This window comes from Bordetella sp. FB-8, assembly GCF_000382185.1.
GTDB lineage: Bacteria > Pseudomonadota > Gammaproteobacteria > Burkholderiales > Burkholderiaceae_B > Bordetella.
The window spans coordinates 2241263-2297703 of the sequence record NZ_KB907784.1 but is presented as its reverse complement, the minus strand read 5'-3'; the positions used below and the strand labels follow the sequence as shown (position 1 = coordinate 2297703).

54 protein-coding genes (2 of these 54 running past the window's edge) are annotated in these 56441 nt (G+C 65.6%); 20 read left to right on the top strand and 34 right to left on the bottom strand.

What is annotated here, in order from left to right:
- Positions 1 to 850: the 3' portion of an acyl-CoA dehydrogenase gene (locus H143_RS0111070; protein ID WP_019938313.1), read on the top strand. 344 nt of this gene lie to the left of the window's left edge; the window shows 850 of its 1194 coding nt (coding positions 345-1194); its start codon lies off the left edge, out of view; it ends in the stop codon at positions 848 to 850.
- Between the two features lie 270 nt (positions 851 to 1120).
- On the opposite strand, the gene H143_RS0111065 is transcribed toward H143_RS0111070, so the two are convergent.
- Complete coding sequence (locus H143_RS0111065) at positions 1121 to 1984, bottom strand: DMT family transporter (RefSeq protein WP_019938312.1); 864 nt, start codon at positions 1982 to 1984, stop codon at positions 1121 to 1123.
- 118 nt (positions 1985 to 2102) lie between these two features.
- On the opposite strand from H143_RS0111065, the gene H143_RS0111060 reads away from it, so the two are divergent.
- Complete coding sequence (locus H143_RS0111060) at positions 2103 to 3485, top strand: PLP-dependent aminotransferase family protein (protein ID WP_019938311.1); 1383 nt, start codon at positions 2103 to 2105, stop codon at positions 3483 to 3485.
- Between the two features lie 33 nt (positions 3486 to 3518).
- Here the strand turns inward: H143_RS0111060 and H143_RS0111055 are convergent, their stop codons facing one another.
- The 4 genes from H143_RS0111055 to purE form a co-directional block, all read right to left on the bottom strand.
- Complete coding sequence (locus H143_RS0111055) at positions 3519 to 4172, bottom strand: DUF1345 domain-containing protein (protein WP_019938310.1); 654 nt, start codon at positions 4170 to 4172, stop codon at positions 3519 to 3521.
- 123 nt (positions 4173 to 4295) lie between these two features.
- A complete protein-coding gene (locus H143_RS0111050; protein ID WP_019938309.1) occupies positions 4296 to 5360 on the bottom strand; it encodes an L-threonylcarbamoyladenylate synthase in 1065 nt (354 codons plus the stop codon).
- Positions 5361 to 5371: 11 nt separating this feature from the next.
- Positions 5372 to 6550, bottom strand: coding sequence for a 5-(carboxyamino)imidazole ribonucleotide synthase (locus H143_RS0111045; RefSeq protein WP_019938308.1), 1179 nt, complete (start codon positions 6548 to 6550; stop codon positions 5372 to 5374).
- Between the two features lies 1 nt (position 6551).
- On the bottom strand, positions 6552 to 7016 hold the full coding sequence (gene purE / locus H143_RS0111040; protein WP_019938307.1) for a 5-(carboxyamino)imidazole ribonucleotide mutase: 465 nt from the start codon (positions 7014 to 7016) through the stop codon (positions 6552 to 6554).
- On the opposite strand from purE, the gene H143_RS23130 reads away from it, so the two are divergent.
- Positions 7015 to 7137: a hypothetical protein gene (locus H143_RS23130; protein ID WP_019938306.1), complete on the top strand. Its 123-nt coding sequence runs from the start codon at positions 7015 to 7017 to the stop codon at positions 7135 to 7137. The two genes, purE and H143_RS23130, sit on opposite strands and share 2 nt — an antisense overlap.
- 68 nt (positions 7138 to 7205) lie before the next feature.
- A complete protein-coding gene (locus H143_RS0111030; RefSeq protein WP_019938305.1) occupies positions 7206 to 8108 on the top strand; it encodes a Kdo hydroxylase family protein in 903 nt (300 codons plus the stop codon).
- Between the two features lie 60 nt (positions 8109 to 8168).
- Here the strand turns inward: H143_RS0111030 and H143_RS0111025 are convergent, their stop codons facing one another.
- From H143_RS0111025 to fba, 4 genes are all read right to left on the bottom strand, one after another.
- Complete coding sequence (locus H143_RS0111025) at positions 8169 to 8711, bottom strand: disulfide bond formation protein B (protein ID WP_019938304.1); 543 nt, start codon at positions 8709 to 8711, stop codon at positions 8169 to 8171.
- Positions 8712 to 8720: 9 nt separating this feature from the next.
- Positions 8721 to 8882, bottom strand: coding sequence for a hypothetical protein (locus tag H143_RS22675; protein WP_019938303.1), 162 nt, complete (start codon positions 8880 to 8882; stop codon positions 8721 to 8723).
- Positions 8883 to 9026: 144 nt separating this feature from the next.
- A complete protein-coding gene (locus H143_RS0111015) occupies positions 9027 to 9908 on the bottom strand; it encodes a phosphoribosylaminoimidazolesuccinocarboxamide synthase (RefSeq protein WP_019938302.1) in 882 nt (293 codons plus the stop codon).
- Positions 9909 to 10003: 95 nt separating this feature from the next.
- Positions 10004 to 11068 carry a class II fructose-bisphosphate aldolase gene (gene fba, locus H143_RS0111010; protein WP_019938301.1) on the bottom strand — a complete coding sequence of 355 codons (1065 nt, stop codon included), beginning with the start codon at positions 11066 to 11068 and terminating at the stop codon, positions 10004 to 10006.
- Positions 11069 to 11325: 257 nt separating this feature from the next.
- Here fba and H143_RS0111005 point away from each other — a divergent pair, with 257 nt between their 5' ends.
- Positions 11326 to 11637, top strand: a complete 312-nt coding sequence (locus H143_RS0111005; RefSeq protein WP_019938300.1) for a hypothetical protein — start codon at positions 11326 to 11328, stop codon at positions 11635 to 11637.
- Positions 11638 to 11667: 30 nt separating this feature from the next.
- On the opposite strand, the gene mog is transcribed toward H143_RS0111005, so the two are convergent.
- The gene (gene mog, locus H143_RS0111000; RefSeq protein WP_019938299.1) at positions 11668 to 12309 is read right to left on the bottom strand and encodes a molybdopterin adenylyltransferase; all 642 of its coding nucleotides are present in this window, start codon (positions 12307 to 12309) and stop codon (positions 11668 to 11670) included.
- Positions 12310 to 12350: 41 nt separating this feature from the next.
- Between mog and H143_RS0110995 the strand changes: the two genes are divergently transcribed.
- Positions 12351 to 12836: a GNAT family N-acetyltransferase gene (locus tag H143_RS0110995; RefSeq protein ID WP_019938298.1), complete on the top strand. Its 486-nt coding sequence runs from the start codon at positions 12351 to 12353 to the stop codon at positions 12834 to 12836.
- 146 nt (positions 12837 to 12982) lie between these two features.
- A complete protein-coding gene (locus tag H143_RS20460; protein ID WP_019938297.1) occupies positions 12983 to 15313 on the top strand; it encodes a DUF3141 domain-containing protein in 2331 nt (776 codons plus the stop codon).
- A 33-nt stretch (positions 15314 to 15346) separates the two neighbouring features.
- Here H143_RS20460 and H143_RS21610 read toward each other — a convergent pair whose 3' ends face one another.
- From H143_RS21610 to H143_RS0110960, 6 genes are all read right to left on the bottom strand, one after another.
- Positions 15347 to 16351, bottom strand: coding sequence for an ABC transporter substrate-binding protein (locus H143_RS21610; protein WP_019938296.1), 1005 nt, complete (start codon positions 16349 to 16351; stop codon positions 15347 to 15349).
- Positions 16352 to 16372: 21 nt separating this feature from the next.
- Entirely contained in the window at positions 16373 to 17524 is a 1152-nt protein-coding gene (locus tag H143_RS0110980; RefSeq protein ID WP_026349942.1) for a pyridoxal phosphate-dependent aminotransferase, read from the bottom strand.
- 1 nt (position 17525) lies between these two features.
- Positions 17526 to 18323, bottom strand: a complete 798-nt coding sequence (locus H143_RS0110975; protein ID WP_019938294.1) for an amino acid ABC transporter ATP-binding protein — start codon at positions 18321 to 18323, stop codon at positions 17526 to 17528.
- Positions 18320 to 19219: an amino acid ABC transporter permease gene (locus H143_RS0110970; protein WP_019938293.1), complete on the bottom strand. Its 900-nt coding sequence runs from the start codon at positions 19217 to 19219 to the stop codon at positions 18320 to 18322. Before H143_RS0110970 ends, H143_RS0110975 begins: the two co-directional genes overlap by 4 nt.
- A gap of 123 nt (positions 19220 to 19342) precedes the next feature.
- On the bottom strand, positions 19343 to 20263 hold the full coding sequence (locus tag H143_RS0110965; protein WP_019938292.1) for an ABC transporter substrate-binding protein: 921 nt from the start codon (positions 20261 to 20263) through the stop codon (positions 19343 to 19345).
- 58 nt (positions 20264 to 20321) lie between these two features.
- On the bottom strand, positions 20322 to 20999 hold the full coding sequence (locus H143_RS0110960) for an RraA family protein (protein WP_019938291.1): 678 nt from the start codon (positions 20997 to 20999) through the stop codon (positions 20322 to 20324).
- Positions 21000 to 21199: 200 nt separating this feature from the next.
- Here H143_RS0110960 and H143_RS0110955 point away from each other — a divergent pair, with 200 nt between their 5' ends.
- Positions 21200 to 22105, top strand: coding sequence for a LysR family transcriptional regulator (locus H143_RS0110955; protein WP_019938290.1), 906 nt, complete (start codon positions 21200 to 21202; stop codon positions 22103 to 22105).
- A gap of 61 nt (positions 22106 to 22166) precedes the next feature.
- On the opposite strand, the gene H143_RS0110950 is transcribed toward H143_RS0110955, so the two are convergent.
- The 3 genes from H143_RS0110950 to tkt form a co-directional block, all read right to left on the bottom strand.
- Positions 22167 to 23372: a phosphoglycerate kinase gene (locus tag H143_RS0110950; protein WP_019938289.1), complete on the bottom strand. Its 1206-nt coding sequence runs from the start codon at positions 23370 to 23372 to the stop codon at positions 22167 to 22169.
- Positions 23373 to 23571: 199 nt separating this feature from the next.
- Positions 23572 to 24582, bottom strand: a complete 1011-nt coding sequence (gene gap, locus H143_RS0110945) for a type I glyceraldehyde-3-phosphate dehydrogenase (RefSeq protein ID WP_019938288.1) — start codon at positions 24580 to 24582, stop codon at positions 23572 to 23574.
- A gap of 25 nt (positions 24583 to 24607) precedes the next feature.
- Positions 24608 to 26653 carry a transketolase gene (gene tkt / locus H143_RS0110940; protein WP_019938287.1) on the bottom strand — a complete coding sequence of 682 codons (2046 nt, stop codon included), beginning with the start codon at positions 26651 to 26653 and terminating at the stop codon, positions 24608 to 24610.
- A 195-nt stretch (positions 26654 to 26848) separates the two neighbouring features.
- Here tkt and H143_RS0110935 point away from each other — a divergent pair, with 195 nt between their 5' ends.
- Positions 26849 to 27580, top strand: coding sequence for a 16S rRNA (uracil(1498)-N(3))-methyltransferase (locus H143_RS0110935; RefSeq protein ID WP_019938286.1), 732 nt, complete (start codon positions 26849 to 26851; stop codon positions 27578 to 27580).
- 34 nt (positions 27581 to 27614) lie between these two features.
- Here H143_RS0110935 and H143_RS0110930 read toward each other — a convergent pair whose 3' ends face one another.
- Positions 27615 to 28079, bottom strand: a complete 465-nt coding sequence (locus H143_RS0110930) for a barstar family protein (RefSeq protein WP_026349940.1) — start codon at positions 28077 to 28079, stop codon at positions 27615 to 27617.
- A gap of 159 nt (positions 28080 to 28238) precedes the next feature.
- Between H143_RS0110930 and H143_RS0110925 the strand changes: the two genes are divergently transcribed.
- Complete coding sequence (locus tag H143_RS0110925; protein ID WP_019938284.1) at positions 28239 to 29396, top strand: pyridoxal phosphate-dependent aminotransferase; 1158 nt, start codon at positions 28239 to 28241, stop codon at positions 29394 to 29396.
- 74 nt (positions 29397 to 29470) lie between these two features.
- Here the strand turns inward: H143_RS0110925 and H143_RS0110920 are convergent, their stop codons facing one another.
- Positions 29471 to 30304 carry a lytic transglycosylase domain-containing protein gene (locus tag H143_RS0110920; RefSeq protein ID WP_026349939.1) on the bottom strand — a complete coding sequence of 278 codons (834 nt, stop codon included), beginning with the start codon at positions 30302 to 30304 and terminating at the stop codon, positions 29471 to 29473.
- Positions 30305 to 30531: 227 nt separating this feature from the next.
- Between H143_RS0110920 and ubiD the strand changes: the two genes are divergently transcribed.
- The gene (gene ubiD, locus H143_RS0110915; RefSeq protein ID WP_019938282.1) at positions 30532 to 32076 is read left to right on the top strand and encodes a 4-hydroxy-3-polyprenylbenzoate decarboxylase; all 1545 of its coding nucleotides are present in this window, start codon (positions 30532 to 30534) and stop codon (positions 32074 to 32076) included.
- Here ubiD and H143_RS0110910 read toward each other — a convergent pair.
- The 4 genes from H143_RS0110910 to H143_RS0110895 form a co-directional block, all read right to left on the bottom strand.
- A complete protein-coding gene (locus tag H143_RS0110910) occupies positions 32012 to 32431 on the bottom strand; it encodes a hypothetical protein (RefSeq protein ID WP_026349938.1) in 420 nt (139 codons plus the stop codon). The genes ubiD and H143_RS0110910 overlap by 65 nt on opposite strands.
- 1 nt (position 32432) lies before the next feature.
- Positions 32433 to 32846 (bottom strand): phage holin family protein, encoded by a 414-nt coding sequence (locus tag H143_RS0110905; protein ID WP_019938281.1) that lies wholly within the window; start codon positions 32844 to 32846, stop codon positions 32433 to 32435.
- Positions 32847 to 32871: 25 nt separating this feature from the next.
- The gene (locus tag H143_RS0110900; RefSeq protein ID WP_019938280.1) at positions 32872 to 33186 is read right to left on the bottom strand and encodes a YqjD family protein; all 315 of its coding nucleotides are present in this window, start codon (positions 33184 to 33186) and stop codon (positions 32872 to 32874) included.
- 104 nt (positions 33187 to 33290) lie between these two features.
- The gene (locus H143_RS0110895) at positions 33291 to 33989 is read right to left on the bottom strand and encodes a hypothetical protein (RefSeq protein WP_019938279.1); all 699 of its coding nucleotides are present in this window, start codon (positions 33987 to 33989) and stop codon (positions 33291 to 33293) included.
- A gap of 288 nt (positions 33990 to 34277) precedes the next feature.
- Here H143_RS0110895 and cysG point away from each other — a divergent pair, with 288 nt between their 5' ends.
- The gene (gene cysG, locus H143_RS0110890; RefSeq protein WP_019938278.1) at positions 34278 to 35678 is read left to right on the top strand and encodes a siroheme synthase CysG; all 1401 of its coding nucleotides are present in this window, start codon (positions 34278 to 34280) and stop codon (positions 35676 to 35678) included.
- A 164-nt stretch (positions 35679 to 35842) separates the two neighbouring features.
- On the opposite strand, the gene upp is transcribed toward cysG, so the two are convergent.
- Together upp and dacB are read right to left on the bottom strand one after the other, a co-directional pair.
- Positions 35843 to 36481 carry a uracil phosphoribosyltransferase gene (gene upp / locus H143_RS0110885; RefSeq protein ID WP_019938277.1) on the bottom strand — a complete coding sequence of 213 codons (639 nt, stop codon included), beginning with the start codon at positions 36479 to 36481 and terminating at the stop codon, positions 35843 to 35845.
- 36 nt (positions 36482 to 36517) lie between these two features.
- Positions 36518 to 37951, bottom strand: coding sequence for a D-alanyl-D-alanine carboxypeptidase/D-alanyl-D-alanine-endopeptidase (dacB, locus tag H143_RS0110880; RefSeq protein ID WP_026349937.1), 1434 nt, complete (start codon positions 37949 to 37951; stop codon positions 36518 to 36520).
- A 315-nt stretch (positions 37952 to 38266) separates the two neighbouring features.
- Between dacB and queA the strand changes: the two genes are divergently transcribed.
- The 5 genes from queA to secF all read left to right on the top strand — a co-directional run bounded on the left by queA (position 38267) and on the right by secF (position 43988).
- Complete coding sequence (gene queA, locus H143_RS0110875; RefSeq protein WP_019938275.1) at positions 38267 to 39331, top strand: tRNA preQ1(34) S-adenosylmethionine ribosyltransferase-isomerase QueA; 1065 nt, start codon at positions 38267 to 38269, stop codon at positions 39329 to 39331.
- Positions 39328 to 40467: a tRNA guanosine(34) transglycosylase Tgt gene (gene tgt / locus H143_RS0110870; protein WP_019938274.1), complete on the top strand. Its 1140-nt coding sequence runs from the start codon at positions 39328 to 39330 to the stop codon at positions 40465 to 40467. Before queA ends, tgt begins: the two co-directional genes overlap by 4 nt.
- Before the next feature lie 134 nt (positions 40468 to 40601).
- Entirely contained in the window at positions 40602 to 40943 is a 342-nt protein-coding gene (yajC, locus tag H143_RS0110865; protein WP_019938273.1) for a preprotein translocase subunit YajC, read from the top strand.
- Between the two features lie 114 nt (positions 40944 to 41057).
- Positions 41058 to 42998: a protein translocase subunit SecD gene (secD, locus tag H143_RS0110860; protein ID WP_019938272.1), complete on the top strand. Its 1941-nt coding sequence runs from the start codon at positions 41058 to 41060 to the stop codon at positions 42996 to 42998.
- Positions 42999 to 43049: 51 nt separating this feature from the next.
- Positions 43050 to 43988, top strand: coding sequence for a protein translocase subunit SecF (gene secF / locus H143_RS0110855; protein WP_019938271.1), 939 nt, complete (start codon positions 43050 to 43052; stop codon positions 43986 to 43988).
- A 73-nt stretch (positions 43989 to 44061) separates the two neighbouring features.
- On the opposite strand, the gene H143_RS0110850 is transcribed toward secF, so the two are convergent.
- Genes H143_RS0110850 through H143_RS0110820 form a run of 7 tightly spaced genes read right to left on the bottom strand, consistent with a single transcriptional unit; the run spans position 44062 to position 52841 of the window.
- Positions 44062 to 44988: a nitronate monooxygenase family protein gene (locus tag H143_RS0110850; RefSeq protein ID WP_026349936.1), complete on the bottom strand. Its 927-nt coding sequence runs from the start codon at positions 44986 to 44988 to the stop codon at positions 44062 to 44064.
- 36 nt (positions 44989 to 45024) lie between these two features.
- Positions 45025 to 46287 carry a CaiB/BaiF CoA-transferase family protein gene (locus H143_RS0110845; protein ID WP_051094398.1) on the bottom strand — a complete coding sequence of 421 codons (1263 nt, stop codon included), beginning with the start codon at positions 46285 to 46287 and terminating at the stop codon, positions 45025 to 45027.
- Positions 46288 to 46312: 25 nt separating this feature from the next.
- Entirely contained in the window at positions 46313 to 47116 is an 804-nt protein-coding gene (locus H143_RS0110840) for an oxepin-CoA hydrolase, alternative type (RefSeq protein WP_019938268.1), read from the bottom strand.
- A gap of 14 nt (positions 47117 to 47130) precedes the next feature.
- Positions 47131 to 48267, bottom strand: a complete 1137-nt coding sequence (locus H143_RS0110835; protein ID WP_019938267.1) for an acyl-CoA dehydrogenase family protein — start codon at positions 48265 to 48267, stop codon at positions 47131 to 47133.
- Between the two features lie 19 nt (positions 48268 to 48286).
- On the bottom strand, positions 48287 to 49525 hold the full coding sequence (locus H143_RS0110830; RefSeq protein ID WP_019938266.1) for an acyl-CoA dehydrogenase family protein: 1239 nt from the start codon (positions 49523 to 49525) through the stop codon (positions 48287 to 48289).
- 17 nt (positions 49526 to 49542) lie between these two features.
- Positions 49543 to 50724, bottom strand: a complete 1182-nt coding sequence (locus H143_RS0110825) for an acetyl-CoA C-acyltransferase (protein WP_026349935.1) — start codon at positions 50722 to 50724, stop codon at positions 49543 to 49545.
- The gene (locus H143_RS0110820; protein ID WP_019938264.1) at positions 50724 to 52841 is read right to left on the bottom strand and encodes a 3-hydroxyacyl-CoA dehydrogenase NAD-binding domain-containing protein; all 2118 of its coding nucleotides are present in this window, start codon (positions 52839 to 52841) and stop codon (positions 50724 to 50726) included. The genes H143_RS0110825 and H143_RS0110820 overlap by 1 nt, the downstream gene beginning before the upstream one ends.
- 151 nt (positions 52842 to 52992) lie before the next feature.
- Here H143_RS0110820 and H143_RS0110815 point away from each other — a divergent pair, with 151 nt between their 5' ends.
- From H143_RS0110815 to H143_RS0110805, 3 genes are all read left to right on the top strand, one after another.
- Positions 52993 to 53886, top strand: coding sequence for a LysR family transcriptional regulator (locus tag H143_RS0110815; RefSeq protein WP_019938263.1), 894 nt, complete (start codon positions 52993 to 52995; stop codon positions 53884 to 53886).
- A gap of 129 nt (positions 53887 to 54015) precedes the next feature.
- Positions 54016 to 55488: a tRNA (N6-isopentenyl adenosine(37)-C2)-methylthiotransferase MiaB gene (miaB, locus tag H143_RS0110810; protein ID WP_019938262.1), complete on the top strand. Its 1473-nt coding sequence runs from the start codon at positions 54016 to 54018 to the stop codon at positions 55486 to 55488.
- Positions 55485 to 56441, top strand: the 5' portion of a protein-coding gene (locus tag H143_RS0110805; protein ID WP_026349934.1) for a PhoH family protein. It continues 108 nt past the right edge of the window; the window shows 957 of its 1065 coding nt (coding positions 1-957); it begins with the start codon at positions 55485 to 55487; its stop codon lies beyond the right edge, outside the window. Before miaB ends, H143_RS0110805 begins: the two co-directional genes overlap by 4 nt.

The window sequence follows — 56441 nt, the reverse complement described above, 5'->3', positions numbered from 1 at the left end:
CGGCAGCGAAGAGCAAAAGCGCAAGTACCTGCCCAAGCTCGCCCGCGGCGAATGGATAGGCTGCTTCGGCCTGACCGAGCCCAACCACGGCTCCGATCCCAACGGCATGGAAACCCGCGCGGTCAAGGTCGACGGCGGCTACAAGCTCACCGGCAACAAAATGTGGATCACCAACTCGCCCATCGCCACCGTGTTCGTGGTGTGGGCCAAGTGTGTGGGCGGCGAACACGACGGCAAGATCCGCGGCTTCATCCTGGAAAAGGGCATGAAGGGCCTGTCGGCCCCGGCCATACACGGCAAGGTCGGCCTGCGCGCCTCGATCACCGGCGAGATCGTCATGGACGAGGTCGAGGTGGACCAAGCCCAGATGATGCCCAAGGTCAGCGGTCTGCGCGGCCCTTTCACCTGCCTGAACTCGGCCCGCTATGGCATTGCCTGGGGTGCGCTGGGCGCAGCTGAATTCTGCTGGCATACCGCCCGCCAATACACCATGGATCGCAAGCAATTCGGCCGTCCTCTGGCGCAGAACCAGCTGATCCAGAAGAAGCTGGCCGACATGCAGACCGAGATCACCCTGGCGCTGCAAGGCTGCCTGCGCCTGGGCCGCATGAAGGACGAGGGCACCGCCGCGGTGGAAATCACTTCCATCATGAAGCGCAACTCCTGCGGCAAGTCCCTGGACATCGCCCGACTGGCGCGCGACATGCTGGGCGGCAACGGCATCTCGGACGAATTCGGCGTGGCGCGCCACCTGGTCAACCTGGAAGTGGTCAATACCTACGAAGGCACCCACGACGTGCATGCGTTGATCCTGGGCCGTGCGCAGACGGGCTTGCAAGCGTTTTTCTGATCCGGCCTGCCCGGTAGGCAAAACCTCATCTTTGCGCCCGCGCATTTGTCAGAACGGCCTCGCCCGCTCGCGGGCGAGGCCGTTTTCATAAAAAAGAAAACAGCGATGCTTGCCTTAAGTGCCTGGAACGGTGGGCCTTCGGCCTGGGCGCCCGCATCGCCAGCGTGACCTGGCTCACGACGCGGTTCATGTTCGCGCTATGCGCGCTGCTGCATCGGCCGACCTGAGGAGAGCCTCTTGCCCCCGATTTTGATCGATCCGCTTGAACGATCACCTGGCGTACTTCTTCGCCGCTGCGACGCAGACCACCGCGCCAAGGGTCACCAGCAACATCGTCCAATTCACCTGTTCGTGCAGGATCAGGGCGGCAAGGCCCAAGCCCATGAAGGGCTGAAGCAGCTGCAGCTGTCCGACCGCCGCGATGCCGCCCTGCGCCAGGCCGCGATACCAGAACACAAAGCCGATCAGCATGCTAAAGAGCGAAACATAGGCCAGGCCGATCCACGCCGATTCGGGCACGTGCTGGAAGGAGGCGGGCCAGGTCAGCAGCGCGATCAGCAGCATGAGAGGCAGCGACAGCACCAACGCCCAGCTGATGACCTGCCATCCACCCAAAACACGGGAAAGTCGCGCGCCCTCCGCGTACCCCATGCCGCACACGATGACAGCGGCCAGCATCAGCCAATCCCCCTGCAGAGAATTTCCCCCGCCCCCTATGGCGGCGTAGCCCGCGACAATGGCGGCACCCAGGATCGAGAATAGCCAGAACAGCGGCCTGGGGCGCTCCCCGCCGCGCAATACGGCAAAAACAGCAGTGCACAGCGGCAGTATGCCCACGAACACAATCGAGTGCGCCGAGGTGATGTGCTGCAGCGCCAGTGCCGTGAGCAGCGGAAAACCGATCACGCAGCCCAGCGCCGAGAGTGCGAGGGACGGCAAATCGGCCGGCTTGGGACGGGGCTGCTTGAGCGCCAGCAGCAGCAGCAACCCCAGCAAGGCCGCAATGCTCGCACGCGCGCAGGTCAGGAAGGTCGGATTGAACCCGGCGACCGCCAATCGGGTGGCCGGCAGCGAACCGGCGAATATCGTCACGCCGATAAAGCCGCTGATCCAGCCGCTGCTTGTTTTTTCCATGGAAAACCTCTCAAAGAAAGGCCCCCAGTTGACCCCGGCGATGCTGTCCAGGCCAGAGACAAACCAATACAATTAAAAAGAACTGTTTTGTTAAAAACTCCAATACAGTTGGCAAAAAATGAAGCAACACAGCACGCGAATCCGTGCGGTGATGGCGCAAATCCAGTCCAGAATCGCCGCGCGCGTCTACATGCCGGGGGCCCGCCTGCCCTCAGTGCGGGCGCAGGCGCAGGCCATGCGGCTTTCGGTCTCGACCGTAGTGGAAGCCTATGCGCGGCTGGCCGCCGAAGGGGTCATCGCTTCGCGCCCGGGGGCCGGGTTCTATGTCGTGGGTCCTGCCGCGCCGCTGGCGCTGGCGCAGATCGGCCCCCGGCTCGACAGAGAAGTCGACCCGCTATGGATCTCACGCCAGTCGCTGGAGGCCGATGCCGCCGTGCTCAAGCCTGGGTGCGGCTGGATGCCCGCATCGTGGCTGTATGAGGCGGGCGTGCGCCGCGCCCTGCGCCAGCTGGCGCGATCCGGCACGACGGAACTGGTCGAATACGCCACGCCGCTGGGCCATCCCGCGCTGCGCCAATTCCTTGCCCGCAGAATGCTGTCCACCGGCATCGAGGCGGCTGCCGAGCAAATCATGCTCACCGACTCGGGCACGCAGGCAATAGACCTGATCTGCCGCTTTCTGCTGGAACCGGGCGACACCGTGCTGGTGGACGACCCTTGCTACTTCAATTTCCACGCCTTGCTCCGCGCGCACCGCGTGCGGGCAGTAGGCGTGCCCTATACGCCCAGCGGTCCGGACGTGGAACGGTTCGGCGCCGCGTTGCAGGCGCACTCGCCGCGGCTCTACATCACCAACTCCGGCATCCACAACCCGACCAGCGCCACCCTGTCGCCCGTAGTCGCGCATCGACTGCTCAAGCTGGCGGAGAGTTCGAATCTGGTGATCGTCGAGGACGACATCTTCGCTGACTTCGAGACCAGTCCCGCCCCCAGGCTTGCCGCCTTCGACGGCCTGTCGCGCGTGATCCAGATCGGCAGTTTCTCCAAGACGATTTCGGCCGCGATGCGCTGCGGCTATGTCGCGGCGCGGCCCGACTGGATCGAGAGCCTGGTCGACCTGAAGATCGCCACCACCTTCGGCGGCGCACGCCTGGCCGCCGACATCGTGCTGGCCGCGCTGACCGACAGCGGCTATCGCAAGCACATGGAAACCGTGCGGCTGCGGCTGACGCAGCAAAGAGAAAAGACCATCGCGCGACTGGAAGCGATGGGCATCCAGCCCTGGCTCGTGCCCCAGGCGGGCATGTTCCTGTGGTGCCGCCTGCCCGAAGGCAAGGACGCGGCCAATCTGTCCCGCCTGTGCCTGAAGGAGGGCGTGGTGCTGGCGCCGGGCAATGCGTTCAGCCAGTCGCGCAGCGCCGGCGATTTTCTGCGCTTTAATGTGAGCCAATCGACCGACGAACGGATCTTCGCCGTGTTGGCGCATGCGCTGGCCGCATAACGCGCCCAGGCGCAGCCTTCGGGCTGACCGATCTCAGCCCAGCAGCCCCGCCGCGACGTTGATCGACAGTCCCAGCACGGCCAGGTTGAAGTAAAACGAAAGAATGGATTGCGCGAGCACCACGCGCCGCGCAGAGCGGCTGGCAAGCGCCACGTCGGCGGTCTGCGAAGCCACGGCGAGCGTGAAGGAAAAATAAAGAAAGTCCCAGTAGTTGGGTTCGAGCTCGCGATCGGGAAAACGCAGCGCGCGGTTGTCGGCGGGCGAACCATAGTAGAGCCGCGCGTAATGCAACGTGAAGATCGTCGGGATCATGAACCACGCGCCGAACATGGTCGCGACCGTCACCGTGTAATGGCCAAGCTCGGCGCGCAGACCCATGCCCTTCACGGTTGCAAGCTCGAAGGCGATGGCGGCGATGCTGGCCACCGTCGCCAAACTGACGACCACCAGCACGCCGGTCGCACTCTCATCCTCACGGACCGCGATCGCGCGCACCTTGTGATGATTCGCAGTGGCCATGCGTATCCATATCATTGCGAGATACAGCCAGATCGCGCAATCCCATCCGATCAACACGCGCGCGGCAGGCCGTGTCGGCAACGGCAGCAGCGCGGCGCACAGCACGCCCGCCGCGAGCGCCGAGGCCATGATCGGCCGGTTGCGCAGCACCTGCGGATAAAGCGTCATGATACGGCTCCAAAAATGGACAGAGGCAAGATTATCATTGCGCCATGCGGGATCACGACGGCATGAGCACGCCTTGGGCGGTCTGCGCGCGCAAAGGGCGCCGGCCGCAGGCGCCGCGGAAACTCAGAATCCGCTCGTATCCAGCGCGAATGCCGCGGCGGCCCGGCCGATACGGTCGTTGACCGCATCCCAATCCGGTGTGCGCGGCGGCGCCTGCACCAGCAGCCGGGCATAGCCGCCGTGATCGAGTTCGCGCAAGGTGGCGTAGAGCGCCTGGGCGTAATGCGCGGGGTCTGCCGGCACGATTCGCAGCTGCAGACGCGCGGACAAGTCGGCCGGCAGCGCCGGCAGATCGTCATAGCTGACCAGCACGCAGCGGCCGTCGGGCAAACCTTCTCCGCGCAAAGCGCGCGCCTGGCGCGCGCCATCGATCAGCTCCAGCGGCGTATGCGGCGCGTAATGTGCCTTGAGCGTGCCCGATGCGCGCGGCGCGGCGGCATCGGGGCTATGCACGGGCTGACCCAAGACCGCCGCGATCTGCACGGCGCTGATGTGCCCCGGCCGCAGCAGCACGGCGCCCACGCCCTGGTCCAGGCGCGACAGATCGAGAATGGTCGATTCGATGCCGACCTCGGCTGCGCCGCCGTCGAGCACGGGCATGCCCTGCGCGACCTCATCGGGAAACTCCCCGCGCACGTGCTCGGCCAGCGTCGGCGAGACCTGGCCGAACTTGTTGGCCGAAGGCGCAGCCACCCCCCCTTGCCCGCCGGGCTTGAGCGCCGCGAAGGCCCGCAGCAGGTCTTGCGCCACGGGATGCGACGGGCAGCGCAGTCCCACGCTGTCCTGTCCTGCGCTGACGGTATCGGGGATATGCGGCGCGCGCTTGAGAATCAGCGTCAGGGGCCCGGGCCAGAAGGCCTGCATGAGTTTGCGCGCCTGGTCGGGCACCTGCGCGGCCCAATAGTCCACATCACCTTCGGGCGCGATGTGCACGATGACGGGATGGTTGGCCGGACGTCCCTTGGCGGCATAGATGCGCGCGACCGCCTGCGGGTTCTCGGCGTCCGCGCCCAGGCCGTAGACGGTTTCGGTAGGAAAGGCCGCCAGCCCGCCTTCGGCCAGGCAGCGCGCCGCGCGGTCGATTTCCTGCTGGGACGGGACAGGCTGCGCAGCCGCCTTGCTGTTCATTGCACGCTCGGTCAAAACGCGGACATGCCCAGCGCCGCGGCCACGCGGGCCGCGTCGGCCTGGGCCTGGGCCAGCGTCTGGCCGACGATGGTGACGTGGCCCATCTTGCGACCAGGGCGTGCTTCGCGCTTGCCGTACAGGTGCAGCTTGGCGCTGCCCGATGCCGCCAGTGCGGCGGCCCAGTCGGGTTCGCGCGCCGAGCCGCGGCCGCGGGTGAACCAGATGTCGCCCAGGATGTTGAGCATGACCGAAGGCGCCACCACGCGCGTGCTGCCCAAAGGCAGGCAGGCCATGACGCGCGCCTGCTGTTCGAACTGACTGGTGACGCAGGCGTCAATGCTGTAGTGGCCGCTGTTGTGCGGGCGCGGCGCGATCTCGTTGACCAGCAGCCGGCCGTCCTGCAGTACGAAGAATTCCACGCACAACACCCCGTGGTAGCCCAGGCCCCGGGCGATGGCGCGCGCCGCTTGCGTGGCCGCTTCGCGATGTGGCGAAGGATCGGCGTCGCCGACCACGGTGGAGACGGCCAGGATACCGTCGCGATGGTCGTTGCGCGACACGGGATAGGCCACGTCCTGGCCGTCGAAGCCGCGAGCCAGCACGACCGAAATCTCGTAGTCCAGCGGCAACAGCGCTTCCAGCACGCACGGCACGCCCTGGAATTGGGCAAAGGCGGCCAGGGCCTCGTCGCGGGTCTTCACGCGCGCCTGGCCCTTGCCGTCGTAGCCCAGGCGGGCCACTTTGAGTATGCCGGGGAAAAGCGCGTCGGGCGCGTGGCGCAGATCGCCCTCTTCGCGCACCGCGAGGTGCGGCGCCACCGCGATGCCTTGCGCGGCGATGAAGGCCTTCTCGGCGATTCGATCCTGCACGATGGCCACGGCGTCGGCGGCCGGGCTGACGCGGCAGCGCGCCGACAGCATGCGCAGGCTCTGGGCCGGCACGTTCTCGAATTCGGTGGTCACGGCCCGGCAAAGCTCGGCCAGCGCGGCCAAGCCCGCGGCATCGTCGTAGGCGGCCTGGATGTGGCGGTCGGCCACCATGGCTGCGGGACCCTCGGCGGCCGGGTCCAGCACGGCAACTTTGTAGCCCAGACTTTGCGCGGCATGGCAGAACATGCGGCCCAGTTGCCCCCCGCCGAGCAGGCCGAGCCAGCCGCCCGGCGCGATGGGATCAATCGATGGCTCGGGCATCTCAGGCTCCGGGCAATTTCATGGCGCGCGCCGCGTCGGTCTGGCGCGCGCGAAAGGCCACCAGCTTGCGGCGCAGCGCCGCGTCGGTGGTGGCCAGGTTGGCGATAACGTGCAGGGCCGCGTTGGCCGCGCCGGCTTCGCCGATAGCGAAGGTCGCCACGGGAATGCCCTTGGGCATCTGCACGATCGACAGCAGCGAATCCTCGCCGCGCAGGTATTTGGACGGCACCGGCACGCCGAACACCGGCACGGCGGTCAGCGCCGCCATCATGCCCGGCAGGTGGGCCGCGCCGCCGGCGCCGGCGATGATGGCGCGCAGGCCCCGGCCGGTCGCGGCCGCGCCGTAGTCCGCCATATCCTGGGGCATGCGGTGCGCCGAGATGACCCGGGCCTCGCAGGGTACGCCGAACTCGCGCAACATGGCGACCGCGTTCTGCATGACTTCCCAATCGCTGGAAGATCCCATGACAACGCCGACCACCGGGGCTGGTGCGGCTTTGGCGCCCGACCTGGGTTTTGCTGCGGCCGCAGTCGCGGGTTTTGCGGGCTTTGCGCGGGAAGTCGAGTCTGTCTTGGCCATGGGGTAAAGTTCGAGTGATGCCTGGGCGGCCCGGCGCAAAGGGCTGCCGACCGGAAAACCTGGATTTTACCCGCCATGAGCGCCACTGCCCCATCCACCGACTCCATCCTCGAACTGCCCCTTCAAGACTGGCGCGCGCCCGAGGCCGCGACCCTGTCGACGCAGGCGCTGCGCGCGCTCGAGCAGGGCCGGGTGCTGCATTTCCCGCACCTGGGTTTTGCGCTGTCGCCCGAGGAGGGCAGCCTGCTCGACCCCAAGTACACCGACCCCAAGCGCAAGAACATCAGCCTCACCCCCAAGGGGCTGGCCGGCACCGTCGCCGCGGGCGCGGCGCGCGAGCGCGTACAGGGCATCCTGCAGCGCTATCTCGATTCGACCAGCGCCTTGCTCGATGCCTTGTTTCCCGGCTACCGCGCTAGCCGCCACGGACCGGCCACCAGCCTGCGCCTGCATGCCATCGGCACCTGGCATCCCTCGTGGCGCAAGGACGACCGGCTGCTGCACGTCGATGCCTTTCCCTCGCGCCCCCTGCACGGCGAGCGCATCCTGCGCGTGTTCACCAACATCAACCCCAACGGCAAGCCGCGCACCTGGCGCGTGGGCGGGCCCTTCGAGGCGGCCGCGCGGCGCTATCTGCCCACGATGGACAAGCCCTGGCGCCCCTGGCTGGCCGGACTCATGCACCAGGCCGGCATCACCAAGCAGCGACGCACCGAATACGACCACCTGATGCTGCAGATGCACGACGCGATGAAGCGCGACACGCGCTATCAGCAGGAAGGCGATTGGACCCAGGTGGACTTCATGCCCGGCAGCACCTGGGTGTGTTTTTCGGACCAGGTATCGCATGCGGCCCTGAGCGGACAGTTCATGCTCGAGCAGACCTGGCAGTTGCCGCTGACGGCCTTGAGCTATGCCGAGCTGGCGCCGGTGCGGGTGCTTGAGAAGCTCAAGGGGCGGGGATTGTTGGCGGCTTGAGGGCTGAACGTTGTCCGCGGGCTGGCTGGAGTTGCTAAGCCGCCAAGGTCGCAAAACCTATCACAAGGTGGTTGCGAGGCTCTTCAAACAGGCCGACACGCCGCAGTCCATGCTGGTGCCTAAAGCGCTGGCCAACGCCGTCACCAGGAACAGGCCCATCACGATGGTGCCCAGCAGGGACGTGGTGCGCTTGAGCGCATTGTCGCCCCAGCGGCGGTCCAGGGTCTGCATCAGCAACGCAAATGCCACCAGCACGCCAAAGACCAGGAAGGCCCAGCTATGCAGTCGCAGGCCCATGAGAAACCTGCCACCCGACTCGGTGGGCAGCAGCAGGGTCAGCCAACCCGAGATAGCAAGACCGGCCAAGGCCGACGTGATGGTCATGGCGTAGTGCAGTGGCGACGGACCGAGGCGCACGTTGAGCAGCAGGCCCACGCCCGCCAGGACCAGCGCCATGCGCTGCAAAGTACACAGCGGGCAGGCATAGCCCGCCGAGAGGCCTTGCCAAACCAGCGAGAAGACCAGGCCGATGCAGACCAGGAGCAGCACCAGGGCGTTGATCTGGCGGGAGCCATGGCCGGGACTTTCCAGAAATAGAGCCATGCCCGCCCCTTACAGCGCCAGCGGCAGGTGAGGACCGTCGATATTTGCGCAGGCCCAGGCCACGCACAAGCCCAGCGTGAGCAGCCAGAAGACAACGCAGGCAGGCCGCCTGCCCCGAATGCCGTAGCAGATGGCCAGCATTGCGGTCAGCAAGGGAAACAGCATCATCATGTTCCGCCCTCTCCTTTTTCTTCGTATTTTTCGATCTTCGGAAGTATAGGTAACAGAACGAAAAACCCGCAACCGCGTGAACGGAATAGGCGGAAGATCCGTCCGACCCGACAGGCGCCGGCCTGATCGCATCGAATGCGAGCCTCAGGCCGTCAGGCGGTCCAGCGCTTCGCGATATTTGGCGGCCGTTTTTTTCAGCACGTCCTCGGGCAGGCGCGGCGCGGGCGGCGTCTTGTCCCAGGGCTGGGTTTCGAGCCAGTCGCGCACGAACTGTTTGTCGAACGAGGGCGGACTGATGCCTTCGCGATAGCCGTCGGCCGGCCAGAAGCGCGAAGAATCGGGCGTCAGCACTTCGTCCATCAGATGCAGCACGCCCTTGTCGTCCAGGCCGAACTCGAACTTGGTGTCGGCAATGATGATGCCCTTGGTGGCCGCGAACGCGGACGCCTCGGCATAGAGCTTGAGCGTGATGTCGCGGATCTTCTCGGCCGTGGCCTGACCGACCTCGTTGACCACGTGGGCAAAGTCGACGTTCTCGTCGTGCGTGCCGAACTCGGCCTTGGCAGCCGGTGTGAAGATGGGCTGGGGCAGTTTGCCGGCCTGCTTCAGGCCCGCGGGCAGCGTGATGCCGCAGACGGCGCCGGTGGCCTGGTAGTCTTTCCAGCCCGAACCGATCAGGTAGCCGCGCGCCACCGCTTCGACCAGCACGGGCTTCAGACGCTTGACCACCATGGCGCGGCCGCGCACCTGCTCGATCTCGTCGGCCGCCACCACGTCTTCGGGCTTGATGCCGGTGACGTGCGTGGGGATGAGATGCCCCAGCTTCTTGAGCCAGAACTCGGTGAGCTCGGTCAGCACCTGGCCCTTGCCCGGAATCGGGTCATCCAGGATCACGTCGAAAGCCGAGATGCGGTCGGACGCGACAATAAGCAGCTTGTCCTCGCCCACGGCGTACATGTCGCGCACTTTGCCGCGACCCAGCAGGGGCAGGGATTTGATGGTGGATTGATGCAAGGCGGTGGTCACGGGAAGGTCTATCCTGGAAAGAACGGGCCCCGGCTCGAAGAACAACCGGGGCCGGGAAAACGAAGCAAGGGATTTTAGCCCCCTGCCGCCGACGCTTACTGAATGACCTGGGCCAGCTTGCCGGCGGCGTAGTTCGCGGCCATGTCGACCAGCGTGATCGCCTTGATCTTGCTGGCGTTGCCGGCGGTGCCGAACTGCTGGTAGCGCGCCACGCAGATCGCCTTGGCCGCGGCCTTGGCGGGCTTGAGGTATTCGCGCGGGTCGAACTTGGACGGGTTCTCGGCGAAGAAGCGGCGGATCGCGCCGGTCATGGCCAGGCGGATGTCGGTGTCGATATTGATCTTGCGCACGCCGTGCTTGATGCCTTCCTGGATCTCCTCGACCGGCACGCCGTAGGTTTCCTTCATGTCGCCGCCGAACTGGCGGATCTCGGCCAGCAGGTCCTGAGGCACCGACGAGGAACCGTGCATCACCAGGTGCGTGTTGGGGATGCGCGCGTGGATTTCCTTGATGCGCTGGATCGACAGAATGTCGCCGGTGGGCTTCTTGGAGAACTTGTAGGCGCCGTGCGAGGTGCCGATGGCGATGGCCAGCGCATCGCACTGGGTCTGCTTGACGAAATCGGCGGCCTGCTCGACGTCGGTCAGCAACTGTTCGCGCGTCATGGTGCCTTCGGCGCCGTGCCCGTCTTCCTTGTCGCCCTTCATGGTTTCGAGCGAACCCAGCACGCCCAGTTCGCCTTCGACGGTGATGCCGGCCTTATGGGCCACGTCGACCACCTTGCGGGTGACTTCGACGTTGTATTCGTAACTGGCGACCGTCTTGCCGTCGGCCATCAGCGAGCCGTCCATCATCACGCTGGAAAAGCCCAGGTCGATGGCGCCCTGGCACACGTCGGGCGACTGGCCATGATCCTGGTGCATGACGACGGGAATATGGGGATACGTATCGACCGCGGCCTGGATGAGCAGCTTGAGAAAGCCCTCGCCCGCGTATTTGCGCGCACCGGCCGAGGCCTGCATGATCACCGGGCTGTCGGTTTCGGCGGCGGCCTCCATGATGGCCTGGACCTGTTCCAGGTTATTGACGTTGAAGGCGGGAATGCCGTAGCCGTGCTCGGCCGCGTGATCGAGCAGCTGGCGCATGGAAACGAGGGCCATGGAAGGATCTCCTGGATTGGGTTTTTTTAATGGATGGGAAGCGCATCCGCGATTTACCCCGGATTTTACCGGGCGCCAGCGGAAATGTTTTTCCCATCGGGCAGCGCCGGGGCAACAACCGCAATGCGCAGGCTGTTTATTTTGTGAGCATACGTTGCCCGCTCGAAGACGCCGGCGCCGCGCCGCAGCGATTTGAGGGGCGTTTTCGGTCGATTCCCGGCCTATGACGCACGCCCGGGGCCGGATAGAATTCCCCCATGGCGACTTCTCCCCCCATTCTTCCGAGCGAAGCACTGCGCCTGGCGGCCGACCGCCTGGCCTCGGCGCGCCGCTCGTTCGAGCGGGGCGAGCGGGGCCTGCGCCAGCTGCGCCGTTCGCGCATTCCGTTCATCAACAGCCTGCGCAATACCGGGCTGACCTACGTCCAGGCGCGCGCCAAGTACGACAGGTGCCTGGACGAGCAGCAGCGCCTGCACCAGCAGACCACCCACGCCTTGAGCTATGCCGAACGGCTATACGGCACACTCTGCGCCCAGATCAACCTGGACGAGCAGAAGAAAGCAGCCTAGGGGTCCAGCCGCAGCGCCGACAGGCCCCAGCTACGCGTCGCGCACGGCCGATTTGGGCCGGAAGGCCTTGACCACCTCGGGCCGGGTCTGCACATACGGCCCGCCGATCAGATCAATGCAGTACGGCACGGCAGCGAAAATGCCGGGAACCTGCACGCCGCCGTCCTCGCCGCGCAAGCCCTCGAGCGTCTCGCGTATGGCCTTGGGCTGGCCCGGCAGGTTGATGATGAGCGCCGCGTGGCCGGCGGTTTCGCGGATCACCGCCACTTGCCGCGACAGGATGGCCGTCGGCACGAACTTCAGACTGATCTGGCGCATCTGCTCGCCAAAGCCCGGCATTTCCCGGGTGCCTGCGGCCAGCGTGGCCTCGGGCGTGACGTCGCGCCGCGCCGGGCCGGTGCCGCCCGTGGTCAGCACCAGGTCGCAGCCGCAGCGGTCCACCAGCTCGACCAGCGTGGCCGCGATGCCGGCCGCCTCATCGGGAATCAGGCGCTCCACAGCCTGCCAGGGCGAGTCCAGCGCCGTACCCAGCCATTGGGTCAGGGCGGGCAGGCCCTGGTCGGCGTAGACGCCGCTCGATGCGCGGTCGGAAATGGAAACCAGGCCGACGACCAGTTCGTCGGGATGATGGCGCTCGATGCGCGCCGGGGCGGATGCGGTGGTGGCGGTCATGGCGTAATCATAAAATCCCGGGAAACATTTCAGGAAATCTCATGCTGGACATCATTGACATCGATTTCAAGAACCCCGAGCACGGCCGCATTGTGGTCGCGCTGCTCGACGAATACGCCAGCGGCGATATGGGCGGCGGCGAACCCCTGCCCGCCTACACGCGCGACAACCTTGCCGCTTCGCTGGCCGCGCGCCCCTGGGCTCACGCCCTGGTGGCCCGGATCGACGGCCAACCGGCTGGCCTGGCCATCTACCTGGAAGGCTTTTCCACTTTCGCCTGCAAGCCGCTGGTGAATCTGCACGACTTCATGGTGTCGGCGCGCTTTCGCGGCCAGGGTATCGCCCAGTGCCTGCTGGCTGCGCTGGAAGACCGGGCCCGGGCCATGGGGTGCTGCAAGCTGACCTTGGAAGTATTGGAGGGAAACCTTCCCGCCAAGTCGCTTTACCAGAAAATGGGCTATGAAGGCTACATATTAAAGGAAGAAACAGGTCGAGCCATGTTCTGGCAGAAAAAGCTCGCGCTCTGAGCGGCACCTTGTGTCGCGCTGGGGGAGCGGTCGGGATTGCCTGAAAATTCGCTCATGTTGCATCGCAACATGAATTGCTGTGTAATCCAAGCAGACACCTGGCGTGCCGGTCCGTCCAGACCGGCCGCCCCCTCCAGGAGACTGCCATGGCAGCACCCGCATCCCCCTCCCCCGCCGCGCCCAAGCCTGCCTTTGCCGACCCCGTCCTCAATCCCTTGATGGCCGCCTGGCAATACGGCATTGATGCCTGGCAGCGCGGGGTGCTGTACACCGACGTGATGCGCCAGCGCGGCAACCAATATCGCAAGCACATCGCCAAGAAGGCGCCCAACGTGCTGTCCATGGATTCGCAAGTCGTTCTGGACGGCCGCACCTTCGAGCGCCCGGTCAACTACAGCCTGCTGCGCATCGCCCCGCCCAAGGACGTGCCGACCGATCCGATCAAGCGCCCTTTCCTGGTTGTAGACCCGCGCGCCGGCCACGGCCCGGGCATCGGCGGCTTCAAACCCGAGAGCGAAATCGGCGTGGCCATACGCGCCGGCCACCCCTGCTACTTCGCCAGCTTCCTGCCCCACCCCACCGAAACGCAGACGGTGGAAGACGTGATGCGCGCCGAGGCGCGCTTTCTGGAACACATCATCGACCTGCACCCCCAGGCCGAAGGCAAACCTGTCGTGGTGGGCAACTGCCAGGCGGGCTGGCAGATCATGATGACGGCGGCCATGCGGCCCGAGCTGTTCGGCCCCATCATCATCGCCGGCGCGCCGCTTTCGTACTGGGCCGGCTGGCGCGGCAAGAACCCCATGCGTTACGCAGGCGGCCTCTTGGGCGGCAGCTGGCTGACCGCGATGGCCAGCGACCTGGGACATGGCACTTTCGACGGCGCCTGGCTGGTGCAGAACTTCGAGCACATGAACCCGGCCAATACGCTCTGGACCAAGCAGTTCAACCTGTACGCCAACATCGACACCGAGGCCAAGCGCTATCTCGGCTTCGAGAGGTGGTGGGGCGGCCACGTATACCTGAACGGCCCGGAGATCCAATACATCGTCGACAACCTTTTCGTGGGCAACCGCCTGGCCACGGCCAGGCTGGTGACGTCCGACGGCATCCGCATCGATCTGCGCAACATCCAGTCGCCCATCATCGTGTTCTGCTCCAAGGGCGACAACATCACGCCCCCGCCGCAGGCGCTGGGCTGGATCACCGACCTGTACCAGAACGACGGCGAAATCCAGGCCCACGGCCAGACCATCGTCTATGCCGTTCACGAAAGCATCGGCCACCTGGGCATCTTCGTCTCGGGCAACGTGGCCCGCAAGGAGCATCAGGAGTTCGCCAGCAACATCGACATGATCGATGTGCTGCCGCCCGGCATCTACCAGGCCGAGTTCGAAGAGCGCACCGCCGATACGCCCAACGCTGAAACCGCCGGCGACTACGTGATGACGGTCGAGAACCGGACTCTGGACGACATACGCCAGATCGTCCAGGAGATCCCCGAAGACGACAAGCGCTTTGCCGTGGCCTCGCGCATCTCGCAGTTGAACCTGGGCCTATACCGCAACTTCGTGCAGCCCTGGGTACGCGCCGCTGTCACGCCGCAAGCGGCCCAGTGGATGCAGCACATGCATCCGCTGCGCCTGCCCTACGAGCTGATCTCCGACCAGAATCCCATGGTTGCGCCGGTGGCCGAGCTGGCCGATGCGGTGCGCGGGCAGCGCCAGCCCGCGCCGGCGGACAACCCCTTTCTGTTGGCACAGAACATGGCGTCGGACTGGATCGAGGCCAGCCTGGACATCTACCAGGAAATACGCGATTCGACCCAGGAACGCCTGTTCATGAACATCTACGGTTCGCCGCTGGTGCAGGCCTGGTCAGGCCTGGCCGCAACGGACCGCCCCGCGCGCGAACACCCCGGCGTCTCTCCCGAGCACCGCGATTTCCTGGCCCGACGCAAGACTGAACTGCACAGGCTGGTGACGGTGGGCGGCCTGCACCGCGCGGCGATCCGCATGTTGCTGTATGTGATCGGCTCGGAAGGCGCTCTGGACGAACGCAGCTTCGCCGTCATTCGCCGCCTGCGCACCAAGGACGGCCAGTCCGTGGCCACGCTGGAGCGGTTCAAGGAGCTGATGCGCGAACAGACCATGGTGATGCACCTGGACCCGGCCGGATCGCTGCGCGCCATGCCCAAGATGCTGTCCAAGGCCACGGCCGAAGACATCCGCGGAATGCTGGCTTCGATGAAGGAAGTGCTTGAGGCCGCACAGCCGCTGAACGAACGGGCCAGGACCAGCCTGCGCGAGATGGAGCACGTATTCGAGACGGCGGCCCGGCACGCCGAAGAAAACGCCGCCGAGCGCATTCCCAGCGGCAACGGCCTGAAGATCACGCCGCTGTCGATCGCCAAGGCCGATGCCCAGGCGGCGGACGCCGCTCCCGCCAAGGCGGTTCGCCGCAAGAAGTCCGCCTGAGCGGCGCGTCGGGCCGGTTTATGCGCAGACCGCTTACTTTATGGACTTGTTCAGCGGTTCCCCTGGCACGTTGACGTAAACCTTGTCGATCTTCACTTTCCCAAGGTTCCAATGGGCCATGATCTGGTTGTAGTTCGGGCTGCTGACGACCGCTTGGAACGCAAAGGTCAGCGCGTTCAAAAGCGCCTTCTGGCCTTTAAGAATGGCCGCGCCCTTGTAGCTGCGATAAAAAAGATTGTCCGTAAGCGTGTATTTGTCCGGATGCAGCTTCACGAGATAGGTCGCAATGGCATACGTGACCGGGACCGCGTCGACGCGCCCAATCTCCAGCGCCAGGATCCCGGGCGCGCTGCCTGGGAAAGTCTTGATGTCGATGGGCTTGAGTCCTTTGCCCGTGCAGATATCCGAGAGTTCCGTCATCAGCTTGGCCGACAGGCTGCCTTTGGGCGCGGACACCGAGAATCCGCATAGATCCAGCGGCTTGGAGAAGTCGCGGGTCTCGCCCTTGCGCGTGATCACGGTTTGCCCGTTTCCAAGATAATCGACGAAATCCACTACCTTCTCGCGTGCGCTCGTGTCGGTGAAATCTCCCATGGCCACGTCGAACCGGCCTGACTGCAGGCCGGGAATCATCGCGTCGAACGAGGTCTTTTCGAGCCGGATCTTGATTCCCAACGCCCGCGCCAGGCCCCCCACCATATCGACATCGACGCCCTGCAGTTTGCCATTGGGCGTAAAGATGAAGGGCGGCTCGTCGGTTATGACGCCTATGCTCAGGAACCCCTTGTCTTTGATCGCTTGCGCAAGCGCGTCATGCGCCTTGCGATCGACGGCGATCGATGCCGTCAGAGGCGTCGATCGGACCGTCCAGACGTTGAGCCCGGACTCCGTTATGCCGGGCGTGGCGCCGGCCGCCTGCGTCGCGGGGCTTGCCGCCGGCGCCGCCCAGGACGCGCCGCTCCAGTAAAGCGACAGCGCCGCGAACAGAACGGCACCTTTGAAGGATCTGGAGCATTTAGCGTGTTTTATTTTGAACATGATTTTGTCTCCTCTTTTTCATCACGTCAGTACGCGACCCAGTCGCTCGACCCCTTGCACGATGGATGCCTCGTCGGTCGCATATGACAACCTGAGCGCATGCTTGCCGCTGGCGCCGAACTCCTCGCCGCGCCTGACCATGACGCCGGCCTGCGCGGCCGTGGCGGCAAGGTCGGACGAGTTGCCCAGGCTGGCCGGATAATGCAGCCAGAAATAGAAAGCGCCTTCGGGACGCCGGAACCGTATGGAGGGAATCTTGCTCAGGCACGATTCCATGAGATCGCGCCGCCTATGAAAGCTGCGCCGCATCTTTTCCGCTTCTTCTCCCGCCTGGCGCAGCGCGGTGGCGCCGGCGATCTGATTGGCCGAATTGATGGCGCCGTTGAAGGTGCGGTGAACCGTGGAGGCCGCTGCAATCAAGCGCGGCTCGCCGACCAGGTAGCCCAGCCGCCAGCCGGTCATGGCGTATTTCTTGGAAAAAGTGCGGCTGACAATCAAATGGTCGCTCAGGCCGTCGATATCGAGCGCCGACACGAAGGGAGAATCGCCGTAGGTAAGCCCCTCGTAGGCCTCGTCGCACAGCAGGAGCAGGCCGTTGCGCGTGACGATGTCGGCAAACGAGGCCCATTCGCCGCGGCTGATCACGGCGCCGGTCGGATTGGACGGGTGGCACAGAATGATCAACTTGGCGCCTTTGGCGTCACGGTCGATGCCGTCGAAATCGAAGGCTCCGTCCTCGCCCCTGGAAAAGCGCCTCACGCTGGCGCCGGCCATATTGATCCCATCCAAATAGAGGGAATAGGTCGGGTCTTCCAGCAGCACCACGTCGCCGGGATTGATGAGCCCCAGTATCGTGGCAGTCAGGCCGGCCGAACCGCCGTGGGTGACCAATATGTTTTCGGACGAGAACGCCCTGCCCGAAACGGCGACCGCGCTCGCCAGGATCGCATCGACGAGCTCGCAACGCCCTTCTTGCGGGGAGTAATGGGTATAACCGGCGCCGAGCGCCTGTACCTGAGCGTCGATGACCGCCTGGGGCGTGCCGAAATCCGGTTCTCCGATGGCAAGCGAGATTTTGTCGGTGACGCCCGGGATCAGGTTCTTGCCCCGCAGGGACTGGCTACGGATGCGCTGCACCGCATCCGATGAAATCGAGTGTAGAGCTTGGTTCAATTCACTTCTCCATTGCTTTTCTGGGCACGACCCCGAGAAACTCGCGGGTTCTCTGTTCCCTGGGGGCATCGATGACCTGATGCGCGGGGCCTTGCTCCACGATGTTGCCGTCGGCCATGAAGACCACGCGGCTGCATACCTCGCGCGCGAAGCCGACCTCGTGCGTCACCACGAGCATGGATATGCCCAGGGATGCCACCTCTTTCATCACGTTGAGCACTTCATTGACCAGTTCCGGATCCAGCGCGGAAGTCGGCTCGTCGAACAGGATGACTTCCGGATTCATCGCCAGCGTCCGGGCGATCGCGACCCGCTGCTTCTGGCCGCCGGACAATTCGGCGGGATAGGCGTCCATGCGCTCGGCCAGGCCGACGCGCCGCAGCAGCTCGCGCCCGCGGGCCAAGGCCTGGTCCCGGGGCGTCTTGAGCACGTGTATCGGCCCCTCCACGACGTTCTGCAGCGCGGTCTTGTGGGGGTAGAGATTGAAGTGCTGGAACACCATGCCCACTTTTTGGCGCTGCCTGGCAAGACGCCTGCCGAACACTTCCTTGAGCGTGTCGCCGACCCGTTCGTAGCCGATGTAATCGCCGCACACCTTGATCGAGCCGCTGGTCATCTCTTCCAGATGGTTGACGCAGCGCAGTAGCGTGGATTTCCCGGAGCCGGAAGGGCCGAGGATGGCGACCACCTCCCCTTTCATGACGTCCAGGTTGATGCCGTTGAGCACGAGCTTGTCGCCGAATCGTTTCTTGACGTCGACGATCTCCACCACCGGGGTTTTAGATTCGGTCATCATCATGCGATATCCCTGTCCACGTTCATCGTCGCCTCGCTCTTGCCGCCCCCGCGCCTGGCATACCCTTTTCCTATGGCGCGCTCAAGGTAGTACTGCCCCAGGGTCGCGACGGTAACGAGTGCCAGGTACCAGATCGTGGCCACGACCAGCAGCGGCATGACCGCGTAATTGACCGCGTAAATATCCTGGACGTTGCTCAGCAGGTCGCCGCCGGAGATGAAGGCCACCAGCGCGGTCGCCTTGAGCAGGTTGATCGCCTGATTGCCCGTCGGCGGAACGATGACCCGCATCGCCTGGGGCAGAATGATTCTTCGCATGGCCTGGGCCTCGGTCATGCCCGTGGTGATGGCCGCCTCCCGCTGCCCCGGGTCGACCGACATGATGCCCGCGCGCACGATTTCGGCCATATAGGCGCCTTCATGCAGCGAGAAACCCACGATGGCGGCGGTGAACCCGGATATCACCGCATTGGTCTTGAGCATGACGCCCAGGCCCGTGAAAGGCACGCCCAGGAACAGCACCGGAAACAGCGCGGCCAGGTTGTACCAAAAGATCAGCTGCACCAGGAGCGGCGTGCCGCGGAAGAACCATAGATAGCCATTGGCGATGGCCGAGAAGATGCGGCTCCTGGACAAGCGCATGATCGCAATCACGGTACCTATGGCTACTGCCAGTATCTGGCAGACGACGGTCATCAGCAGCGTGACGCGCACGCCGGACAACACATGCTTGTCCAAGAGGTAATGGCCGACCATGGGCCATTGCATGTTTTTGTTGTCGGCGATGTGAAAAATGAACGAAAGCAGAAATATCGCGACCAGGCCCCCGGTCGCGATCTGAACCGGATGCTTGCTGCGCACAATGCGCAGCGGCCGCTTGCGGTCGTCTTTGTTTGCCATGGATGGATCCCTCGCGCTCGCCTGATGCGTCGAGCGACGCTTGTTACCGCGACGCCGGCAAGGAAGGCCCCCGATAGGATGCCCCCCGCCCCTGCGCCGCCGTGTTGACTCGAACGCGATGCCTTATTGCTGCCCCGCCATGGCATTCATCTTCGGGGCGTCGATGCGCATTTGCGGCACGCCGTAGTGCTCGAGGATCTGCTTGTCTATGCCCTGTTTCGCAATACCCTGGAACGCGAGCAGCAAAGCCTTGGAGAGCGGTTCATTGTTCTTGTTCACGGCCGCGCCGTGATAGCCGGGCTCGAACAGATCGCCGGTCAATTCAGCCTTGCCGCCCGAAGCGCTGACGATATTGGCCGCGATGGCGTAGTCGATGCCCATCGTATCGATCCGCCCGGTGCGCAGGGCCAGTTCCGACGCGCTGGCCGAAGGATAGCTCTGCACGCTCACGGCAGGCTTGCCGGCCTGGGTACAGGCCTCGGATTGCTTCTGCGCGATGGCAAGCGAAAGACTGCCGGTAGGTCCGCCCGCAGTGGTGCCGCACAGGTCCGCCACCGAGTGGATGTTCTTGGGGTTGCCCTTGGCGACGATCAGCTGCTGGCCGGTCTTCGTGTAATCAATGAAGGTGACCTGTTTTTCCCGCTCGGCGGTATCCGAGAAGTCGGACATGGCCACGTCCAGGCGTCCGGAGGTCAGGCCGATCACCATGGAGCCGAAATCGGTGTTGATGAGCTTGATGTGCAGGTTCAGCGCCTGGCCCAGGGCCTGCATGAAGCTGGATTCGATGCCGGTAATGCCGTCGTCCTGCCGGAAAAGGTAGGGCGGCAGCGTGGTCTCGCCGCCGATGGTCAGATAGCCCCTTTCCTTGATTTCCTTGGGCAGCGCGGCAATCGCCGCTGCGTCGGGCGCGGCCTGGGCGATTCCCTTGTTGATCACGAAACCGTCGGCATCGTTCTGGGCGCTGGCCGAACCGGCGCAGCCCAGCGCGGTGATGCAGGCGAACGAAATTGCGCAAACTGCCTTGAATCCACTTTTTTTGGACATGATTTTTATACCCCTTGGTTGAAAGAATGAATGGCCTGGCGCAGCGGGCGCATCGGCGTCAGCTCCGGATTTCGCAGCCCAGGCGGACCAGCGCCGCATCGACCCAGGAGCGATCGTCGCGGCCCTGGGCAATCGCCGTCATCATGCCTTGCTCGGCGTCATGCTTGGCCTTGGCCAATTGATACAGGATCTGCGCCTGGTCGACCGGCACGCAGACGACACCGTCTTCGTCGCCGCAAATCAGGTCTCCCGGGTGGACGATCATGCCGTCCAGCGAAATCGGAACATTGATTTCGCCCGGGCCGTCTTTGTAAGGGCCTCGATGCGTGACGCCGGCCGCGTAGACAGGCAGATGCCCGAGCTGGATCGCGCCGGCGTCGCGGATTGCGCCGTTGATCACGAATCCGGCGATCTGGCGCTTGATCGCCATGGCCGCCATCAGCTCGCCGATGATGGCATTGGTCAGGTCGCCGCCCGCATCGACCACAATGACGTCGCCGGGCGCGGCCATACTCAAGGCCTTGTGCACCAGTAGGTTGTCGCCCGGGCGGGTTTTCACCGTCAGCGCGGCGCCGGTCAGCTTGTCGCCCGCGTGCATGGGACGCAGACGCGGGCCGCCTGCGCTCATGCGCGACATGCAATCGCTGATATTGGCCACGGGAATGTCCTTGAAACGCGCCACCGTGCTTGCGTCGACACATCGCTCGCGCGCAACTATCCGAAATCCGATCGCCATCTCTTTTTTGCTCCATCGAAAAATATCGATGCCTTGCCTATCACCGTGACAAGACATTTTGTTTTCATTTTCCGCAAGCGTACTGATCTTGATTCATTTCCAAAAGCGAATTTTCTATTTCTTTTATCATCACTTTTTTTCATGTATAGAATATTCTCCCATTCGACAGAAACGGATGCGCCACGCAGGGAGCCGGAAAATTGATTACGTTCAAGCAGGTTGAAGCGCTGTACTGGATCGCGGAACTGGGCAGCTTCGAGGCGGCCGCCCTGCGGCTGAACACCACGCAATCGGCCATCTCCAAGCGCATCCAGGAGCTGGAAAGCCGCTTCGACCTCGAGATATTCGATCGCAGCCGCCGCACCGCCTGCCTCACTCCCAAAGGCGAAGAGATTCTGCATACGGCGCGGCAGATGCTGGACATGCGCGACGGCCTGCTGGCGCAGCTGGGCGCACAGGAAGCGGTGTTCCATCGGCTGCGGCTGGGCGTGACCGAGCTGACGGCGCTGACCTGGCTGCCGATGCTGGCGGACCGGCTGCGCAAACGGTACCCGAAACTGGAGATCGAGCCGGAGGTGGGGCTGAGCCGCACCCTGTACGAGCGGCTCGCGGATCGCACGATCGATCTGATCATCGTGCCCGATGTCTTCGCCGACCCGCGCTACTCGGTAGCGCCCCTGGGCAAGGTCGAGAACGCCTGGATGTACGCCGACGGCGTCATGCCGGCCAAGCGCGTCTTTGCGCTGCACGAGATCGCGCAACAGACCGTCATCGTCCAAGGCAAGGATTCAGGCATGGGCATCTCGTACAGCCAGTGGTTTCGCACACACGGCATCGACACGCCCAAGACGGTCGTCTGCAGCAACCTGGTGGCGCAGATCGGCCTGACCGTATCGGGACTCGGCGTCAGCTACCTGCCCAAGGCCTGCCTGTCGCACCTGACCGATCAGGGCGTCTTGCGCACGGCCAAGACAACGCCGGCATTGCCCAAAATCCATTACGTCGCCATGTACCCCTCTGCCCGCCCCTCCGATTTTCTCGGCGAGGTGGCACGCATGTGCCAAGCCTGCTGCGATTTTTCCCAGCTGGTGCTGCAGGCGCACTGAATGAAAAAAGGCGACCGATACGATCGCCTTTTCCAATTTCTGCAAGCCGGACGTCGATCGTTCAGGCCGCGCGTTCTTCCAGAATGGCCACGGCAGGCAGCACCTTGCCTTCCAGGAACTCCAGGAACGCCCCGCCGCCGGTGGAGATGTAGCCGACCTGTTCGCCGATGCCGTACTTGGCAATGGCGGCCAGCGTGTCGCCGCCGCCCGCGATCGAGAAACCCGCGGCGTGGGCGATGGCCTTGGAAACCGTTTCGGTGCCGTGCGCAAACTGCTCGAACTCGAACACGCCCACCGGGCCGTTCCAAACGATGGTCCCGGCGCGGGCAATGATATCGGCCAGCACCTGCGCGGTCTTGGGGCCGATGTCGAAGATCATGTCGTCGGCCTGGACCTCATCGGCGGCCTTGGTGACCGCCGCCGCGTCGGGGCTGAACTGCTTGCCGCACACCACGTCCACCGGGATCGGCACGGCGGCGCCGCGCTGCTTCATCATGTCGATGACGGCACGCGCCTGCTCGATCTGGTCGGCCTCGGCCAGCGACTTGCCGATGGGCAAGCCCGCCGCCAGCATGAAGGTGTTGGCGATACCCCCGCCCACCACCAGCTGGTCGACCTTGCCGGCCAGCGATTGCAGGATGGACAGCTTGGTCGAGACCTTGGAGCCGCCGACGATGGCAACCAGCGGACGCCTGGGATCGTGCAGCGCGCGGCCCAGCGCTTCGAGCTCGGCTTCAAGCAGCGGACCGGCGCAAGCGATAGGCGCAAAGCGCGCAATGCCGTGCGTGGTGGCCTCGGCACGATGCGCCGTGCCGAAGGCATCGTTCACATACACATCGCACAAGGCGGCCATCTTGCGTGACAACGTCTCGTCGTTCTTCTTCTCTCCCTTGTTGACGCGGCAGTTCTCCAGCAGCACCACCTCGCCCGGCGCGACCCCGATATGATCGACTCCGCCGTCGACCCAGTCCTGCACCAGCCGCACCGGCTTGCCCAGCAGCTCGGACAGGCGCTTGCCCACCGGCGCCAGCGTGTCATCGGGTCCCAGCGTACCTTCGGTGGGGCGCCCCAGATGCGAGGTGACCATCACCGCCGCGCCGGCCTTCAAGGCCAGCTCAATGCCGGGCACCGAGGCGCGGATGCGCGTGTCTTCCGTGATATGGCCCGCGTCGTCGAACGGCACGTTCAGATCGGCGCGGATGAAGACGCGCTTGCCGGACAGCGCGCCGGACTTGGCCAACGCGGTAAGGGTTTGGACTTTTGACATCCCATCACTCCCATACGGAGCCGAGGCCCCCGGAGCAATCCGAAGCGCGGGGCGGCCATCCGCAGCTGCGGAAGCGGCGAGCATCGGAATTGCGCAGGGCAGCCTCGGCGGATTAAGAACCTAAATGGATCAAGAAAAATGGCCGGCGCATGAAACATGCATGCCGGCCATTCGACAAGTCACCCAATCAGCACGAAGCCTACTTGGCCGCCATCAACGCGCAAGCCGTATCCAGCATGCGGTTCGAGAAGCCCCACTCGTTGTCGTACCAGGACGACACCTTCACCAGGCGGCCCGATACCTTGGTCAGCGTCGCATCGAAGGAGCTGGAGGCCGGGTTGTGGTTGAAGTCGCTCGAGACCAGCGGCGCGGTGTTGTAGGCCAGGATGCCCTTGAGCTCGCCGTCCGCGGCAGCCTTCAGGATCGCGTTGACCTCCTCGACCGTCGTGTCGCGCTTGGCGATGAAGGACAGGTCGACGATGGACACGTTAATGGTGGGTACGCGGATGGCAAAACCGTCGAGCTTGCCGTTCAACTCGGGCAACACCAGGCCTACCGCGGCGGCGGCGCCGGTCTTGGTGGGGATCATATTGTGCGTGGCCGAGCGCGCGCGGCGCAGGTCTTCGTGATAGACGTCGGTCAGCACCTGATCGTTGGTGTAGGCATGCACCGTGGTCATCAGGCCGTTCTCGATACCCAGCTTGTCGTGCAGCGGCTTGACCAGCGGGGCCAGACAGTTGGTGGTGCAGGAGGCGTTGGACACGACCGTCATGGCCGAGGTGAGCACCTGCTGATTCACGCCGTACACCACGGTGGCGTCCACGTCCTTGCCGCCGGGGGCCGAGATCAGCACCTTCTTGGCGCCGCCCTTCAGGTGCGCGCCGGCCTTTTCCTTGGACGTGAAAAATCCCGTGCATTCCATCACCACGTCCACGCCCAGCTCGCCCCAGGGCAGCTCGGCCGGGTTGCGGTTGGCCAGCACGCGGATCTTGTCGCCGTTGACGACCATGAAGTCGCCGTCGACCGAGACTTCGCCGGGGAAGCGGCCGTGAGCCGTGTCGTACTGCGTCAGGTGGGCGTTGGTCTTGGGATCGCCCAGGTCGTTGATGGCGACGATCTCCAGATCGTGCTTCTTGCCCGACTCGTAGTGGGCACGCAGCACATTGCGGCCGATGCGGCCGTAGCCGTTGATGGCGACGCGGATGGTCATGACAGGCTCTCCTTGGGAGTTTGAATTACTTGCGAGATTGCAAAAGCCGCTTGACGGTCTCGGCCACCTTTTCGGCGGTCAGCCCGAAGAACTTGAACAGGGCGCCGGCGGGCGCGGATTCGCCGTAGCGGTCGATGCCGATGACGGCGCCGTCCAAGCCCACGTACTTGTACCAGCCCGAGGTGCAGCCGGCTTCGATGGCCACGCGCGGCAGGCCGTCGGGCAGCACCGAGCGCTTCCACTGGGCGCTCTGCTTGTCAAAGACGTCGGTGCTGGGCATGGACACCACGCGCACGGCCAGACCCTCCATGCGCAGGATTTCCTGCGCGTCCAGCGCGATACCGACCTCGGAACCGGTGGCGATGATGACGGCCAGCGGGGCATTGCCCTCGCGCAGCACGTAGCCGCCGCGCGCAATGGCGGCGCGCGTCTTGTCGTCGCGCGGCACGAAAGGCAGGTTCTGGCGCGACAGCAGCAGCGCCGTGGGTCCCCCGTCGCGCACGGTCATGCCGGTGCTGACAGGGCGCCGCACCGCGGCCTCCCAGGCCATGACGGTTTCGACCGTATCGCAAGGACGCCAGACTGAGAGGTTGGGAATCAGGCGCAGGCTGGCCGCATGTTCGATGGATTGGTGCGTGGGGCCATCTTCGCCCAGCCCGATGGAGTCGTGGGTAAAGACATGCACCACGCGCTGCTTCATCAGGGCAGCCATGCGGATGGCATTGCGCGAGTAATCGGAGAAGGTCAGGAAGGTGCCGCCGAAAGGCAGGTAGCCGCCGTGCAGCGCCACGCCATTCATGATGGCGGCCATGCCGAACTCGCGCACGCCGTAGTTGATGTGGCGGCCCAAAGCCACGCCGCCAGTCTCGGCGGCGCGCACCGGCTGCACGCCCTTCCAGTCGGTGAGGTTCGAGCCGGTCAGATCGGCCGAGCCGCCCAGCATCTCGGGCAGCAAGTTGACCAGCTCGGCGATGGCGTATTGCGAGGCCTTGCGCGAGGCCACGGTCTCGGCCTTGCTGTGGGTATGGTTGACGAAGGCCTGTACGCGCTCGATGAAGCCCGGGGGCAATTCGCCCTTCATGCGGCGCAGAAACTCTGCAGCCTCGGTGGGGTGGGCGATGGCGTATTGGTCGAACGCCATCTGCCATTCGGTTTGCCTGCGCAGGCCGGCGTCGCGGGCGTTCCAGGCATCGTAGACCGGTTGCGGAACCTGGAAGGGGCCGCCCTGCCAGCCCAACGCGGCACGGGTCGCGGCGACCTCGGCCTCGCCCAGCGCGGCGCCATGCACGTCATGCGTGCCCGCCTTGTTGGGCGAGCCCTTGCCAATGACGGTGCGGCACATGATGAGGGTGGGCTTGAGGCTCTGCGACTTGGCCGCCGCGACCGCGGCGTCGACCGCAGCAACGCTGTGGCCGTCGACGTTGCGGATGACGTTCCAGCCGTAGGCTTCGAAGCGTAGGGCCGTATCGTCGGCGAACCAGTGCTGCACATGGCCGTCGATGGAAATGCCGTTGTCGTCGTAGAAGGCGATGAGCTTGGACAGCTTGAGCGTGCCGGCCAGCGAACAGACCTCGTGCGAGATGCCTTCCATCAAACAGCCGTCGCCCACGAACACATAGGTGTGGTGATCGACGATCTTGTGACCGGGGCGGTTGAATTCCGCAGCCAGCAGCGACTCGGCCAGCGCCATGCCCACGGCATTGCCCAGGCCCTGACCCAGCGGACCGGTAGTGGTTTCGACACCGGGGGTAACGCCGACCTCGGGATGGCCGGGCGTCTTGGAATGCAGCTTGCGAAAGCGCTGCAGCTCTTCGAGAGGCAGGTCGTAGCCGGTCAGGTGCAGCAGCGCATAGAGCAGCATCGAGCCGTGTCCGTTGGACAGCACGAAGCGGTCGCGGTTGGCCCAGGACGGGTCGGCCGGATTGTGGCGCAAGTGCTTGGTCCACAGCGCCTGGGCGATTTCGGCCATGCCCATGGGTGCGCCCGGGTGTCCGCTATTGGCTTGTTGCACGGCGTCGATGGCAAGAATGCGTATGGCGTCGGCCATGGCGGAGGAAGTGGGCAGGCTCATGAGGCGGGAATCATAGAAGTGAAAGCCGGAACCGCAAGGGGTTGGAACCGCCCCTTGGAACCCCCTCGGAACACGCCCTGGGAAGTTCGGATTCAAGCTCGGGAAAGCTCACGATTTTACCACCCGCGCCGGCCCCGCCCCGGCAGCCTGTTATCGTTGCCGGACTCGCCCCGATCGACCCGTTTCCGGCCATCCATGCCCCGCTTCTACTGCCCCGTCCCGCTCGCTCCAGGCGTGCGCCTGCCCCTGCCCGATGCGCTCGCGCACCACGCTGCGCGCGTATTGCGCCTGCGCGACGGCGCCGCCATCACGCTATTTGACGGCTCGGGCGGCCAATACCCGGCGGTGCTGCGCATCCAGGACAAGGAGGTCTGGGCCGACCTGGGCGATTTCGATGCCCGCGAAGCCGAATTGCCGGGCCGCATCACACTGGTACAGGGCCTGCCCGGCGGCGACAAGATGGACTGGGTGGTGGAAAAGGCCGTGGAACTAGGCGCCGCGGCGCTGATACCCGTCCAGGCCCGACGCAGCGTGGTGCAGCTTTCCGCGGAGCGGGCCGACAAGCGCCGCGCGCATTGGCAGCGCATCGCCCAGGCCGCGGCCGAACAATGCGGCCGCAACCGGCTCATGGACATCGCCGCCCCCCAGTCCCTGGAAAACTGCCTGGCGCAGCCCGCCGCCGGACTGCGCCTGTTGTGCCATCCCGAAGCCGATGCCACCCTGGCCCAGGCGCTGGCCCCGCTGGCCGGCCGAGCGCAGGCCAACCTCAGTCTGCTGGTCGGCCCCGAGGGCGGGTGGTCGGAGGATGAATTGCAGGCTGCACGACGCACCGGCGCGCAGGCCGTGCGCCTGGGCCAGCGGGTGCTGCGCTCCGAGACGGCGGGCCTGGCCTTGATCGCGGCTGCAAGCGCCCTGCTGGGCTGGTAGCCGCGTCGGCGGCACGTTTGAACGCACGCGTTTCCTAGCTTTCGCCGTAGGGCGCGGCAGCCACACCCGGCTCGGCCTCGGGGTGCTCGCCGGCGTGCTCGATCACATAGGAAAACACGCGACCGTTCTCGCTGGCGAACTGGACCACATCGGCGCATACGCCGTCGATCAGGGTGGCATCGTCAGCCAGGGCCGGGTCGCCCGAATGCAGCCGGTAAAGCCACAGCACGACGCCCGATTTATTATCGAACACGGTATCGCACAGGCAGTCGTAGAGCGCGTCCATGTCGCCGCCGAAGAATTCGGGGAAGTCCACGGCCTTGGCGATGGCGCGCAGCACGGCCGAGCGGCTGCGGGCGCGATCGCAGTCGGCGACCAGCAAGGACAGGCCCAACTCCTGCGTGGCGACGACCATGTCCTGTTTGTCCAGACCATCGCAGTCGATCGCACCACCCTTGCGCAATTGCCGCAAGAGGGTAGATTGGCTGTTCCGCATCATGCCTATGCCTCCCTGCAGATCGGTGTCGATACGCGCCGCCACGTCAGCGGCACTCGGACAATACACCGAGTCCGCGAAAAAAGGTATGTGCCCGCGCGCGGTACCGGCCGCAAGCCACGACTACAATGCGGCATTCGCTACGCTTTACGTGTGTTTTCCATGTCCCAGCTTGCCGACCGCGCCCTCTCTTTTCCCACGTTTCACGCTGTTTCGCTGTTCAAGGAGGCCCTGGCGCTGGCCGCATCCGGGAGGTCCATCATCAATATGGGCATCGGCGAACCCGACTTCACCGCACCGCCCAGCGTGGTCGATGCGCTGGCGCGCGCATCCCGGGCCGGCCTGAGCGCCTACAGCGCGCCGGCCGGCATCCCGGCGCTGCGCGAAGCCATCGCCCGCTATTACGCGCAGCACTTCGGCGCCCACGTCGACCCGGCCCGCGTCATCGTCACCTCCGGCGGTTCGGGCGCCCTGATGCTGGCGTGCGCCGTGCTTGTCGACAGCGGCGCGCAGGTTCTGCTGCCCGACCCCTGCTATCCGGCCAACGGCAATTTCATCGTGGCCGCCGGCGGCCGCCCGAAGCAGGTTCCCACAACGGCGGCCAATCGCTTCCAGATGACGGCGCAGGACGTTCGCGAACACTGGGGTCCCGACACTCGCGGCGTGCTGGTCGCCTCGCCCAGCAACCCCACCGGCACCAGCATCGCCCCCGACGTGCTGGCCGAACTACTGGCCGAAGTGCGCGCGCGCCGCGGTTACGTCCTCATGGACGAGATCTACCTGGGCCTGTCCTACGAAGGGCGGGTCAAATCGGCCCTGACGCTGGACGACGACCTGGTGGTCATCAACAGCTTCTCCAAGTACTTCCACATGACGGGATGGCGCCTGGGCTGGATGATCGTGCCCGAACGCATGGTAGAGCTGATCGAGCGGGTCGGCGCCGCCCTGGCCATCTGTGCCCCCACGCTGGCCCAGCATGCCGCCCTGGCCTGCTTCGAACCCGAGGCCATGGCGATCTACGAGGAACGCCGCGAGGCCTTCCGCCAGCGCCGCGACTTCCTCGTCCCCGCGCTGGAAAAGCTGGGCATCGCGGTTCCGGTCAGGCCGGACGGCGCCTTCTACGTCTACGCGGACATCGCCGGGCTGGGCCAGGACAGCGTGGATTTTGCCTACCGGCTGCTGCGCGAGGCCGGCGTCTCGGCCCTGCCCGGTGCCGATTATGGCCCGGCGCCGCATGGGCGCCATACCATGCGTTTTTCCTACTGCGTGGGCATGGAGGCGCTGCAGGAGGCCGTGCACCGCATCGGCCGGCTGCTGTAGGCGAATCCCGGAGCGCTGCCGCCGACAAAAATAAGGGCGGCTCGCGGGCCGCCCCTTCAACGTCACAGGGCGGATCAGTTGTTGCGGCTCAGCGCCATGCCCGAGGCCAGGGCCAGGCGGCGGCGCTCGGCCTGAACGCGCTCGGCATAGCCGTCGTCCACCGACGTGCCCTCGTAGCAAGCCAGGCCAGCGGCCACGGAGCCACGCTGACTGATGCAATCGCGCAGGATGGTCGAACCGACGATGATGTTGGATACCGGATCCAGCGGATTAGCGTTGCCCCTGCCCTGTTCGGCCAGGTTGACGAATTTGTCCTTGTGGATGCGCGGCATCACCTGCATGAGCCCCTGGGCGCCCTTGGCGCTCTCGGCCATCGGGTTGTAGCTGGACTCGACGGCGATCACCGCCAGGACCAGCAGCGGATCGAGCTTTTTCTCGTGGGCCACGCGGAAAGCGGTGTCGACCAGCGTTTCGGTAGCGTTATAGGCCACCTTGTACTTGCGCGAGATATAGCTGCGCAGCGATTGAGCCTGTGGCCCGGAAGGGATGATCGCCGCCACATTGACCGGACGGCCGACCGCATGCCGCACCGAACCCGGCAGGGTGGTGACAGTGCTGTCGGAAACGTCCGGCACGGCCATGGCCACGGTCGCGGCGCTGTCGCCAGAGGGAACGGCATCATTATCCGCCGCGAACTGCATGGCGGATTCGGGAGCGAGGGCAGTCAACAAGGCTCTGTGCACCTGTAGCGCCTGGTCGCGCAGACCGGGCAAGGCAAATCCCATGCTGACCGTGACGATGACCGCAATGCCGAGATAGACGGAACTAATGCGCAGCCATTCAGCCAGCTGGTGGTGCACTCCTTGGGCCAGGCGCCTGAATAAGCCGGCCATTGACGCATCAGTCATGAGACCTCCTGCGTAGAAGTGAAGAGAGGGCGCATGTTAACCACAAAGCATCGGGATAAATGTAACAATGTCTACCAGAATTTGTACGGGGACACATACCTCTCCTCCTCTCCCTCCCCAGGGACAGGAACGATTCGAAACTCACATCCAGAAACAACACTGCTACACTGGAACGCGCTGAAATCGCCCTTTTCCCTTGAAATAAGCGACTGATTCATAAGGTATTTGTGAAATACAAAGATTTGCGGGACTTCGTCTCCCAGCTCGAGAGCCGAGAGGAACTCAAGCGCATCGCCGCTCCCGTCTCCACCCGTCTCGAAATGACCGAGATCGGCGACCGCGTACTGCGTGCCGGCGGTCCGGCCCTATTGTTCGAGAACGCGCAGCACCATGGCAGCCAGGCTGGCATGCCGGTGCTGACTAATCTGTTCGGCACGCCCCGCCGGGTGGCCTGGGGCATGGGTGCCGAGGACGTCGGCGCCTTGCGCGAGGTGGGCGAGCTGCTGGCCTCGCTGCGCGAGCCCGAGGCGCCCAAGGGCCTGCGCGATGCCTTTGCCAAGGTGTCCATGCTCAAGTCGGCCCTGTGGGACATGAGCCCCAAAACCGTCCGCAGCCCGGCCTGCCAGGAAATCGTCTGGGAAGACCGGGACGTGGATCTGACGCGCCTGCCCATCCAGACCTGCTGGCCGGGCGACGTGGCGCCGCTGCTCACCTGGGGCCTGGTGGTCACCCGCGGCCCCAACGCCAAACGGCAGAACCTGGGCATCTATCGGCAGCAGCCCATCGCGCCCAACAAGCTCATCATGCGCTGGCTGTCGCACCGTGGCGGCGCGCTGGACTTTCGCGACCATGCGCAAGCCTATCCGGGCCAGCCCTTTCCCATCGCCGTCGCCCTGGGGGCGGACCCGGCTACCCTACTGGGCGCGGTCACCCCGGTGCCCGACAGCCTGTCCGAGTACCAGTTCGCCGGCCTGCTGCGCGGTTCGCGCACCGAGACGGCCAAGGCCCTCGGCAGCGAACTGTCGGTGCCGGCCTGGGCCGAGATCGTGCTGGAAGGCCGCATCCTGCCGGCCGACGATCCGGGCGCGACGGCCCCCAGGGTGCCCGATGGCGCAACGCCCCCGCCCAATACCGGCTACGAAATGGCGCTGGAAGGCCCCTACGGCGATCACACCGGCTATTACAACGAGCGGGACTGGTTTCCGGTGTTCACCGTGGACCGCGTCACCATGCGGCGCAATCCCCTCTATCACTCCACCTATACCGGCAAGCCGCCCGACGAACCAGCCGTGTTAGGCGTGGCCCTGAACGAAGTATTCGTGCCGTTGCTGCGCCGGCAGCTACCTGAAATCATTGATTTTTACCTTCCGCCCGAAGGCTGCAGCTACCGTTTGGCGGTGGTGTCGATCCGCAAACAGTACGCCGGCCACGCCAAGCGGGTGATGTTCGGGCTGTGGAGCATTCTGCGCCAGTTCATGTACACCAAGTTCATCGTCGTGGTGGACGGGGACGTGAACGTGCGCGACTGGAAGGAGGTGGTCTGGGCCATGACGACCCGGATGGACCCGGTGCGCGACACATTGCTGGTGGAGAACACGCCCATCGACTACCTGGACTTCGCTTCGCCGGTGTCCGGGCTGGGGGGAAAAATGGGACTGGATGCCACGAACAAGTGGCCGGGCGAGACGAGCCGCGAATGGGGTACGCCTATTCGGATGGACGAGAACGTGAAGAAGCGCGTCGACGCGATGTGGGACGAACTGGGTCTTTGATTACGGGCTCGCGCCCGGCACGCCAGGCCTTGTATAGCTCCCAGCCGGCCAGGCCTATCGTGACGGCGCGCAAGACGCCGCGGCTGCCTATTCTGCCTAGCAAGAGGGATGACAGCGCCGAACCCAACACCGGGTGACGCTTGGCCAGCGCTATCAGTTGGCTCGGCAGCGATTCCCACCCGCCATTTTTTTCGAACCCCAAGCTGGACAGTGCCATGCGCAGCAGCATGCCCGGACGCCAGGCCTGGGTGGCCTGAGCCAATTGCCCTGCCAGGGTTTCGCGTTCGAGGGCGGCGCGGGTGCGCAGCAGCTCGATGCGTGCCTGGCGGTCGGCGCGATTGGAAAACCGACCCATTTCAGGCCTCCTGCTCGGCCGATAGGTCGGCGCGGCCGGCGTCGGCGCGGCCGGCGCGTTCCAACGCGGCAACGTCGCGCTCGAGCACCTCGAGCGTCGCGGCAAAAGGCATGGGCCGATCAACCAGTTCGCGCCGCACCTTATAGAGCAAGACCAGGCCGACCGCTGCATACAGGCCTCCCAGGCAGACCAGCGCGAGATAACGGTGTTCGGTAGGCCAGAAAGCCAGCGCGACGGCGGCGGTGAAAACCAGCAGAGCCAGGGTCAGCAATAACAAGGCAGCAGCAGCCAGGCCCAAAAGGACAACCAATCGCGACTTTTCCTCGGCGGCCTCGATCGACACGAGCTCCAGCCGCGTGCGAACCAGCCCCAGCAGACTGGAGGGCAGGCCTCCCAGAGATCGGCGCAGGTTCATGGCGCGGCGGTCGAAGAAAGACCGATCAGCGGCGGCTGATCAGCATGCCGATCAGCAGGCCCGCGCCGGCAGCGATACCGATGGCCTGCCACGGCTTGTCGTGTACATAGTCGTCGGTGACGCGGGCCGCAAGCCGGCCTTTCTGGAAGACGGCATCCTGCGCGTCGTAGAGCGTATCGCGGGTGCGCTTAAGCGCAGCCATGGCCCGCTCGCGCAGCTCGGCAGCCTTCTCGCCGGTCATGCTGGCGGCTTGGCGCAGCAGTTCCTCGGCATCGTCGAGGCTGGTCTTGGCGGTATCGATCAGCCTTTCCTTGATTTCGTCGGTCTGGGTCGCGGTCATATCTCAGCTCCTTGAAACAATGTAAGCCAGGCCATGATAGCAGTGACCAGGCAACTCTTCGAAGGTGTACACCCATCGAGGTTGCTACGGCTTGCTACGGGCCGTCAGCGCAGCTGCGTGAGCGTCACGCTGGAGCGGCCATCGTCTTGCGCGATGTCCTGGCGCACCACCAGGCCGAGCTTGGGGCAATACCAGTCGGTCACCGTGCTGCGTACGCCGGCGATAGGCAATACGAGTCCGCTGAGCGACAGCTTGACTGGATCGGTGGAGCGCGAATACGTGATGGGCAGGCAGGACTGGCTGCCGCGGGGCGTATCCATGGCGCGCGCGGCTCCGACAGTCTTGGGGCCAATATGCACGGTGACGGCGGGCTGCCGGCCCACCGGCGAATCGGATCCGATGTTCAGACGATAGGAGGCGCCCGGCAAGCGCTGGCCCTTGCGCAACTGGTCGTAGGCAAACAGGCCCAGCATGCGCAGATCGAACTGACCGTCGCGCGGCGCCGCCTCGCCCGCCTTGCCATAGGGCACGAAGGACGCCTGGCCGCCGTGGACCGTCATCAAGTAATCGAGCCGGGTCGAACCGGTGGGGATGCCCAAGTAGACGAAGCTGGCCGAACCCTGTACGCGCGCCCGGCACTGACCGGGGCCGGGCCGGGTCACGTCGGAAAACGCCAGGTCGGCCGACAGCGTCGTCGGCCCCTGGCCGGTGAACTGCGCCGCCCCGCCGTCATGCATGAAGGCCGCGTCACAGACGCCCGCGTGCGCCACTGCCGCGCCCACAGACAGCGACACGGCGAGCATCGACCTGTATAACCATTTGCCATGTGCCGTCACGGCCTGCTCCCGATAAATTGCTTGTGCACCGCTCCGGCGGCCATGCTGCCCCCGGACGGTTCCATACTACACCCAGCCCGTCGGCGCGCCGTCCGCCTTGCTGTACGCCGATAGCCGTACACACTATGACGTGCAGCCAGGCAGTTCAAATCACCTCCGGGTATATACATTCAACAAAACCTCCATTGTGGGAATATCAATATCACCTTTATGCTGTGCCACAGCAATTGAGCACCCGATTCTCCACGGCATTCCATGAAACTTTTCCCTCTTTTTGCCGATCTGCAAGACCGGCACGTGCTGGTCGTGGGCGGCGGTAATGTCGCCGCCCGCAAGGCCCAGTCCCTGCTGGAAGCCGGCGCCCAGGTAGCGGTCGGCGCTCCTGCGCTCGATACCGCGCTCGCCGAGCTGGCCGCCGCGGGCCGCCTGACCCATCTGCGCGGCAGTTTCGAGCCGGCCTGGCTGGACGGCGCCTGGCTGGTCATCGCGGCCACCGACGATCGCGCCGTAAACGCGGCCGTGCACGCCGCTGCGCAAGCTCGCCAGGTTTTCTGCAATGTCGTCGACGACCCGCAACTCTCGTCGTTCCAGGTGCCTTCCATCGTCGATCGCTCCCCGCTGATGGTGGCGATCTCCTCCTCCGGCGTTGCGCCGGTGCTGGCGCGCCGCCTGCGCGAACGGATCGAGGCGCTGCTGGATCACGCGCTGGGGCCTCTGGCCGAACTGGCCGCCCGCTACCGCACCCGCATCCGCAGCGCACTGCCCGAGCTGGGTGCGCGCCGCCGCTTCTACGACTGGCTGCTCGACGGCCCCGTCGCCAGCCTGCTGCGCAGCCGGCAGGCCGATGCCGCCGAAGCCATCCTGAACCAGGCGCTCGCGCAACCCCAGGTCTCGTCCGCGGGCCGCGTCGTGCTGGTGGGCGCGGGTCCCGGCGATCCGGGTCTGCTGACGCTCAAGGCCTTGCGCGCCTTGAACGAGGCCGACGTGATCCTCTACGACCGCCTGGTCAGCCAGGCCGTGCTGTCGCTGGCGCGCCGCGATGCCGAGCGCATCGAGGTGGGCAAGCGGCTGGGCGAGAACCACGAGGCCACGCAGGCCCGCATCCATGCCCTCATGGCCGAACATGCCCGCGCCGGCCAGCACGTGGTGCGCCTGAAGGGCGGCGATGCTTTCATCTTCGGACGCGGCGGCGAAGAGCTGGAGTATCTGCGCGAGCAGGACGTGCCGTACGAGGTGGTGCCGGGGATCACCGCGGCGCTGGCGTGCGCGGCTTACGCCGGCATTCCGCTCACGCACCGCGACCACGCCCAGTCGGTGCGCTTGGTCACGGCGCATTGTCGCGAGGACGAGGACGCATTGGACTGGGACGGCCTGGCGCGCGGCCAGCAGACGCTGGCTTTCTACATGGGCGTCAAGCAGCTGGATCTGCTGTCGCAGCGGCTGATCGCGCACGGCCGCGCGGCCGGCACGCCGGTGGCGCTGGTGGAAAACGGCAGCCGCCCCGAGCAGCGCGTCATTTCGGGCACGCTGGGGGAATTGCCTGCGCTGGCGCAGCGCCATTCAGTGCAAGCGCCCGCGCTGCTTATCGTGGGCGAAGTGGCAGGCTTGGCTCGCACGCTACATTGGTATGGGCGTCATTTGACAGCTGAGGGCTGAAGCGATGAGGTCCTTGCCCCGTCCTGCGTCCATCGGGCATGCCCCTTTCCGCTTCGAAGTGACGGATTCGGCCGCCGCCTTAGGCGGCCGAAGTTCCTGCGCGACTGCCCCGTCACTTAGTCGCTCCCAGGGCATCCCAGATGGCCGCAGGACCGCATCGTTTCCTATTCCACCTTCTGCTTGGTCCCGAAGATACGGTCGCCCGCGTCGCCCAGGCCGGGGATGATGTAGCCGTGCTCGTTCAGCCGCTGGTCCACCGAGGCTGTGAAGATCTGCACGTCGGGATGCGCATCAAGCACTCTCTTGATGCCTTCGGGCACGGCCACCAGCACCAGCGCGCGGATGTCGCGGCAGCCGGCACGCTTGAGCATGTCCACCGTCGCGAGCATCGAGCCGCCGGTAGCGAGCATGGGATCGACAATGAGCGCGACGCGCTGCTCGATCTGGCCCACCAGTTTTTCCAGATAGGTATGCGCCTGCAGCGTCTGCTCGTTGCGTGCCAGGCCCACCACGCTGACCTTGGCGCCGGGGATCAGCGTCAGCACGCCGTCGAGCATGCCCAGGCCGGCGCGCAGGATGGGCACCACGGTGATCTTCTTGCCAGCGAGCTTTTCCACCTGCACCGCGCCGCACCAGCCCTCGATCTGGGCCGGACACAGCGGCAGGTCCTTGCAGGCTTCGTATGTCAGCAGGGCGCCGATCTCGCTGGCCAATTCACGAAAGCTCTTGGTGCTCAGGTCGGCGCGGCGCATGATGCCCAGCTTGTGGCGCACCAGCGGATGACGGATTTCATGGACGGGCATGATGCTCTCTTCGAATAACCAAAAACGGGCGCGCGCTCAGCGCTGGGCCAGCCAGGCAACGAGCGCGTTGTCGAAATATCGTAGCGCGCCGGCCTTTTCGTCGGCCTTCTCGTTGTTGACCAGGCACACCACGATGTAGCGCTTGCCGCTCGCGCCCGTCACGTAGCCGGCCATGGCGCGCACGTCGCGCAAGGTCCCGGTCTTCAGATGGGCGCGTCCGGTCGCCTCATCGTGGCGCAGGCGTTTTTTGACGGTGCCGTCCTCGCCCAGGATGGCCAGAGAAGAGACGAACTCGGGCATGTAGGGCGATTTCCAGGCCGCGGTCAGCAGCGCCGCCAGGTCATCGGCCGAAACCCGCGCCCGGCGCGACAGGCCGGCGCCGTTGCCCAGCACCAGGTCCGGCATGGACAGGCCCTGGTCGGCCAACAGGCGCGAAGCCACCGCATCGCTGCTGGCCACCGTGGCCGGCCGCAGTCCGCGCTCGGCGCCCAAGGTCAGCAGCAGGGTACGCGCCATGACATTGTTGCTGTGCTTATTGATGATGCGGATCACATCGCTCAGCTCCGGCGAAGCGTGGCTGGCCAGCACGGTGCCGTCGACGGGCGCCAGGCCGTCGCGCACCTGCCCGGTCATCGTGCCGCCCAGCTCTTTCCAGAGCTCGCGCAACACGCCGGACGTCTGGGCCGGCTGCGGCAGGGCCAGGCGATACAGGCTGAAGTCACCGCAGGCGCCGGGGACCGTACCCGACAGTTTGAAAGTCGTGTCTTGCGGCGTGACCACCGGCGTGGTGTAGACCTCGTACTCCCCCCGGCAGGCGGCATCGCTCCAGTCCAGCTTGCCATCGAGCTTCACATTGGGCAGGGGCGGGTCCATCACTACCCGCCAAGCATGCGTGGCGGCGTCCGCCGTGAACATCAGGCGCTGCGCGCCAAAGCCCACCATAAAGGCATCCGGGCTGGCGTTGTAGGCCCGATCCGGAGCGTTGTCAAAAGCGCCCGGATCGGTCGCCACATTGCCGAAGATGCTGCGATCGACCACGACGTCGCCGATCTGCCGCACCCCCTGCAGCCGCAAATCGCGCAGCAGGGTCCACAGGTCCTGCAGCATCAGGTCCGGGTCGCCCGCGGCCCGCACATACAGCGGTCCGGACAGCACACCGTTGACAATCGCCGCGCCCGGGTTGCTCACAAGGTCGGTCGTCCACTTATAGCTGGGTCCCAGTTCCGACAAAGCCGTCCAGGTCGTCACCAGCTTCATCACCGAGGCCGGGTTACGCGGTACCCGCGCGTTGACCGCCGCCAGCCGCGGCCCGCCGACTTCCTGCACGACCAGCGACATCGAACTTTGCGGCATGCCCGTCTGATGCCAGGCCGAGGCCAGTTCGGCCGGCAGGGCCTGCCCGGACGCACGCGCCGCGCACAAGGCCACGACGACCCCGGCCCACCCTGATTTACGCCAGATTCTTTGCATAGAACACGTGTTAATAACCGACCGAATGAAGAGACTCTAAGTATTGGCGTGCCGGGGGTAAAGCGCTCCGGCGCCTAAGTGACGGGGCAGTCCCGCAGGGACTTCGGCCGCCTAAGGCGGCGGCCGAACCCGTCACTTCGAAGCCGGAGCGCTTTACCCCCGGCACGCCAATACGACTAAAGAACCAGTCAACCTCGATGCACCCATGAGCCCAGCGATACAGCCCTCGACGCACGACAGATCAGACAGCAGTCCGAGAGCATACCCAAACGCAGCTTAAAATAACGGGTTGATCAGCATCCAGACCATCCCAGCGTGACCTCTGCCCAAACGCCAGCCCTGACCCTGGCCGACTTCGACTACCACCTCCCCGACGAGCTCATCGCCCAGCACCCTGCCGCCGAGCGGCGCGGCAGCCGACTGCTGCACCTGGACGGCAAGGGCCAGTTGCACGACCTGCAGTTTCCCGACCTCGCGGCCCTGGTCCGCGAGCACGACCTGCTCGTCTTCAACGACACCCGCGTCATCAAGGCGCGACTGCCGGGCCGCAAAGCGACCGGCGGCAAGGTCGAAGTGCTGGTCGAACGCATCCTGGAACCCGACCGGGCCTTGGCCCACGTGCGCGCCAGCAAATCCCCCGGACCCGGCACAATACTGCGCCTGGCCGAGGCCTTCGATGCACAGGTGCTGGGCCGCCAGGGCGAACTTTTCGATCTGCGCTTTCCCGCCCCGGTGCTCGGCCTGCTCGAGGCCCACGGGGCCACGCCGCTGCCGCCCTACATCACGCACAGCGCGCAGGCCGAGGACGACAGCCGCTATCAGACCGTCTATGCCCGCGAACCCGGCGCCGTGGCCGCCCCCACCGCCGGATTGCACTTTGACCAGGCCATGCTGGACCAGCTCGCGTCCCAGGGCGTGGGCCGCGCCTTCGTCACCCTGCATGTGGGCGCGGGCACCTTCCAGCCCGTGCGCGTGGACAAGCTGGCCGAGCACATCATGCACGCCGAGTGGTACACCGTGCCGCAGGCCACCGTGGACGCCATCGCGCAGACGCGCGCCAACGGCGGCCGCGTGATCGCCATCGGCACGACCAGCGTGCGCGCTCTGGAATCGGCCGCCGCCTGCACCGACGGCCAGCCCCTGGCCGCGGCGCAAGGCGATACGCGCCTGTTCATCACGCCAGGCTACCGCTACCGGGTCGTCGACGCCCTGTTCACCAATTTCCATCTGCCGCAATCGACCCTGCTCATGCTGGTGTCGGCGCTGGCGGGCGTCGAACCCATACGCCGCGCCTACGCCCACGCAGTGGCCGGCAGATACCGCTTCTTCAGCTACGGGGATGCCATGTTCATCGAACCCCCGGTTAATAACCGATCATGACCGGCCTGACCTTCGAACTCCTGGCCACCGACGGCGCCGCGCGCCGTGGCCGCATGACCTTGAACCACGGCGTGGTTCAGACCCCCATCTTCATGCCGGTGGGTACCTACGGCAGCGTCAAGGGCATGCTGCCGCACGAACTGAAGGACATCGGCGCGCAGATCGTGCTGGGCAACACCTTCCACCTGTGGCTGCGCCCCGGCACCCAGGTGCTGGACAAACACGGCGGCCTGCATGACTTTATGCAGTGGGACAAGCCCATCCTCACCGACTCAGGGGGCTTTCAAGTGTTCAGCCTGCAGGGCATGCGCAAGATCACGGAAGAAGGCGTCAAGTTCGCCTCGCCCATCGACGGCGCGCGGCTCTTTCTCACGCCCGAGGAATCCATGCGCATCCAGAGGTCGCTCAATTCCGACATCGCCATGGTCTTCGACGAATGCACGCCCTACGAGATCAAGGGGCGGCCGGCCACGGTGGACGAGGCCGCCACGTCGATGCGCATGTCGCTGCGCTGGGCGCGCCGCTCGCGCGACGAATTCGACCGCCTGGGCAATCCCAACGCGCTGTTCGGCATCGTGCAAGGCGGCATGTTCGAGACCCTGCGCGACGAATCGCTGGCGGGCCTGACGGACATCGGCTTTCACGGCTACGCCATCGGCGGCCTGTCGGTGGGCGAGCCCAAAGAAGACATGATGCGCATCCTGGCGCACGTCACCCCGCGCCTGCCGGCCGACCGCCCCCGTTACCTGATGGGCGTGGGCACGCCCGAAGACCTGGTCCAGGGCGTGGCGCGCGGAGTCGACATGTTCGACTGCGTCATGCCCACCCGCAATGCCCGCAACGGCTGGCTCTTCACCCGCCACGGCGACATCAAGATCCGCAACGCCCGCTATCGCGACGACACGCGTGCCCTGGACCCCTCCTGCCGCTGCCATACCTGCGCCCACTTCTCGCGCGCCTACCTGCATCACCTACAGCGCGCCAACGAGATTTCCGGCGCCCGGCTCAACACCCTGCACAACCTGCACTTCTATCTGGACCTGATGGAACAGATGCGCGAAGCCATCGCCGCAGGGCGCTTCCAGGCCTGGCGCGAGCGGTTCGCCGCCGACCGGGCGCGGGGCGTGGGAGATTAGGGTCCGTCCCCAAGGCAGGGCCGCCCCTGAAACTTCCAGCCGCTATACTAGTGGGCTTGCCCTGTCCAAACCCGACGCGGGGGGACAGACCACAAAGCAAAACGCATAGAGACAATCAACCGGAGTCACCGATCATGTCCGTCCTCAATACCGCCACGCTCGTCCTGGGTCAGGCCGCCGGCGCAGGCAATTCGCTCTTGAGCATGCTGCCCATCCTGCTGATGTTCGTGATCCTCTATTTCCTGATGATCCGTCCGCAGATGAAGCGCCAGAAGGAAACCCGCAGCATGATTTCGGCCCTGGCCAAGGGCGATGAGATCGTCACCTCGGGCGGTATGCTGGGCAAGGTCACCAAGGTCACCGACAGCCACATCATCGCCGAAGTGGCCGAACTGGCCGACAAGCCGATCGAGGTCGTGCTGCAAAAGAGCGCCGTCACCGGCGTGCTGCCCAAGGGCACCATCAAGGCCCTGTAAGGCCCGAATCCGAACCACCGACCCGGTCACGGTCCGAAAACCCAAGCGCCGCCGCGTCTTTCGCGGCGGCTTTGCCATCCGGCCCGAAGCGCCGCTCAATTCTCCCTGCCGGCAATGAACCGCTACCCTCTCTGGAAATACATCACGGTGCTCGTCGCGCTCGTGATCGGCCTGATCTACACGCTGCCCAATTTCTACGGCGAGGCGCCTGCCGTGCAGGTGTCCAGCGCCAAGGCCGTCATCAAGGTCACTCCGGACATGGTGGAACAGATCCGGCAGATCCTGGACGCCGCCAAGCTGCCGCCGGTCAGTATCTACTACGGACAGAACGGCACGCTCGGCACCATCCGCATCCGCTATACCAACACCGACCAGCAGCTGGCCGCGCGCGATGCCCTGGACCACGCGCTCAACACCGACCCCAGCGACCCGCACTACACCGTCGCGCTGAACCTGATGCCCGCCTCGCCGCCCTGGATGCGCTCGCTGGGTTTCTTCGAGCCCCGCCCCATGTTCCTGGGCCTGGATCTGCGCGGCGGCGTGCATTTCCTGCTGCAAGTCGACATGAAGGGAGCGCTGACCGCCCGCTACGACGCGCTGGCCGGCGACATCCGCAGCGCCCTGCGCGACGACAAAATCCCCGTCGCCAACGTCGAACGCACTGGCGAGTCGGTCACCATGACCTTCGCCACGGCAGACGATCGCAGCAAGGCGCGCGACGATCTGCGCAGCCGCATGCCCGAACTGCAGCTGGCCGCCAGCGAAGACGGTGGCAAGTTCCTGCTGACCGGCCAGCTGTCCTCGGCAGCCATCGCCCAGGCGCAGAACGCGGCCATCACCCAGAACATCGCCACCCTGCACAACCGCACCAACGAACTAGGCGTCAGCGAGCCGGTGATCCAGCAGCAGGGCTCGGACCGCATCGTGGTCGAGCTGCCCGGCGTGCAGGACATCGCCAAGGCCAAGGAAATGCTGGGCCGCACCGCCACGCTGCAGATCCGCATGGTCGACGATTCGCCCTCGGCCATGGCCGCGCTCGCCAACGGCACCGTGCCTTTCGGCCTGGAGCGCTACACCGATCGCGACGGCCGTCCCATCCTGGTGCGCCGCCAAGTCATTCTCACCGGCCAGAACCTGCAGAACGCACAAGCCGGGCGCGACCCGCAGACCCAGCAGCCGGCCGTGAACCTCACGCTCGACGACAAGGGTTCGCGCATCTTCCGCGATGTCACGCGCGACAACATCGGCAAGCGCATGGCCATTCTGCTGTTTGAAAACGGCAAGGGCGAAGTCGTCACCGCGCCGGTCATCCGCAGCGAGATCGACGGCGGTCAGGTGCAGATCTCGGGCAGCATGACGGCAGAAGAAGCCGCCGACACGGCCCTGCTGCTGCGCGCCGGCTCGCTGGCCGCGCCCATGAGCATCATCGAGGAACGCACCATCGGCCCCAGCCTGGGCGCCGACAACATCGCCAAGGGCTTCCATTCCACGCTCTACGGCTTCATCGCCATCGCGATATTCATCATCGTCTACTACAACGTGTTCGGCCTGTTCTCGACGCTGGGACTGTCGTTCAACCTGCTGCTGCTGCTGGCGGTGCTGTCGATGCTGCAGGCGACCCTGACCCTGCCCGGCATCGCGGCCATCGCCCTGACCCTGGGCATGGCCATCGACTCGAACGTGCTGATCAACGAACGCATCCGCGAGGAACTGCGCAACGGCGCCACGCCGCAGCAGGCCATCTCCCAGGGCTTCGAGCGCGCCTGGGGCACCATCCTGGACTCCAACATCACCACGCTGATCGTGGGCCTGTCGCTGCTGGCCTTCGGTTCGGGGCCGGTGCGCGGCTTTGCCGTGGTCCACTGCCTGGGCATCGTCACCTCGATGTTCTCGGCCGTGGTCGGCGTGCGCGCCCTGGCCAACTTCTGGTACGGCCGCCAACGCAAGCTGACCAAGATCTCGATCGGCACGGTCTGGAAGCCTGTCGAAGGCACGGCCGGCGACGGCAAGGCGGCAGCCAAGCAATCGGCCAGAAAGTCCTCCGCGAAACAGTGATCCACCTAGATTGATGCCCACGGGGGTTGCCCACCCCCGATTGAGAAAACCATGGAATTTTTCCGGATTCACCGCAGCATCCCCTTCATGCGCCACGCGCTGGTGCTGAACATCATCAGCCTGGTCACCTTTCTGGCGGCGGTGTTCTTCATCGTGACGCGAGGCTTTCACCTGTCCATCGAGTTCACCGGCGGCACGGTAATGGAAGTCCACTACGCGCAGACCGTCCAGCTCGAAGAGGTGCGCGGCGCCATGACCAAGCTGGGCTACAACCCCAACGACTTCCAGGTGCAGAGCTTCGGCACTTCGCGCGACGTGATGATCCGCCTGCCGCTGGTCCACAGCCAGACGTCCTCGGCGCAAAGCGACGCCGTGCTGGGTGCGCTCAAGGCCGCCGACCCCACGGTGCAGCTGCGCAGCGTCGAGTTCGTCGGCCCGCAGGTGGGCAAGGAGCTATTCCACAACGGCCTGATGGCGCTGCTGGTAACGGTGGCGGGCATTGTCATCTACCTGGCCTTCCGCTTCGAATGGAAGTTCGCCGTGGCCGGGGTGCTGGCCAACCTGCACGACGTGGTCATCATCCTGGGCTTCTTTGCGTTCTTCCGGTGGGAGTTCTCGCTCTCGGTCCTGGCCGGCGTGCTGGCGGTGCTGGGCTATTCGGTGAACGAGTCCGTGGTGATCATGGACCGGATCCGCGAGAACTTCCGCAAGATGCGCAAGGCCAGCGTGCGTGAAGTCATCAACAGCGCCATCACCCAGACGATTTCCCGCACCGTCATCACCCACGCCTGCACCCAGATCATGGTGCTGTCCATGCTGTTTCTGGGCGGCCCCACGCTGCACTATTTCGCCCTGGCGCTGACCATCGGCATCTGGTTCGGCATCTATTCGTCTGTCTTCGTGGCCGCCGCGCTGGCCATGTGGATGGGGGTCAAGCGGGAAGACCTGATCCGGCAGGTGAAGAAGGACGAAGTCGACAACCTCTCCTGAGGAGCGATCGCGGTAGAAAACAAATCGGGGGCTGTGCGCAGCCCCCGATTTTTTATTGCCCGAACCGGTTTTTTCAAGAACCCGAAAGCCGTGCCCGGGCAGCCTGGTATTGGCCGGCCAATCTGTCTATAAGCGTGGCGGCGGGCACCACCTCGTCGACGACCCCGACCCCCTGTCCCGAACCCCAGATATCCTTCCACGGCCTGGGCGCGCCAGCGGCGTAATCGCGTGCGTCCGAAGGCAGCCGGTCCGGATCCAGTCCCGCATTGCGTATCGAGGCGGCCAGATAGTTGCCGTGCACACCGGTGAACAGATTGCTATAGACAATATCGTCCGAGCTCGCGTCCACGATCGCCTGCTTGTAGGCATCCGAGGCGTTGGCCTCCCGGGTGGCAATGAAGGGCGAGCCGATGTAGGCGAGATCGGCCCCCATGGCCTGGGCCGCCAGGATGGCGCCGCCGGTGGCAATCGAACCGGACAGGACCAGCGGGCCGTCAAACCATCGGCGAATTTCCTGCACCAGCGCGAAAGGACTGCGCGTGCCGGCGTGGCCGCCCGCACCCGCCGCCACGGCGATCAGCCCGTCGGCGCCCTTCTCGACGGCCTTGCGCGCGAAGGTGTTGTGAATCACGTCATGCAGTGTCACGCCGCCCCAGGCGTGCACGGCCTGGTTGATCTGCGCCTGCGCGCCCAGGCTGGTGATGACGATGGGCACCTTGTGTTTCTCGCACACAGCCAGGTCCTCGTCCAAGCGGGCATTGCTCTTGTGCGCGATCAGGTTGATGGCGTAGGGCGCGGCGCCGGCGCCGGCCAGGCTGGCGGTGATCTCGGCCAGCCAGTCGTCCAGCTGAGCGCTGGGCCGGGCATTGAGCGCCGGCATGGCGCCGACGATGCCGGCCCGGCATTGCGCGATCAGCAGCGCGGGATTGCTGATGATGAAAAGGGGCGAACCGATCACCGGCAGCCTGAGCTTCTGGAATACGGCAGGCATCCTGGTCATGCGCATTCTTCCTGGTTTTGCGTTCGAGCCACAGTCTCAATCCGGGACAGCCGGCGTCTCGGGCAAGGTCAGCACGCCCCGGTCGCGCAGGGCGGCCAGCTCGGCATCGGACAGGTTCAACAGATCGCCAAGCACGTCGCGCGTATCCGCGCCCAGGGTCGGAGGCGCATTGCGTATGGGCAGGCGCTGGCCGTCCAGCCGGTACGGCGGCGCGAACGTGTAGGTCGTGCCGGCCACGGGATGCGGCATCTCGCGCAACAGCCCGCCACGGCGCGTGCCCTCGCTGGTCAGCGCCTCGTGCAGTCCCAGCACCTTGCCGCACGGGATGCCGTTGGCCTGCATGCGCTGCAGCAGCAGTTCGCGCGGATAGGTCTTGAGCAGCTCGGTCAACAAGGCCAGCAAAAGCACCCGATGCTTGCCGCGCTCGACATTGGTGGCGTAACGCGGATCCTCGACGATGTCGGGGCGCAACAGCACGAGCCGGCAGAACTTGTCGAACTGCGCGTTGTTGCCCACAGTGATGATGAGCGGCCCGTCGGCCGACTCGAACATGCCATAGGGCACGATCGATGGGTGGGCGTTACCGTAGCGCCTGGGGTCGCGGCCCAGCAGCATGGCGTCCAGGGCGTAATAGCTGGAGATCATGATGCCGCAGTCGTACAGCGCCATCTCGATCAGGCGCCCGCGGCCCGTGCGGTCGCGGCGAAACAGCGCGGCCAGCACGGCCTGCGCGGCGTACATGCCCGTCATCATGTCGACGATGGCGACGCCGAACTTGAGCGGGGGCTGCTCGGCCTCGCCGTTGATCGCCATGAGCCCCGTCTCGCCCTGAATGACCAGGTCGTAGCCGGGCCGGGCGGCCTGCGGACCGGAGCTGTCGTAGCCGGCGATGGCGCAATAGACCAGGTCGGGCTTGATCGCCTTGAGCTGCTCGTAGCCCAGGCCCAGCTTCTGAGCGCCGCCGTGCTTGAAATTGTGGATTACCACGTCGAACTGCGGCACCAGTTCGCGCACCAGGCGCGCGCCGTCTTCCGATTGAAGGTCCAGTGTGACCGAACGCTTGTTGCGGTTCATGGCCGAGTAATAGGTGGTCTCGGTCTTGCCGATGCGCATGCCCCAGTCGCGAGTATCGTCGCCGCGCCCCGGATGCTCCACCTTGACGACCTCGGCGCCGAAGTCGGCCAGCACCTGCCCGCACAGCGGCCCGGCGAACACGCGCGAAAGATCCAGCACGCGCACGCCCTCCAGCGGGAAATCCATGTCACCCCGCCGCGCCGCCTGGTCTCCTGCATCATTCATTTTTTCTGTCTCCTCTTCGCGTGGCTCAGTTGCCGCGCCTGCGCAGCTTCGTGTAGTCCGGCGGCCGCTTCTCCAGGAAGGCACCGATGCCTTCGCGCGACTCGTCGGTGTCCTGCGAGCGCACCATGCATTCGGCTTCGGCCTCTAACTGCTGCGTCAGTGTATTGGCGTAGGCCGCGCGGCACAGCGTCTTGATGCGCGCCATAGCCCGTTCGGGACCCGCTGCCACCTGAGCTGCCAGCGCCAGCGCCTGCGACAGGGCCTGGCCCGGCTCGGTCAGGCGGTTCACCGCGCCCAGGGCGTGCATGCGCTCGCCGCTGACGCGCTCGCCCGTCAGGCACAACTCGGTGAGCACCTGACGCGACAGATGCTCGGCCAGAAAAGCCGTGGCGCCGCCGTCCGGCGTCAAGCCGACCTTCACGTAAGCCACGGAAAACACCGCATCGCGCGCCGCCACCAGCATGTCGCAGGCCAGGGCCAACGACAGGCCGGCCCCGGCGGCCGCGCCCTCCACCGCCGCGATCACCGGCTTGGGAAAATCGCGTAGGGCACGGATGAGATCGTGCAGTCCCTCGAGCCTGGCGCGGCGCTCCTGCAAGGGCAGCTCGCGCCGTTTGGCCAGTTGGCGCAGATCTCCGCCGGAACAGAAATGCCCGCCCTCGCCCGTCAGCACCACGGCCCCTATGCCGGGATCGCAGGCCGCATCCTCCAGCGCCTGACCAAGCGCCGTATAGAACTCGGGCGACAAGGCGTTGCGCGCCTGCGGATTGTTGTTGCTCAGCACCAGCACGGCGCCCTCGCTGCGCGAAATCAACCCCTGTCCCTCCATGGCCGCCCCGGCGTTCAAACCTGCCTGCCCAATTCGATGAAACGGGCCAGATGGTGGTCCTCGTCGCCGAACTGATGGTCGATCATGATCAGGCGTTTGGCGTAGTGCGCCATGGGCAATTCCCAGGTCATGCCTATGCCTCCGTGCAATTGAATGCATTCCTGCGCCACCAGGGTGCCGATGCGGCCTATGCTGTGCTTGGCCGCCGACAGGGCGCGCTCGCGCGCCACGCGGTCGTCCAGGTCGATGGCGGCCGCCGCGTTGATGACGGCCGAACGGGCCTGCTCCACTTCAAGCAGCATGTCGGCCATGCGGTGCTGCAGCGCCTGGAAGCTGCCGATGGGCACGCCGAACTGCTTGCGCGTGCGCAGATACGCCAGCGTCTGATCCTTGGCCACGTCCATGGCGCCCACGGCCTCGGCGCACAGGGCCAGCAGGGCATAGCCGCTGAGACGCTCGAGCAAGGTGCAGCCTTCGCCCTCTTTGCCCAGCAGGGCATCGGCGCCGATCTTCACTGCGGTGAAAACCAGTTCGGCGGCGCGTCCGCCCTCAAAGCGCCGATAGTCGCGCCGGGACAGGCCCGCCGCATCGCCCGGCACCAGGAACAAGCTGATTCCGGCCGCGTCGCCGGCCTGGCCCGAGGTGCGCGCCGACACCAGCAGCAGGTCGGCCTGTGCGCCGAACCCCACCACACCCTTGGCGCCATCGATCACCCAGCCGGCGCCGTCCCAGCGCGCGCTGGCCGCGACGTTTTCCAGTTCGTAGTGGCCGCCGGGCTCGTCGTGCGCCAGCGCGGCGATGCAGTCGCCAGCCGCGATCTCGTCCAGGCGAGTTTTCTGCGCGGCCGTGCCGGCCAGGACCAGGGCCTGGCCGACCACCAGCGCCCCCAGCATGGGCTCGGCCACCAGGCCTCGGCCCAGGCATTCGAACACCACGCTGATATCGAAGCCGTGGCCGCCCAAGCCGCCCTGCGCTTCGGGAAACAGCGCGCCGATCACACCCAGTTCGGCGAACTGCGCATACAGCGCGGGACGGTACCCTTCGTCGCCATAGGCGATCCTGTTGCGGGTCTCAATACCGTATTGCTCGGAGATGAAACGGTTCAGCGTGTCCGCCAGCATGCGGCGGTCTTGGGTGTGCTCGAAATTCATGGCGGCGTTTTCCCTCGTCTCACAGGCCCAGAATCATCTTGGAGATGATGTTCTTCTGGATTTCGTTGGAACCTCCGAAGATGGACAGCTTGCGGTAGTTGAAATAAGTCGACGCGGCCGAGGCAGCCTCCTGCGGCCCGACCGGCGCCTGGCCGTAGTCCAGGTCCAGCGCTTCTTCGATGAAGGGCGCCGCATACGGACCCATGGCGCGGCGTATCAGCGACAGCAGCTCCTGGCGTATCTCCGTTCCCCGGATCTTGAGCATGGAGCTCTCCGCGCCGGGTACGCCGCCGCCGGCCGCCGCGGCATCGGCCGCCGCGGCATCGGCCGCCGCGGCAATCACGCGCAGGTTGGTGGTCTTCATGTTCTCCAGATCGATCTCCACCCGCGCCATGCGGGCCGCAAAGAGCGGGTCCCGCGACAGTGGCGCGCCCTTGTACAGCATGCGGTCGGCGGCAACCTTGAGCTTTTCCAGCAAGGCGGCCGAAAAACCCACGCCGGCGATATTGGTGCGTTCGTAGGTCAGCAGGTATTTGGCGTAGGTCCAGCCCTTGTTCTCTTCGCCCACCAGGTTCGCGGCAGGCACCTTCACGTCGGTAAAGAACACCTCGTTGACCTCGTGTTCGCCATCGAGCGTGATGATGGGGCGCACTTCCACGCCCGGCGCGCTCATGTCCACAAGCAGGAAGCTGATGCCCTGCTGGGCCTTGGCCTGCCTGTCTGTACGCACCAGGCAGAAGATCATGTTGGCGTGCTGGCCCAGCGTGGTCCAGGTCTTCTGGCCATTGACGATGTAGTAGTCGCCCGCCGGATCCGCGATGCGCTGTGCCGTGGTCTTGACCGCGGCCAGGTCCGAGCCCGCACCCGGCTCGGAATAACCCTGACACCACCAGTCGCGGCCGTCGAGTATGCGCGGCAGCCAGTACTGCTTCTGCGCCTGGCTGCCGTATTTGATGAGCACGGGACCCAGCATGTTGATGCCGAAAGGCACCAGACGCGGCGCATGGGCCAGGGCGCATTCGTTCTCGAAGATGAACCTCTGGACCGCGTCCCAGCCCGGTCCGCCGTACTGCGTGGACCAATGGTTGGCCAGCCAGCCGCGCTCGTGGAGGATGGCGTGCCATTGCTCCAGGTCCGCCTTGGACAGGCGCAGGTTGTTCTCGACCTTGTGCGCCAGGGCGGCAGGCAGCCTGGCCTTCAGGAAAGCCCGCACCTGTTCGCGAAAGTCCAGCTCTTGGGGGGTGAATCGCAGATCCATGCGTGCGTCCTATGGAATCAGAAAATTTCGAACAGCCCTGCCGCGCCCATGCCGCCGGCGATGCACAGGGTCACCACGCCCCACCGGGCCTTGCGCCGGCGGCCTTCCAGCAGAATATGGCCGGCCAACCGCGCGCCCGTCATGCCGAAGGGATGGCCGATGGCGATGGCCCCGCCGTCGACATTCAGGCGCTCGTCCGGAATGCCCAGTGTGCGCTGGCAATAAAGCGCCTGGGACGCGAAGGCTTCATTCAGCTCCCACAGATCGATGTCGTCCACCGTCAGGCCGTGCCGCTTGAGCAGCTTGGGCACCGCATAGACAGGGCCTATGCCCATCTCGTCGGGCTCGCAGCCGGCCACCGCGAAACCGCGCAGCGCGCCCAGCGGCGCCAGCCCGGCGCGCTCGGCCAGACGGGCATCCATCAGCACACAAGCCGAGGCGCCGTCGGACAATTGCGACGCGTTGCCGGCCGTGACGAACTGGCCGGGACCCTTGACGGGCGCGAGCTTGGCCAACGCCTCGTAGGTCGTCCCCGGGCGATTGCAGGTATCGGCCGAGACGCTCGCCTCGCATTGGCTGACCGCGCCGGTTTCCTTGTCGGTGACCGACATGACCGTGCTCACCGGCACGATTTCCTCGGCAAAGCGGCCCGCCTGCTGCGCGGCCTGCGTCTTGCGCTGGCTCTGCACCGAAAAGCGGTCCTGCGCTTCGCGGTCGATGCCATAGCGGCGCGCCACGATATCGGCAGTGTCGATCATGGCCAAGTACAACTCGGGCTTGTGCTCGACGATCCACGGGTCCAGGCCCGTGGCGCCGTCTTCCCGCGTGCGGATGCCGGAGATGCTCTCGACGCCACCCGCGATCATGGCGCTGGCACCGTTGCCCACGATATGGCCGGCAGCCATGGCGATCGCCTGCAGGCCCGAGGCGCAAAAGCGGTTGACGGTAGTGCCCGCGATGGACAGCGGCAGGCCCGCGCGGACGACGGTCTGGCGTGCGACGTTGCGGCCGGTGATGCCCTCGGGATAGCCGCAGCCCAGGATCGCGTCCTCGATCCATTCCGGATCGATGCCCGCGCGCTCGACCGCCGCGCGTACCGCGAACGAGGCGAGCGCGGGACCGGCGGTGATGTTGAATTCGCCGCGGTGCGCCTTGGTCAGCGGCGTGCGCGCGGTAGATACGATGACGGCTTCACGCATCATGCCCCCTTGTTCAGGCTATCGAAGTTATTGCCCTGGGCCACCAGCTTCTCGATGAGCGGCGACGGCTTCCAGAACAGGGCGTCTTGCTTGGCGAACTCGCGGATGTCGGCAAGCACCTTGTCCAGGCCCACCCTGTCGGCATATTTCATCGGACCGCCGTGATGGCGCGGAAAGCCGTAGCCCGACAACAGCACCACATCCACGTCCAGCGGCCGCAGGGCAATGCCTTCGTGCACGACGTTGGCGCCTTCGTTGATCATGGCCGCCATGCAGCGGCGGACGATCTCATCCTGCGTGAACTTGCGCGGTGCGATGCCCTTCTTCGCGCGTTCGGCCTGGACGATGGCCAGCACCTCGGGATCGGGCTGCCCCGTGCGCGCGCCCTCGGGGTACAGGTAGTAGCCGCGCCGGGTCTTCTGGCCGAACCAGCCGCGTTCGCACAGGCGGTCTGATATTTCCACATAGCGCGCCCTGGGATCGCGCGTGGCGGCGCGGCGCTTGCGCGTGGCCCAGCCTATGTCGCCGCCCGCCAGATCGACCACCTGGTAAGGCCCCATGGCAAAGCCGAAATCGCGCACGGCCTCGTCCACTTCGTAAGGCGTGGCGCCATCTTCCATGATGTCGTCGGCGGCCTGACGGTATACGGCCAGGATGCGGTTGCCGATGAAACCGTCGCACACGCCCGCGCGCACCGGCGTCTTCTTGAGTTTCCGGGCCAGCTCGAAAGCGGTGGCGACCACGTCGGCCGACACCTTGGCCGGCACCACGATCTCCAGCAGCTTCATGATGTTGGCCGGGCTGAAAAAGTGCAGGCCGACCACGTCCTGCGGGCGCGAGGTTGCGGCCGCGATGGCGTCGATGTCCAGATAGGACGTGTTGGTCGCCAGCACCGCTCCCGGCTTGCACACGCGGTCCAGTTCCTTGAACACGGCCTGCTTGACGCCGACGTCCTCGAACACGGCTTCGATCACCAGGTCGGCGCCTGCGATATCGTCATAGGACGTGCTGCCCGCATAGCGGGCCATGACGGCCGCCTTGGCCTCGGGCGTCATGCGCCCGCGCGCGATCAGGCCGTCGTAAACCTTTTCCACGTTCGCGCGGCCGCGTGCGATGGATTCGGCGTCGCGCTCGATCATGGTCACAGGCAGGCCGGCATCCAGGACGCAGACCGCAATGCCGGCGCCCATGGTGCCGCCGCCGACGACCGCAACGGTATCCAGGGCGCGCGGCCTGGCGGCCTTCGATTCAGGCACCTTGGCTGTCTCGCGCTCGGCGAAGAAGGCATGGACCAGCCCGGCGCGCTGCGGACTTTCCACGCACTGCAGGAACAGGGCGCGCTCGCGGGCCAGGCCGTCGTCAAACGGCAGTTCGACGGCATTGCGCACGCACTCGACGATCTTCAAAGGCGAGAACAGCCCGCGCGATTTCTTCGCGGTGTCGGCCTGCACCACATCCAGCTCGGCCAACGCGGCAGCCTTGTCGGCAACGTCCAGTTCACGCGCGCGGCGCACCGGCGCCTGCTGGTCCAGCAGTTCGCGCGCATAGGCCAGCCCGGCCTGCACGGCATCTTCGCCTTCGGCCAGCCTGTCGACCAGGCCTGCCGCCTGCGCGGCCCGGGCCGACATGGGCTTGCCGCTGAGCATGAGCTCGGCCGCGGCCCTGGCGCCCATCAGGCGCGGCGCGCGCTGCGTGCCGCCCGCACCGGGCAAAAGGCCCAGCGTCACTTCGGGCAGGCCCAGCTTGGCCGCCGGCAGCGCCAGGCGGTAGTGCGCGGACATGGCCACTTCCAGGCCGCCGCCCAGGGCCGGACCGTGTATCGCGGCTACGACCGGCTTGGCGCAGGCCTCGATCAGGTTGCACACCTCGGGCAACGACGGCGGCTGCGGCGGTTTGCCAAACTCACGGATGTCGGCGCCGGCGATGAAGGCCCTGCCCGCGCCCACGATCAGCACGGCTTTCACCTGCGCGTCGGCACCTGCCTGCTCGATCGCTTGCTTGAGTCCGCGGCGCACGGCCACGCCCAGGGCATTGACCGGCGGATTGTCGATGGTCATCACCAGCACATCGCCTTCGCGGCGGGTGGCGACCACGGAATCGGTCTCAAAAGTGGGCATGGCTTGCGCGTCTCCGTTATGGGGCTGGCCGCGCCGGGATCGCGCAGCCTTGATTCTGGATTTTGTCTTAGATCGGAATTTTGCCAACGATAAATAAACTTTACAATTCCATGAAATATTGACAATCTGTACAAAATTATTTGACAAAACCATGGATCTCGCCGCCCTGACCCTGCTGGTAGAAATCATCGACAGCGGCAATCTGAGCCAGGCCGCGCGCAAACTGAAGATGACGCGGGCCAACGTCAGCTATCACTTGGCTCAGCTGGAAAAAACGGCGGGCGCGCAGCTCGTGCGCCGCACCACTCGCCGCGTCGAACCCACGGAAGTGGGCATGCGCCTGTACCAGCACGGTCTGTCCATCCGCAACGAGATGCGCGCCGCACACGAGACTATCGCCAGCCTCAGTCTGGGCTTGCTGGGGCGCGTGGGCATCAGCGTGCCCAGCGGCTACGGGCAGATGGTCATGGGCGACTGGCTTATCGAGTTCAAGCGCCTGTACCCTGGCATCGTGCTGGACGTGCTGTTCGAAAACCGGGCCGACAACCTGCGCGACGAGGTCGACATCGCCATCCGCGTCATGCCCGAGCCGCCCGCCTCGCTCGTGGCCCGCAGCCTGGGCGAGGTGCGCTACCTGGCCTGCGCCTCGCAGGACTATGCGCACCGGCAGGGCCTGCCGCGCACCTTGCAAGCCCTGCGCGACGCACCGCTCATCACCTCCGGCGTGATGGGGCGGCAGTTGCGCCTGGCCGCCTACCTGGGTGCGGAGCGTCACGAGGTCATGCTCGAACCCACGCTGATCTCGGAGCACTTTCCCTTCCTGCGCCAGGGCATCCTGGCCGGCCTGGGCGTGGGTCTGGTGCCCGACTACGTGGTGCGCGACCGGATCATCGCGGGCGAGGTGGCGACCACGCTGGACGAATACCGCTTGAGCATCTTCGGCACGCGCATGTACCTGCTTTACATGCCGAACCGGCACCAGACCCGGGCGGTGCGCACCTGCATCGAATTCCTGCTGGAGAAAGCCAGCGCGGACGCGCGGTAAAGCCGGGCAAGGTAAAATCATCGACTAGGCAATTTGCCCGAACGCAATATCGTCCGGTCGCCATCGCCATTCCCATAACGATCCACTTCTTCCACGCCCCCGGGATCAACACCCGTCACGGCGCACACCATGCAAGAAACCACACTCTCGCGCCCCGGCATCAAGGCCGGCGGCAAGACCAAATCGATCCAGGGCGTCAAGCACGGCGAATCCGTCGTCTCGACCGCCTCCACGGCCACGGGCGGCGCGCCCAAAAAGGTATACATCCGCACCTTCGGCTGCCAGATGAACGAGTACGACTCGGACAAGATGCTCGACGTGCTGCGCGCCGAGCACGGACTGGAACCGACCCAGACGCCGGAAGAAGCCGACGTGATCCTGTTCAACACCTGTTCGGTGCGCGAGAAGGCGCAGGAAAAAGTCTTCTCCGACCTGGGCCGCGCCAACCAGCTCAAAAAGGTCAATCCCAACCTGGTCATCGGCGTGGGAGGCTGCGTGGCCAGCCAGGAAGGCCAGGCCATCGTCAAGCGCGCGCCCTACGTGGACGTGGTGTTTGGCCCGCAAACCCTGCACCGCCTGCCCGAACTCATCGACAAGCGCCGCGCCCTGGGCGCCTCGCAGGTGGACATCAGCTTCCCTGAGATCGAGAAGTTCGACAACATGCCGCCCGCGCGCATCGAGGGCTCGACGGCTTTCGTCTCCATCATGGAGGGCTGCAGCAAGTATTGCAGCTTCTGTGTGGTGCCCTATACCCGCGGCGAGGAAGTCTCGCGGCCCTTCGAGGACGTGCTGATGGAAGTGGCGGACCTGGCCGACCAGGGTGTGAAGGAAGTGACGCTGCTGGGCCAGAACGTCAACGCCTATCGCGGCAAGATGACCGAGGTTGGGACAAACGGCGGCGAGATCGCCGATTTCGCCACGCTGCTCGAATACGTGCACGAGATCCCCGGCATCGAGCGCATTCGTTATACGACCTCGCACCCCAAGGAAATGACCCAGCGCATGGTCCAGGCCTATGCCCGCCTGCCCAAGCTGGTGTCCTTCCTGCACCTGCCGGTGCAGGCCGGCAGCGACCGCGTGCTGGCTGCGATGAAACGCGGCTATACCGGACTGGAATTCAAGTCGGTGGTGCGCAAGCTGCGCGCCGCACGGCCCAATCTGACCTTGTCCTCCGATTTCATCGTGGGCTTTCCCGGTGAAACCGAGGAAGATTTCGAACAGACCCTCAAACTCATCGAAGACGTGGGCTTTGACACCGCCTTCTCCTTCGTCTATTCGCGCCGCCCCGGCACGCCCGCCGCCGACCTGCACGATGACACGCCGCAGGACGTCAAGCTCAAGCGCCTGCAGCGCCTGCAGGCGCTCATCAACGAACAGGCTGCCGCCATCGCGCAAGGCATGGTCGGCACACGCCAGCGCATCCTGGTCGAAGGCCGCTCGCGCCGCGACGACCAGGAACTCATGGGCCGCACCGAGAACAACCGCATCGTCAACTTCGCGGGCACCGCCCGGCTGATCGGCCAGATGGTCGAGGTCGTCATCACGCACGCGTATCCCAACTCGCTGCGCGCCCGTGTGGCCGACGTGGACACGACGCAATGAGCACGGCCCGCACATCGGCAAAAAAGGCCCGCTCGATGCCCGTCGTGGTCAACCTGGACGGCGACAACACGCACCTGTCCAACCTGTGCGGCCCGCTGGACGAAAATCTGCGCCAGCTGGCCCACGGCATGGGCGTGCAACTGGCGCGCCGCGGTAGCCGCGTCATGCTCGAAGGCGCGCAGGCCCCGCTGGCAGCGCGCGCGTTGCGCCGCTTCTTCGACCAGGCCACCCATCGGGTCCTGTCCGTCGACGATATACAGCTGGGCCTGGTGGAAATCGGCATGAACCGCCCGTCCGGCGTGCCGGACGTCGACCCGTCCGAGACGCATGCGGCAAACGGGGCAGGCGCAAACGGAACCGATGGCATCGATCTGCCACCCGCTGGCGAGGACACAGGCTTTGCCCTGCGCACACGCCGCAGCGACCTGCGCCCGCGCACCCCGCGCCAGCGCGACTACCTCAACCAGATCCTCAAGCACGACATCACCTTCGGCGTGGGACCGGCCGGCACCGGCAAGACCTGGCTGGCGGTAGCCTGCGCCATCGACGCGCTCGAACGCGAGACCGTACAGCGCCTGGTGCTCACGCGCCCCGCGGTCGAGGCCGGAGAACGCCTGGGTTTTCTGCCTGGCGATCTGGCGCAAAAGGTCGACCCCTATCTGCGCCCGCTATACGACGCGCTCTACGACCTGATGGGCTTTGACAAGGTGCAGAAGCTTTTCGAGAAACAGACCATCGAGATCGCGCCGTTGGCCTATATGCGCGGGCGCACGCTCAACCACGCCTTCGTCATCCTGGACGAGGCGCAGAACACCACGCCCGAGCAGATGAAGATGTTCCTTACCCGCATCGGCTTTGGCAGCAAGGCGGTGATCACCGGCGACCCCTCGCAGGTCGACCTGCCGCGCGGCCAGCAAAGCGGCCTGACGCACGCGCTGCACGTGCTGGAAGGC

Coding starts and splice junctions, on each gene's coding strand:
- H143_RS0111065 (WP_019938312.1), bottom strand. CDS start 1,984: ATGGAAAAAACAAGCAGCGGCTGGATCAGCGGCTTTATCGGCGTGACG.
- H143_RS0111060 (WP_019938311.1), top strand. CDS start 2,103: ATGAAGCAACACAGCACGCGAATCCGTGCGGTGATGGCGCAAATCCAG.
- H143_RS0111055 (WP_019938310.1), bottom strand. CDS start 4,172: ATGACGCTTTATCCGCAGGTGCTGCGCAACCGGCCGATCATGGCCTCG.
- H143_RS0111050 (WP_019938309.1), bottom strand. CDS start 5,360: ATGAACAGCAAGGCGGCTGCGCAGCCTGTCCCGTCCCAGCAGGAAATC.
- H143_RS0111045 (WP_019938308.1), bottom strand. CDS start 6,550: ATGCCCGAGCCATCGATTGATCCCATCGCGCCGGGCGGCTGGCTCGGC.
- H143_RS23130 (WP_019938306.1), top strand. CDS start 7,015: ATGACAACGCCGACCACCGGGGCTGGTGCGGCTTTGGCGCCCGACCTG.
- purE (WP_019938307.1), bottom strand. CDS start 7,016: ATGGGATCTTCCAGCGATTGGGAAGTCATGCAGAACGCGGTCGCCATG.
- H143_RS0111030 (WP_019938305.1), top strand. CDS start 7,206: ATGAGCGCCACTGCCCCATCCACCGACTCCATCCTCGAACTGCCCCTT.
- H143_RS0111025 (WP_019938304.1), bottom strand. CDS start 8,711: ATGGCTCTATTTCTGGAAAGTCCCGGCCATGGCTCCCGCCAGATCAAC.
- H143_RS22675 (WP_019938303.1), bottom strand. CDS start 8,882: ATGATGATGCTGTTTCCCTTGCTGACCGCAATGCTGGCCATCTGCTAC.
- fba (WP_019938301.1), bottom strand. CDS start 11,068: ATGGCCCTCGTTTCCATGCGCCAGCTGCTCGATCACGCGGCCGAGCAC.
- H143_RS0111005 (WP_019938300.1), top strand. CDS start 11,326: ATGGCGACTTCTCCCCCCATTCTTCCGAGCGAAGCACTGCGCCTGGCG.
- mog (WP_019938299.1), bottom strand. CDS start 12,309: ATGACCGCCACCACCGCATCCGCCCCGGCGCGCATCGAGCGCCATCAT.
- H143_RS0110995 (WP_019938298.1), top strand. CDS start 12,351: ATGCTGGACATCATTGACATCGATTTCAAGAACCCCGAGCACGGCCGC.
- H143_RS20460 (WP_019938297.1), top strand. CDS start 12,983: ATGGCAGCACCCGCATCCCCCTCCCCCGCCGCGCCCAAGCCTGCCTTT.
- H143_RS21610 (WP_019938296.1), bottom strand. CDS start 16,351: ATGTTCAAAATAAAACACGCTAAATGCTCCAGATCCTTCAAAGGTGCC.
- H143_RS0110975 (WP_019938294.1), bottom strand. CDS start 18,323: ATGATGATGACCGAATCTAAAACCCCGGTGGTGGAGATCGTCGACGTC.
- H143_RS0110970 (WP_019938293.1), bottom strand. CDS start 19,219: ATGGCAAACAAAGACGACCGCAAGCGGCCGCTGCGCATTGTGCGCAGC.
- H143_RS0110965 (WP_019938292.1), bottom strand. CDS start 20,263: ATGTCCAAAAAAAGTGGATTCAAGGCAGTTTGCGCAATTTCGTTCGCC.
- H143_RS0110960 (WP_019938291.1), bottom strand. CDS start 20,999: ATGGCGATCGGATTTCGGATAGTTGCGCGCGAGCGATGTGTCGACGCA.
- H143_RS0110950 (WP_019938289.1), bottom strand. CDS start 23,372: ATGTCAAAAGTCCAAACCCTTACCGCGTTGGCCAAGTCCGGCGCGCTG.
- gap (WP_019938288.1), bottom strand. CDS start 24,582: ATGACCATCCGCGTCGCCATCAACGGCTACGGCCGCATCGGCCGCAAT.
- tkt (WP_019938287.1), bottom strand. CDS start 26,653: ATGAGCCTGCCCACTTCCTCCGCCATGGCCGACGCCATACGCATTCTT.
- H143_RS0110935 (WP_019938286.1), top strand. CDS start 26,849: ATGCCCCGCTTCTACTGCCCCGTCCCGCTCGCTCCAGGCGTGCGCCTG.
- H143_RS0110930 (WP_026349940.1), bottom strand. CDS start 28,079: ATGATGCGGAACAGCCAATCTACCCTCTTGCGGCAATTGCGCAAGGGT.
- H143_RS0110925 (WP_019938284.1), top strand. CDS start 28,239: ATGTCCCAGCTTGCCGACCGCGCCCTCTCTTTTCCCACGTTTCACGCT.
- H143_RS0110920 (WP_026349939.1), bottom strand. CDS start 30,304: ATGACTGATGCGTCAATGGCCGGCTTATTCAGGCGCCTGGCCCAAGGA.
- H143_RS0110910 (WP_026349938.1), bottom strand. CDS start 32,431: ATGGGTCGGTTTTCCAATCGCGCCGACCGCCAGGCACGCATCGAGCTG.
- H143_RS0110905 (WP_019938281.1), bottom strand. CDS start 32,846: ATGAACCTGCGCCGATCTCTGGGAGGCCTGCCCTCCAGTCTGCTGGGG.
- H143_RS0110900 (WP_019938280.1), bottom strand. CDS start 33,186: ATGACCGCGACCCAGACCGACGAAATCAAGGAAAGGCTGATCGATACC.
- H143_RS0110895 (WP_019938279.1), bottom strand. CDS start 33,989: ATGCTCGCCGTGTCGCTGTCTGTGGGCGCGGCAGTGGCGCACGCGGGC.
- cysG (WP_019938278.1), top strand. CDS start 34,278: ATGAAACTTTTCCCTCTTTTTGCCGATCTGCAAGACCGGCACGTGCTG.
- upp (WP_019938277.1), bottom strand. CDS start 36,481: ATGCCCGTCCATGAAATCCGTCATCCGCTGGTGCGCCACAAGCTGGGC.
- dacB (WP_026349937.1), bottom strand. CDS start 37,951: ATGCAAAGAATCTGGCGTAAATCAGGGTGGGCCGGGGTCGTCGTGGCC.
- tgt (WP_019938274.1), top strand. CDS start 39,328: ATGACCGGCCTGACCTTCGAACTCCTGGCCACCGACGGCGCCGCGCGC.
- yajC (WP_019938273.1), top strand. CDS start 40,602: ATGTCCGTCCTCAATACCGCCACGCTCGTCCTGGGTCAGGCCGCCGGC.
- secD (WP_019938272.1), top strand. CDS start 41,058: ATGAACCGCTACCCTCTCTGGAAATACATCACGGTGCTCGTCGCGCTC.
- secF (WP_019938271.1), top strand. CDS start 43,050: ATGGAATTTTTCCGGATTCACCGCAGCATCCCCTTCATGCGCCACGCG.
- H143_RS0110850 (WP_026349936.1), bottom strand. CDS start 44,988: ATGACCAGGATGCCTGCCGTATTCCAGAAGCTCAGGCTGCCGGTGATC.
- H143_RS0110845 (WP_051094398.1), bottom strand. CDS start 46,287: ATGAATGATGCAGGAGACCAGGCGGCGCGGCGGGGTGACATGGATTTC.
- H143_RS0110840 (WP_019938268.1), bottom strand. CDS start 47,116: ATGGAGGGACAGGGGTTGATTTCGCGCAGCGAGGGCGCCGTGCTGGTG.
- H143_RS0110835 (WP_019938267.1), bottom strand. CDS start 48,267: ATGAATTTCGAGCACACCCAAGACCGCCGCATGCTGGCGGACACGCTG.
- H143_RS0110830 (WP_019938266.1), bottom strand. CDS start 49,525: ATGGATCTGCGATTCACCCCCCAAGAGCTGGACTTTCGCGAACAGGTG.
- H143_RS0110825 (WP_026349935.1), bottom strand. CDS start 50,724: ATGCGTGAAGCCGTCATCGTATCTACCGCGCGCACGCCGCTGACCAAG.
- H143_RS0110820 (WP_019938264.1), bottom strand. CDS start 52,841: ATGCCCACTTTTGAGACCGATTCCGTGGTCGCCACCCGCCGCGAAGGC.
- H143_RS0110815 (WP_019938263.1), top strand. CDS start 52,993: ATGGATCTCGCCGCCCTGACCCTGCTGGTAGAAATCATCGACAGCGGC.
- miaB (WP_019938262.1), top strand. CDS start 54,016: ATGCAAGAAACCACACTCTCGCGCCCCGGCATCAAGGCCGGCGGCAAG.